Source organism: Streptomyces sp. NPDC048192 (genome assembly GCF_043202415.1).
Classification (GTDB): Bacteria; Actinomycetota; Actinomycetes; order Streptomycetales; family Streptomycetaceae; genus Streptomyces.
The window spans coordinates 1-56162 of the sequence record NZ_JBIDAL010000002.1 but is presented as its reverse complement, the minus strand read 5'-3'; the positions used below and the strand labels follow the sequence as shown (position 1 = coordinate 56162).

Sequence of the window (56162 nt, the reverse complement as noted above, 5' to 3'; positions counted from 1 at the left end):
GTCTGGTAGAGGCCGATCACGCCCTGGTCGGCCTCGCCGGTGCGCAGCGCGATGATGCTCGTGGTGTGGTCGTCGCTGATCGGGATCTTGCTGCACGGGAGGATCGGCACCCCGCGCCACGCCGGCACCTCGTGGCCGTCGACGCTCGCGGTGCCGGGCACCAGGCCGCGCCGGTTGCACTGCCGGAAGAACGCCGCGATCGCCTTGGGATGGGCGAGGAACACCTTGGTCTTGCGCCGCATGGACAGCAGCTCGTCCATGTCGTCCGGCGCCGGCGGTCCGGTGAAGGTGCTGATCCGCTGCCCGTAGTCGACGTTGTGCAGCAGCCCGAACTCGCGGTTGTTGACCAGCTCCCACTCCTGGCGCTCGCGGATCTCCTCGACCGTGAGCCTGAGCTGCTGCTGGGTCTGGTCCATCGGGTGGTTGTAGAGGTCGGCGACCCGGGTATGCACCCGCAGCACGGTCTGGGTCAGGGACAACTCGTATTCGCGAGGGGCGAGTTCGTAGTCGACGAACCCGCCCGGCAGGGTCGGCTCGCCGACGTGGCCGGCCTGCACCGGCACCTCCGCCTCGCCCTTGCGGTTCATCGGCCGCCGCTGCCGCTCGACATAGGCCTGCAGGTGCGCGGCGAGGGACGGCACCCGCTCGGTGAACTCCCGCACCACCGCCCAGGGCAGCGCGAGCACCACGCCGGCGGTCTCGGCCCGCACCGAGGCCAGCCACAGCGGATCGGAGTGGCCCACCGCCTCGTCGCCCATCTGGTCGCCGTCCGTGACGACCCCGATGATCTCCTCGTCGCCGTACTTGCCGGTGGTGTAGCGGGTGAACCGGCCGTGCACGACCAGGTAGGCCTCGGTGACCGGCTGGCCGGCCTCGAACAGCACCTGCCCGGCGCGCACCTCCCGCGGCTGGAAGCGGCCGGCGATCTCCCGCAGCACGTCCGTGTCGGGGTAGCCGCGCAGGACCGGCAGTTCGCAGAGCGTCTCCGGGACGACCCGGATGTCGTCGGCGCCGTTCTGCTCGAAGTGCACCCGGCCCCGCCCCGTGCGCAGCGTCAGACGGCGGTTGACCCGGTAGGCGCCGCCCTTGACGTCCACCCACGGCAGGGTCTTCAGCAGCCATCGCGAGGTGATGGCCTGCATCTGCGGTTCGGACTTGTGGGTCGTGGTGAGCTGGCGCGCCGCCCGAGTGCTCAGGCTGGTGAGCTGCCCGTCGGCCGCGGGCTCGGGAGCGGGCTCGTCGACGTCGGAACCGGCGGCGGTGTCCGGAGTGGTCACATTCCCTCCAGCGGAGCTGCGTGCGAACAGGGGTGGCAGGATCGAGGGGTGGTGATCCTGGTGGTCCTGCACCCGGGCCAAGCCAAACAGCTCTCGTGGGGCGCCCGATACAGCGCGAAGGGGGCGGATCATTCCGCTTGGGTGCGTAAACCCGTGAACCGGTGCATCAGCGGCGAACCGTGTGCCGCCGCGCCGGTGTACTGCGCCGCCCGCACGCGTTCCCGCGCGCCGGCGTGGTGCGCCCCGGGGGCTCAGGCCGGGTCGCCGACCAGGACGGCCGCTCCGTCGAACCGGCCGGCCTTGAGGTCGGCGAGCGCCTGCGGGGCCCGCGACAGCGGATAGGGGTGCGTGGTCGCGCGGACTCCGTGCCGGGCCGCGAGCGCCAGGAACTCCCTTGCGTCCGCCCGGGTGTTGGAGGTGACGCTGCGCAGCTCCTTCTCGTAGAACAGCTCGGTCTCGTAGTGCAGCGCGGGCACGTCGGTCAGGTGGATGCCGGCCAGGGCGAGCACCCCGCCCCGGTCCAGGGCGCGCAACGCCACCGGCACCAGGCCGCCGGCCGGGGCGAACAGGATCGCGCCGTCCAGCGGCTCCGGCGGCGGCTCGGCCAGGTCGTGCGCCGAGGCGGCGCCCAGCTCCAGGGCCAGCCGCCGGGCCGCAGCGCCCCGGGTGACCACATGCACCCGGGCGCCCTCGGCGAGCGCCACCTGCGCGCACAGATGGGCGCTGCCGCCGAAGCCGTACAGCCCGAGCCGGCCGCCCGGGGGCAGCGCCGTACGGCGCAGCGCCCGGTAGCCGATGATCCCCGCGCACAGCAGCGGCGCCGCCGCCACGTCGTCCAGGGCCTCGGGCAGACGGTGGGCGAAGGCGGCCGGCACGGTGGTGTACTGCGCGTACCCGCCGTCGGCGTCCCAGCCGGTGTACTCCGAGCGCGGACAGAGGTTCTCGGCGCCCCGCGCGCAGTACGCGCACACCCCGCAGGTGCGCCGCAGCCAGGCCACGCCCACCCGGTCGCCCGCCGTGAAGCCCCGCACCGCGGTCCCGGCGGCCACGACCTCGCCGACCGCCTCGTGGCCGGGCGTGACCCCGGCCCGGTGCACCGGCAGGTCGCCCTCGGCGACGTGCAGATCGGTCCGGCACACCCCGCAGGCCCGCACCCGCACCAGCAGCTCGTCCGCGCCGGGCGCCGGCACCGGCCGCTCCAGCAGCCGCAGGGGCCGCTCCTCGACCGGTCCCGGCTGCACCACCGACCACGCCCGCATGGCGTCCGTTTCCATCGCGTCGTCGCCTCCCCTCCCAGTGTCCGGCGGCTGCCCGGTTCGGCGCGCGGGCGGGCGGCGGGATGGCTAGCGTGAGCTTCGGGACGAAGGGCCTCGAAGGGCGGGGAACCATCCGTACGGGACACACACCAGGAGGGCCGCAGCATGGCCGTGCAACCCGAGGGAACGCCCTGTTGGGCCGATGCGATGTTCGGCGACGTCGAGGGAGCCAAGCGGTTCTACGGCGACGTCCTCGGCTGGACCTTCGGCGAGTCGTCGTCGGAGTACGGCCACTACACGCAGGCCTACGCGCAGGGCAAGGCGGTGGCCGCCGTCGTCCCGCCCATGCCCGGCCAGGAGGGCCAGTCGCAGTGGTGCCTGTACTTCGCCTCCCCGGACGCCGCGGCCACCGCGGAGAAGATCCGGGAGAACGGCGGCGAGGTGCTGATGGAGCCGATGCAGGTCGGGGACTTCGGCACGATGTGCCTGGCCCGTGAGCCCAGCGGGGCCGTCTTCGGCGTCTGGCAGGCGGGCGTCCACGAGGGCTTCGAGGCGACGGCGACCCCGGGCGCCTACTGCTGGGCGGAGGTCTTCACCCGCGAGCCCGAGAAGGCCGACGCCTTCTTCTCCGCCGTCTTCCCGTACCGCATGAAGGACATCGTGGACGACGCGGTGGACTTCCGGATGTTCGACATCGGCGAGGACACCGTGCTGGGCCGGATGCGGATGACCGACGACTTCCCGCCCGAGGTGCCCTCGTACATCAACGTCTACTTCACCGTCGACGACTGCGACGCGGCCGTGGCCCGTGCGACCAGGCTCGGCGGAGTCCTCCGCTTCGGGCCGATGAGCAGCCCCTTCGGCCGGTTCGCGGCGCTCAGCGACCCGCAGGGTGCGAACTTCTCCGTGATCGACATCACGACCACGGTGGGCGAGATGCCCAGGGTCGAGGAGGTCTGACCGGCAGGGGACGGCGCCCGCCGCGGCCGTGGCATGATCGGGCGTATGCGTGAACGTGTGGTGGCCGCGTGCGACGGGGCTTCGAAGGGAAACCCGGGACCGGCCGGATGGGCGTGGGTGGTCTCGGACGGCGACGAGCGGAGCCCCGCCCGCTGGGAGGCCGGTCCGCTCGGCCGGGCCACCAACAACGTCGCGGAGCTCACCGCGCTGGAGCGGCTGCTCACCGCGGTCGCGCCGGAGGTGCCGCTGGAGATCCGGATGGACTCCCAGTACGCGATGAAGGCCGTCACCGCCTGGCTGCCCGGCTGGAAGCGCAACGGCTGGAAGACGTCCGCCGGCAAGCCCGTCGCCAACCAGGACCTGGTCGTGCGCATCGACGCGCTCCTCGACGGCCGCGAGGTCGAGTTCCGCTACGTCCCGGCCCACCAGGCCGACGGCGACCCGCTCAACGACTTCGCCGACCGCGCCGCCAGCCAGGCCGCCTCCGTCCAGCAGGCGGCGGGCAGCGCGCTCGGCTCCCCCGAGCCGCCGCCCTCGCCCGGCACCCCGAAGGCGTCCGCCCCGCGCAGGAAGGCGCCCCGCCGTACCGGCGGCACGGCGTCCGCCCGCACCATCAAGGCGAAGTTCCCCGGCCGCTGCCTGTGCGGCCGCTCCTACGCGGCCGGCGAGTCCATCGCCAAGAACGCACAGGGCTGGGGCCACCCGGAGTGCCGTACCGCCGAGGCCTGATCCGCCGTCCTCAGGCGTCGAACGTGTAGAACGCGGTGTGGTCCAGCAGGTCCGCCGGGCGCACGTCGTTCCACGGCTTCATCGTCTCGCCGAGGTCGACGACGTCGGGCGTGCCGCCCGTGGGGGCGTACCCCGCGTCCGGATGCCGCCGCTGCCACTCGGCCCACAGCTTGTCGACGTAGGCGTGGTGGAGCCAGAACACCGGGTCGTTGGGGGAGACTCCGGTGGCCATCTGCCCGCCGACCCAGACGTGGACCCGGTTGTGCAGATTGACCCCGCGCCACCCCTCCAGGTGGTTGCGGAAGCCGTCCGAGGCGCTGTTGTACGGCGCCATGTCGTACGTCGGCATCGACAGCACCGACTCCACCTCGGCGCGTGTCGGCAGCTCCCGTACGGCCGTGCCCAGCGAGCGGCGCAGGAACGTACGGCCGTCGACGCGTATGGTCATCGGCCAGTTGCCGGCGGACCCGGCGAACGGGCCGTCCATCACCCTGCCGTCGCCGCTGCGCCCGGTGCCGCCGAGGAAGTCCGGCGCCCACAGCGCGGCCCGCACCGTGCGGTCGGCGCTCCAGTCCCAGTACGGCAGCGCGACCGAGGGGTCCACCGACTGCAGCGCCCGCTCGAAGTCCAGCAGGAACCTGCGGTGCCAGGGCAGGAAGGACGGCGAGCGGTGGCCGGTCCGCTCGCCGGTGTCGGTGTCCGACATGATGAAGGCGTTGTGGGTGCGGACGAAGTCGTCGTAGCGCCCGCTGTGCTTGAGTTCGAGGACGGCGGCGACGAAACGGCGCTTCTCGTCGGCGGTCAGGGCGGCCTGGTTCTTGCGTACGGTCATGGTGCGCGGTGCTCCGGAGTCCTTGCGGCGGCGGTCAGTTGGCGGGGAAGGGCAGCAGCGGGGCGCCCTGCAGCTCGTCCACGGCGGTCCGGGCGGCGGCGCGCGGGGTGGGCACCGGGGCGTAGTGGCTGACGACGCTGATCCAGGTGCCGTCGGCGTTGCGCATCACGTGCAGCCGGACGCCGTCGACCAACACCTCGTATCCGCCGCCGTGTTCGTGGTGGTGGTCGCCGCCGCTCGTCGGACGGCCCTGTATCCGGCGGCCCCGGTAGACCTCGTCGAAGGCTCGCGGCATCGGCACCGGGTGGTCGTGGCCGACGGCAGGCGCGGCGGCGGGGGCCGCGAAGACGGTGACGCCGGCCGTCGCGGCCAGGGCCGCCGTCGCGGTGAGCGCGCGGCGCCGGGTGATGTCGGGCATACGGGTCCTCCTGAAAGGCGTGTTCGGGGTGGTGACGACGCATGCCTACCGGGGCCTTCGGGGCGGGAGGAAATCACCCGGAGCCGGTGGACCGTGATCCGGACAAGTGGCCACATGTCGTACAGCGTTGAATCAAGATGATCTTGCCGTGGGGGAGGGCGGCCCGCCCCGGAACGGGGAATTCCTTGCCGGGTCCGACCCGATTCCGGTGATCCTTGCCGTGCGCCGTCCGTCCGAGTGGCCCGGCTCACCACACCAGACTGACGCGATCGCACGACCCGGCCGTCCTGATACCCTCCGGTGCCGTTCGATCACGTCCAGTGACTGTCAGGGGTGTGCGTGTGAAGGTCGTCTGCGTCGGGGGCGGGCCCGCGGGTCTGTACCTCGCCATCCTGCTCAAGCGGCAGAACCCCGCCCATGAGATCACCGTGCACGAGCGCGATCCCGAGGGCTCGACCTACGGCTGGGGCGTGACGTACTGGCGCTCCTTCCTCGACAAGCTCCAGGCGCACGACGCAGCCACCGCGCGGGCGATCGAGGACGCGTCCGTCACCTGGAGCGACGGCGTCGCCCACGTGGGCGGCCTGACGACCCGTCACCGCGGTGACGAGGGGTTCGGCATCGGCCGCCACCGGCTGCTCGAGCTGCTCGCCGACCGGGCCCGCCGGCTCGGCGTACGGCTGGAGTTCGACAGCGAGATCACCGAACCGCCGGCCGGCGCCGACCTCGTCGTCGCGGCGGACGGCGTGCGCAGCGCCCTGCGCACCCGGCACGCCGCGGCCTTCGGCACCCGGATCGTCCCCGGCCGCAACCCCTACGTCTGGCTCGGCACCACCAAGATCTTCGACGCCTTCACCTTCGCCTTCACCGAGACCGAGCACGGCTGGATCTGGATCTACGGCTACCGCTACAGCTGCGACCACAGCACCTGCGTCGTCGAGTGCTCACCGGAGACCTTCACCGGCCTCGGCCTGGACCGGGCGAGCCAGGCGGACGGTGTCGCCCTGCTGGAGAAGCTCTTCGCCGGCGTCCTCGACGGCCACCCGCTCATCGGCCGCCCCGGCGCCGGCTGGCAGACCTTCCGCACCCTCACCAACCGCACCTGGCACCACGGCAACCTGGTCCTGCTCGGCGACGCCGCCCACACCACCCACTACTCCGTCGGCGCGGGCACCACCCTGGCCCTGGAGGACGCCATGTGCCTCGCCCGCGCCCTGCACGAGCACACCGGCCTGCCCGAGGCCCTCGGCGCCTACGAGCGGCGGCGCCAGGCCGAACTGCTGTCCGTGCAGAGCGCGGCCCGTTACAGCGCCCAGTGGTACGAGAACCTGCCCCGCTACATCCACCTGCCCCCGCACCGCATGTTCGCGCTGCTCGGCCAGCGGCACTCGCCGCTGCTGCCGTACGTCCCGCCGCAGCTGTACTACGGCCTCGACAAGGCGACAGGCAGGCTTCAAGCGCTGCGCAGGCTCAAGCGCTGGCTCGGCCCCAGGGTGGCGAGCACCCTGCACGCCCGGTCGTCGGACCACCGCGGCTGACCGCCGGCCACCCACCGCACCGAGGAGAACCGCCCATGGCCGTGCCCGCCCCGTTCGACCAGACCTCGTCCGGATACAGCCTGCGACGCGCCTACTGGCTGGCCCGCGCGGCCGGCCTCGCCCATGAGGACCGCGCCACCGTCGAGGCCCAGGCCGCGCGGTGGGGCTTCGACCGGGTGCGCCACCACGAGAGCCGGTTCACCCCGCCCTTCCCGCTGGATGCCGTCCAGGCCTGCACCCTGGCGAGCGACCGGATGATCGTCACCGCCTTCCGCGGCACCGAGCCCGCCCGGATCAGGGACTGGCTCACCGACCCCGGCACCCCGCTCAAGCCCGGCCCCGGCGGCAACGGCTACGTCCACCAGGGCTTCGCCGAGGCCCTGGAGCCGCTCTACCCGGACGTCCAGCGGGCCCTCGGCGACCTGCGCACGCACGGCCAGGCCGTCTACCTCACCGGGCACGGCCTGGGCGGCGCCCTCGCGATGCTGGCCGGCGCCAGGATGTACCTGGAGGACCCGTACCTGGCCGCCGACGGCGTCTACACCTACGGCCAGCCGCGCACCTGCGACCGGCTGCTGGCCGAGGCGTTCCACCAGGGGTACGGCGGCCGGATGTACCGCTTCGTCAACAACGGCGACCTCGTCGCCCAGCTGCCGCCCGAGCCCGTCTTCACCCACGTCCGCGCGCTGCGCTACATCGACTCCGGCGGCAGGCTGCACGAGAGCATGCCGATGTTCTCGGCCCTCACCGACCGGGCCGGCGCACTGACCGCCGATGCCTTCGCACCCGAATCCGATGGCCTGCGCGACCATCTGATGCCCCATTACCTCGCGGCTCTGGAGGAGAACCTCGGCTGAGCGCTCCCGGCGGACGCCGGCGTGCCGGGTGAAAGCCGTCCTGGTGCACCACAGCACCCCGGTCGGCGGCGCCCCGGTCCCCACCCTGCACGGCTACCTGCTCGCGTTCGCCATGGCGGGCGCCGTCGCCCTCGCCGCCCGCGCCGCCGCCCTGTCCATTCCCGGCGACGGCCCCGCGGACGGCGTCCGGCGCCGCGGGAGCGCCACCCGGGGCACCCGCGACCAGGCGATGGAGGGAGCATGAGGGGGTGAGCACCCCACCCGCACCGGGCATGTCCGCGCGCCGCGACGCCGAGGCCACCAAGGAGGCCATCCTGAAAGCGGCCCGCCACCTGCTCGCCCGGCACGCGCACGGCGACATCACGCTGAAGGCGGTCGCCGAACGCGCCGGTGTCAGCCCGCCGCTGATCGTGAAGTACTTCGGCAACAAGGACGCCCTGTTCGCCCGCGTGATGTCCTTCGACACCGACGCCGACGCCCTGCTGGACGCGCCGCTCGCCGGCCTCGGCCGGCACATGGTCCGGCACGTCCTCACCGGCCGGCGCGAGCGCGGCGCCGACCCGCTGCTGCGCATCGCCTTCGCCCCGCAGCACGGCGACCACGGCGACGTCCTGCGCGCCGACTTCCGCGCCCAGGTGACCGAACGCCTCGCCGCCCGGCTCACCGGCTCCGGTGCCGGCCTGCGTGCCGAACTCGCCGTCGCCGCGCTAGTCGGGCTCGGCGTCATGTACGGCATCGCACGCGGCCCGGACCTGCGCGGGGCCGGCCCCGACACCCTCGCCGACCGCTACGGGCCGCTGGTCCAGGCGCAGTTGACGCCTGGAGCCTGAGCACGGGGGCCTCTCGCCCGGACGGGTGAACGGCATCCGGCCGCCGCCTTCGGAGCGGTCGGTTCCGCGCGGTCGGGTGGCGGATGACACACTGACGCCATGGACGAACGCGTAATCGGCAGGTCGGGGCAGTGGGCATCGGTGATCGGCCTCGGCACATGGCAGCTGGGCGCCGACTGGGGCGACGTGGACGCCAAGGAGGCGGAGGCCGTCCTGGAGGCGGCGGCCGAGTCGGGCGTCACCTTCTTCGACACGGCCGACGTCTACGGCGACGGCCGCAGCGAGGCGACCATCGCCACCTTCCTGCGCACCCGCCCCGACCTGCACGTGCTGGTGGCGACCAAGATGGGCCGCCGGGTCGAGCAGATCCCCGGGAACTACGTCCTGGACAACTTCCGCGCCTGGAACGACCGCTCGCGCCGCAACCTCGGCGTCGACCGGATCGACCTGGTCCAGCTGCACTGCCCGCCCACCCCCGTCTACTCCTCCGACGCGGTGTTCGACGCCCTGGACACCCTGGTCGAGGAGGAGCGCATCGCGGCGTACGGGGTGAGCGTGGAGACCTGCGCGGAGGCGCTGACCGCGATCGCCCGGCCGCACGTGGCGAGCGTGCAGATCATCCTCAACCCGTTCCGCATGAAGCCCCTGTACGAGGTGCTGCCCGCCGCCCGCGAGGCCGGCGTCGGCATCATCGCGCGCGTGCCGCTCGCCTCCGGGCTGCTGTCCGGCAAGTACACCAAGGACACTGTGTTCGCCGCCAACGACCACCGCACCTTCAACCGGCACGGCGAGGCCTTCGACCAGGGCGAGACCTTCTCCGGCGTCGACTACGAGACGGGCGTCGAGGCGGCCGCCGAGTTCGCCGCGCTCGCCCCCGAGGGCTACACCCCGGCCCAGCTGGCCCTGCGCTGGATCATCGAGCAGGACGGCGTGACCACGGTGATCCCCGGCGCCCGCAACCCGGAGCAGGCCCGCGCCAACGCGGCCGCCGCCAAGCTGCCGCCGCTGCCGCAGGAGACCTTCACCGCCATCCGGGAGCTGTACGAGCGCCGGATCAAGGATCAGGTCGAACACCGCTGGTAGTCACGGCGGCACCGATCGTTTGAAGGAACGTCCGTGCGGTTACCCGAGACCGCATGACGGAGGACGGACTGCGCAGAGGCCGGCACGAGACCGAGGAGGAGCGGGCCGACCGGATGTGGGGCGAACTCATCCAGGAGGTCCGCGTCGCCCAGACGGGCGTGCAGATCCTCTTCGGCTTCCTGCTGACCGTCGTCTTCTACCCGAAGTACACGACGCTCTCCCACACCAACCAGGTCATCTACATCGTGACCGTCATCCTGGGCGCCTGCACGACGGGCGCCCTCATCGGTCCCGTCTCCCTGCACCGCCTCGTCTCCGGCCGCATGGTCAAGCCGCAGGCGGTGCGGCTGGCGTCCCGGATGACCCTCGTCGGCCTGGTGCTGCTGTTCGGCACGATGACGTTCGCGCAGCTGCTGATCCTGCGGGTGGCCACGCGCAACCCGTATGTGCCGTGGCTGGTGACGGCCGTCGTCGCCTGGTACCTGGTGTGCTGGTTCGGCCTGCCGCTGTGGGCCCGCCACAGGTACGCGCCCTCCTCCGCGGACCAGGGTGAGAACCCGCCCGCCGACTCCGCCCGAAAGTCCCGCTGAGCGGCCGCTGTCCGAGCCTGCTTCCGGGCCGTCCGAGCCGTCCGGGCCGCTCAGCCCGCGGAGAGGATCTCGGTCAACAGCGCGTCCACCGCGACCCGTTCCCGGCCCGGCGGGACGACGCGGTGGGTCTCCCGCAGGAACGCGGCGACCGCGGGCGCCCAGGCGAACACCACCGCGTGGTGCCGCCCGCCGTCCGGCCGCACGTCCCCGAGGAACTCCATCCGCAGCTCCCGCAGCGCGCCCTTCACGACCGGTCGCAGGCGTACGTCCCCGACTCCGACGGACCGCTCCAGGCCGGCCCAGAGCATCTCCCGGTCCAGCCGCCAGCACGCCAGCACCCGGCCGTCGTGGCCGAAGGCGGCGGTGACGGCGAACGGGTCGTCGGCGTCGTAACTGAGATGCGCCAGCACCGGACACCGTCCGGTGCCTTCCGCGCGGAGCTGTACCACCAGCGTCTTGTGCACGAACGTGTTCACGGGCGGGCCTCCGGGCCTCGATCGGCTCAGGGCGTCCTAGTACCCCGTGGCGCCGGGGATGTTCATGCCCGTGGCCGATTTCCGGCGGACGGGATCAGCCGAACGCCTCCCGGAGCGCCGGCAGCAGGGTCTTCGCGGACCAGTCCAGGAACTCCGGCTGCGCGTCGCCGCCGATCTGCACCAGGGCCACCTCCCCGAACCCCGCCTCGGCGTACGGCCGTACGGCCTCGACGAAGGCGTCCGGGTCGTCGCCGCACGGGATCGACGCGGCGACGTCGTCCTCGTCCACGAACTGCGTCGCGGCCTCGAAGGCGTCGGGGTGCGGGAGTTCGGCGTTCACCTTCCAGCCGAGCCCGAACCAGCGGAACTGGGAGTGGGCCCGCTTGACCGCCGTGTCCCGGTCGGGGTCGTAGCACACCGGCAGCTGGCCGACCCGGGGCTTGCCGCTGCCGCCGTGCCGGTCGAACGCCTCCAGCAGCCCCTGCTTGGGCTCGGTGGCGATGACCAGGTCGGCGAGGTGCCCGGCGAGCTTGCAGGACTGCTCTCCGGAGACGGCGATCCCGATCGGCGGCGGCTGCTCCGGCAGGTCCCACAGCCGGGCCGACTCCACGTCGTAGTGCTGCCCGTGACGGGTGACGTGGCCGCCCTCGAACAGCGCGCGGATGATCTCCACGGCCTCCTCGAGCATCTCGTGGCGCACGTCGACCGGGGGCCAGCCGCCGCCCACCACATGCTCGTTCAGGTTCTCGCCGGCGCCGAGCCCGAGCCGGAACCTGCCCTCGGACAGCAGCTGCACGGTGGCCGCCTTCTGCGCCACGATCGCCGGGTGGTAGCGCAGGATCGGGCAGGTGACATAGGTCATCAGCGGAATCCGCGAGGTGGCCTGGGCGGCGGCGCCCAGCACGCTCCACGCGTAGGACGAGTGGCCCTGCGAGCGCAGCCACGGAAAGTAATGGTCGGAGATCACCGAGAAGTCGAACCCGGCCTCCTCGGCCCGGACCACATGGTCCACCAGCTCCCGGGGGCCTGCCTGCTCGGTCATCATCGTGTATCCGATTTGCACCATAGGGGGCGAGTCCCCGCGCCGGCGGTGCGAAAACGAGCCGCGGGCTCCGGTCAGTCCGCCGGCGCCCGGAACGTGCGCAGGAAGGTCGTCAGCGCCAGCCGGTTGGCCGGGTCGTCCCAGGCCGTGGCCGGCGTGGTGAAGCGCAGGGAGAAGCCGTCGCCGCCGGTGAGGAAGCCGCGGCCGAAGGTGTGCACCCGTGCCGCCCCGGAGCCCGCGAGCCACTCCAGGTCGGCGGCCGGGTGCCCCTGGTAGGTGAGGGCGCGCACACCGCCGACGCGGCCGTAGCCGGGGAGCCGCCGCAGCCCCGGTTCCACGTCGTCCCGCCAGATCGCCACCGGATCCGGGCCGACGTGCTCGCTGTGGGTGACGGCGAGGGTGGGGGAGGTGCCGTCGCGGCCGAAGACGACCCGGTAGGCGCCGGTGACACGGGTGGTGGTCAGCCGCTTCCAGGCGTCCGGCAGGGCCAGGGAGAAGCCCTCCGGGGCGGTGTAGCGGCGGTAGCCGGCGGGCAGCGCGGCCGGAGCGCTCGCCGTGGGGGACGGCGTGGCGGTGGCGGTGCCGGTCGGCGGGGCGGAGACGCCGGTGCGAGCCGGTGCCTGCGCGGCGCCGGGACCGGTGGGGCCGTGGGTGGCGGCCAGGACGGCGGCGGCGACGGTGAGCACGGCCAGCGCGGTGCCGACGGCCAGGGCCGTTCTGCCCCGCTGCCGCGCGGCGAGGCGCACTCCCGCGTACGCGGCGCGCAGCCGGGGCACGGGCGCCGGCTGCCGGTCGGCGTCGGCGTCCTCGTCCAGTACCCGGACGAGCGCCTCGCGGACCACCGGCCGGGTCAGCCGTTCCCGCGAGTTCTTCCGCAGCAGCCCCTGCACCGCCTGGGTGAGCGGCCCGGCGCGCAGGGGGGTGCGCAGCGGCAGCCGGTCCACCGCCTTCAGGGTGGCGTCGGGCCGGCCGCGGTCCCGGAACGGCGGCCGGCCCTCCACCATCGTGTACAGCAGCGCACCCAGCGCCCACAGGTCGGCGGCCGGCCCGATCCGCTCGTCACGGGCCTGCTCCGGCGAGGCGTACGACGGAGCCGTGAGCCGCGGCACCAGGGTCGCGCCGGCCAGCCCGAACCCGGCGACGACGACCGGGCCGCTGCCGCGGACGAAGACCTGGCCGGGGCTCAGCTCGCCGTGCGTGATGCCCTCCTCGTGCGCGGCGTGCAGCACGTCCAGCAGCTCCAGGCCGATCCGGGCCGCCCGCAGCGCGTTGAACGCGCCCTCGCGGTCCAGGAGTTCGCCGAGCGGTGTGCCGTCGATCCACTCGGTGACCGTCCACAGGACGCCCGCCTCCACCACGGCGTCGACGACCTGGGCGACCTGCCCCGGGCACAGCAGCCGCATCGTCTCGGAGGTCCGCACGACACGGGCCGTGACCCGGCGGGCGGAGTCGTCGCCTGCCGGCTCCGGCAGCGCGGTCTGCGCCACCAGGCGGGGCTGCTCGGCGGCCACGTCCTCGGCGTACCACCACAGGCGGTTCGTCTCGCGGGCGAGGACCTCCAGGAGCCGGTACCGCCCGGCGACCAGTTCGTGTGCGGAGACGTGCGACTTGGTCATGGTCATCCCTCGCTGAAACCCCTGTTTCGTGTCCTGACAGAGGTACGCGGCGCGTGCGGGGGTGCGTTCAAAGAATCCGTGACCCGGCGCGGTTCCTGCCTTTCATTCAATTCTTCGAAAGGGCTTGCGACTTTGCGTTGGCCGCACCCGGCGATGGTTCAACCTGCGGGTAACCGACGGTAAGCCGCCGGATGCGGCCCCGGTTCACAGCAGCCCGAACCGCTCCGCCCAGCCGGTCAGTTCGCGCGGTGTCGTGTTGCCGCCGCAGACCACGAGCCCGATCCGGGCGCCGTCGCCGACGCGCGCCGCGACCCGCCGGGCGGCCGGCAGCAGACAGCCCGCGGCAGGCTCGGCCCACACCTTGGCGTGCTCGGCGAGGTCCAGCGAGCCCTGCACCGCGTCCCGGTCCGGCACCACCAGCACCTCCTCGACCAGCGCGGACACATGGTCGTACGTCAGCTGGGACACGGAGGGCGCGCTGAGGGTGGTGACCAGGGACGACAGGGGCACCGGCACCGGTCCGCCCGCCTTCAGCGCGGCCGACATGGCCTCGGCGCCCTCGGTCTCCACACCCCACACGCGCACGCCGGGCCGCCGGGCGGCGAGGGCCGCGGCGATCCCGGCGATCAGCCCGCCGCCGCCGATGCTGACGAGGACGTCCGTCAGCTCCTCGCCCGCGTCCTCGGCCAGCTCCAGCCCGACCGTGCCCTGCCCGGCGATCACCAGCGGGTCGTCGAAGGGGTGGACCAGGGTCAGGCCCTCGTCCCGGAGCCGCGTCACCAGCTCGAAGGCGCTGTCCATGCCGTCGGTCAGCCGCACCTGCGCCCCCGCCCGCTCGGCGAGCGCGACGGACCGCTCGGGCGCGGTGCGGGGCATGACCACGGTCGCCTTCACATCGAGGGCCGCGGCCATCACCGCGAGGGCGATCCCGTGGTTGCCGCCGCTGACCGCGACCACGCCCGCCGCCCGCTCGGCCTCGCTCAGCGACAGCAGCTTCGCCGTCGCCCCGCGCGCCTTGAACGAGCCGGTGCGCTGGAGCAGTTCGAGCTTGGCGGTGACCGGGACGCCGAGCAGCGCGGTCAGGCCCGGACTCGGCACGGTCGGCGTCCGCACGACCTGTCCGGCGATCCGCTCCGCGGCGGCTTCGATCTCCTTGATGCCGATCAAGGTGTTCACCCTTCCGGCGCGGGGTGAGGGCCGCGCCGAAGGCACCCTGACCCGCGGGGAGCGCGATGGTCAACACGGTTTCGCCCGCCGCCTACAGCGCGCGGCCCACCAGGGAGTCCAGCAGCCGCAGCAGATCCCGTGCCGCTGCGGGGACCGCGGGTGCCCGGGTGAACAGCGCCCGGGCGGCGGCCGTGTGCGCACGGGCCTCGGCCAGCGCCGCCGTACGGCCGCCCGCCGCCTCGATCAGCGCGGCGGCCTCGTCCGCCCGGCCCGGCGCACCGAGCAGCCCGGGCAGCGCGCGGGCCGCCGGGGAGCCGAGCGCGGCCAGCACCGGATAGGTCTTCTTGCCCTCCCGCAGATCGCCGCCCACCGGCTTGCCGGTGACGTCCGGGTCGCCCCAGATCCCCAGCACGTCGTCGACCAGCTGGAAGGCGACACCGAGCCGCCGCCCGGCCTGGTCCAGCGCGCCGACCGCGGCCTCGTCCGCCCCGCCGAGCAGGGCGCCCAGCGCGACGGCGCAGCCCAGCAGGGCGCCGGTCTTGCCCTCCGCCATCGCCCGGTACTCCTCCGGCGTCACCCGCCCCGGGCCGGTGCACGGCCGGGCGGCGAACAGCAGGTCGTCGGCCTGCCCGCGCACCAGGTCGGCGAGGGCCGCCGACAGCAGCCGTACGGCGCCGGCGCCCCGCGGCGCCCGGGCCAGCGTCTGAACCGCCAGCGCGAACAGGGCGTCCCCGGCGAGCACCGCCGGGCCGGTGCCGTAGGCCTGCCACACGGCCGGGCGGCGGCGCCGGGTCGCGTCACCGTCCATGATGTCGTCGTGCAGCAGCGAGAAGGCGTGCACCAGTTCCACCGCGACCGCGGCCGGGACGCCGGTCCGCCCGTCGGCCCCCGCCGCCTCCGCGCCGAGCACGGCCAGCGCCTGCCGTACGCCCTTGCCGCCGGGCGCGGCGGCGGGCGCCCCGCCGACCTCGCACCAGCCGAAGGAGTACGCGGCCATCTCCGCCACCCACGGGTGCAGCCGGCCGACCGCCTCGCGCAGCGCCGGGTCCGTCCATCGGCGGCACCGGTCGAGGACGTCGGCGGCGGACGGCGGAGCCTGTACGGCGGTCACCGGGCCTCCTCCGTGCCGAGGCCGAACTCCTCCTGGGCCCGGGCCACCATCTCCCGGGCGTGCTTCAGTCCGCTGCGCTCCACCGTCCGCGCCAGATCGGCGAGTTCGGCCGCCGTCTCGGCGCGGTCCCGCCCGAGCCGCGCCAGCGACTTGGCCAGGCCCAGCCGGGCCAGCGCCTCGCCGCGCGGCTCGCTCATGGCGCGGAACTCCGTCAGCGCCAGCTCGTAGATCCCCCGCGCCTCGGTGTAACGCCCGGCCCGGTACAGGACGTTGCCGCGCATCTTGTGGTTGTAGGCGAGCGCGCTGGAGAGGTTCATCGCCCGGCAGTCGGCCTCCGCGCGGGACAGCAGCTCCAGCGCGCGCTCGGTGTCCTTGTCGCGCACCGAGAGGATGTCGGCGAGTCCGCGCAGCGCCCAGGCGAGCCCGCGCCGGTCCTCCGCCCGCTCGGCTATCTCCGCCGCCTCCTCGAACAGCGCGTACGCCCGGTCGTGGTCGCCGGTGTTGCGGTGCATCTGGGCGATGCCCTCCAGCGCCCACACCGTGTGCCGGGCCTCGCCGCGCCTGCGCGCCTCGGCCAGCAGCTGCTCGTGCAGCCGGCCGACCGCCGCGTAGTCGCCCTGGATCCGGCCGGTCTCCGCGAGACCGGCCAGCGAGTAGCCGCGGACCACGACGTCCCCGCCGCGTTCGCCGAGTTCGGCCGCGAGCCCCAGCAGCCGCCAGGCCAGCGGGAAGGCGCCGCGCTGCCGGGCCAGGGTGCCGCCGCTCCACAGGGCCCATGCCATCGCGGCGGTGTCGCCGGCCGCGCGGGCGGCGCGGTAACTCGCCTTCCACGCCCGGTCGGCGTCCCGTACGTGGCCGAGCCGCCGGTGCGCCTCGGCCACGGCGAGCCCGCAGCGGGCCGCCTCGGCGTGACGCCCGGACCCCTCGGCCTCGCGCAGTTTCTCGGTGCCCTCCGTCAGCACATCGACCAGCGAGGAGTTCACGGACAGGGTGGTCAGGGCGCCCTGATATTCGGGGGCGAAAGCCTTGCCGTACATGCGTGCCTTTCTATACGCGATGTGTATACATAGTGTGTATACATGGCGTGTATAGGTGGGTCGGAAGACGCCCCGGCCCGAGCGGACCGGGGCGTGTCGGTCTGTCGACGATCAAGACGCGGGTACGGCGGCGCGGGTTGCCCGGGCGGTGCGGATCACCGTGTGAAGGTTCAGTGCTGCTGTGCCTGCGCGGTCACCTCGCTGGGGCGCACCACGACGAAACCCTCGCCCTGGAGCATCAGTTGCACGGCTTCTCCGGAACCGCCGCGCAGCATCGAGCCGATGGACTGGGACCGGTGCAACGAGGTCTGCAGCTGCGCGGTCCAGCCGACCACCGCGTCGGTGTCGACGTACACCGGCGCCTGCGCCGAGACCGGGATGACCAGCGGGGTGCCGTCGCAGACCAGGCCGAGCCGGCCGTGCCCGCCGAACACGCTGTTGAACAGGCCGCCGCCGGCGATGCCCGAGCCCTTGACGGTCTTGATGTCGTACGACAGCGAGGCGTCGAAGCACAGCACGTGGCGGCCGTTGACCGTGAACCGGTCGCCGGGCTCCAGCTCGACGATGAAGCAGTTCTGCGCCTCGTGCGCGAACCAGGCCTCGCCCCGGCCGCGCACCGCCATGAGGGGCAGCCCCTCACCGGTGACCGCGCGTTTCAGTATGCCGCCGACGCCCTGCCCCTTGCGCTCGAAGGCGAGGCTGCCCCGGTAGGCGACCATCGCGCCCTGGCGGGCGTACATCTCGCCGTCCACCGCGTACTTGAGGCACTTGGCGTTCTCGACGGACATGCCCGGCTCCACGGCCGGCCGCACCACGTGCTCACGGGAAAAGAGATCACCCTTCATGCGGGCATGGTCTCCTCCCGCAGAGCATCGGCGCCAGGGCCCTCCGCCCGCGCGAAGGCGTGTGCGACGTCGGTCACATTCCGGCCGTGCAACCTGGGAGATGGCCTGAACGTCTGCACAGGCGACGCACAGTTGGTCAGTCGGCGATCACTCTGTGACACGCATTCGTAAAGGATTGCCATAGAAGGTCGCGAAATCGATCATTCCGCCTTTACGTGCACATGACTGATCCGTAAGGGTTACGCCCTGGGGCCCGACCAGCCCCCGTGGCGCGCAACCGCGCCATGCCTCAGGGCGGTTGGTGACCCCGGCCGCTGCAGACAAAGGAACCTTGATCCTTGCGTAGACCGCACATACGCAGCGTCGCCGTCGCCATCGCGGTGACGACCGCTGCCACGGGCCTGGCCGGTACGGCATTCGCGGGTCCCTCGACGGGGGTGCAGCGGTCCTCGGCGTCCGCCACCACGAACGCCACCGCGGTGGTGGAGGCGGCGCGCACCGCGGCCTTCGCCCACGCCTCGGCGACCGGCGTCTCCCAGGGCGACGCACTGCACGCCCAGGACGTCATGCTCGACCCCGAGGGCGCCCGGCACGTCCGCTTCGTCCGCACCCACGACGGCCTGCCCGTCATCGGCGGCGACCTCGTCGTCCACCTCGACCGCAAGCTGGCCTACACCGGCGTGACCCGCGCCGCCGATCACGCCGTGAAGCCGGCCACCACCAAGGCCGGACTGACCGCCGCCCAGGCCGCCGCGAAGGCCGCCCGGGCCGCCAAGGGCGTGGCGGGCGCCGCCCAACTCGTCGTCGACGCGCGCGACGGCTCCTCCGCCCTCTCCTACCAGGTGAGCGTGACCGACGGCCAGGGCGGCTCCCACACCGTCGTCGTCGACGCCGTCACCGGCAAGGTGCGCAGCAACACCCCCGACAGCGACGAGTTCCTGTCGCCGAAGCTGCTCAAGAGCCTGCGCGAGCACGGCGAGACCATCGACCCGGCCACCGGCACCGGCTCCGCCTCCCCCGAGGCAGGCCTGCTCGGCTCCGGCGTCTCCGGCGCGACGACGAGCTACCCGTCGGCCGCCAAGGGCACCGGCAAGACCCTCTTCGTGGGCTCCGTCGGCCTGACCACCACGCAGACCTCACGCGGCCACTACCAGCTGAAGGACCCGAGCCGGTACGGCACCGAGACGCGCGACGCCAAGGGCTCGTACACGGAGAAGTTCAGCGCCGGCACCAAGTTCACCGGCACCACCAACGTGTGGGGCAACGGCACGACCGGCAACCGGGCCAGCGCCGCGGCCGACGCCCAGTACGGCGTCACCAAGACCCTGGACTTCTACAAGAGCACCTTCGGCCGCAAGGGCATCGCCAACAACAGCAAGGCGGCCCAGGCGATGGTCCACTGGGGCAAGAAGGTCGCCAACGCCTTCTGGGACCCGACGTGCAACTGCATGCTGTACGGCGACGGCGACGGCGACATGTTCAAGAAGCCGCTCGTCGTCCTCGACGTCACCGGGCACGAGCTGACGCACGGCGTGGTGGACGCGACCGCCAAGCTGGAGCCGACCTACGTCGACTCCGACGGCAACCAGTACGGCGAGCCGGGCGCGCTGAACGAGTCGCTCGCCGACATCTTCGGCTCCAACGTCGAGTTCTACGCCAAGAACGCGAAGGACACCGGCGACTACCTGATCGGCGAGAAGCTGGGCCTGGCGCAGAAGTTCCTGCGCCGCCTCGACCACCCGTCGCTCGACAAGCTCGAGGGCACCATCGACTACTGGTCGCCGGACACCTACTACACCGAGGTGCACGCCGGTTCCGGTGTCTCCTCGCACGCCTACTACCTCCTCGCGGAGGGCAGCGGCAAGAAGACGATCAACGGCGTGAACTACAACTCGCCGACGTACAACCACTCCACGGTCAAGGGCATCGGCCGCACCAAGGCGACCGCCATCTTCTACCGCGCCCTGACCCGCTACATGGTCTCCACGACCGACTTCCACGACGCGCGGCTCGCGACGCTGAAGGCGGCCAAGGACCTGTACGGCGCGAACAGCACCGAGTACAAGACGGTGGACAAGGCGTGGGCCGCGGTCAACGTCACCGCCGCCAACACCCCGGCCGCCCGTCACTGACGCACGGCCGACGCACCACCGGATGCCCCGCCCCGCGCGGGGCATCCGCATGCCCGGGCCGCCGGAGGGCACCGGTACCGCGCGAACGGCCGTACCCGTGCGTCACCGGCTGGAGGAGTGGATGGCCCTGGACGACCCCCGCGCGAGCGCCCGCGCCGGACGGGACACCCGCCGAGGTGCGCGGCAGGCGCGTCGGCGCGACCATGATCTGCGTGGGATGGGCAGCCGTGTCCGCAAGGATCCGCAGACGGCCCGGCGGGTCCGGCACGCTCCTGGACGCCGCACCGTGACCGGCCGGCTCGCCCGCGGTTGCCGCCTCGCCGCCGCCCTGCTCACCGTCGCAGCCTGCCAGTCGGCGCCCGCCCGCGTGGGCGCCCTTCCCCCGCCCACCGAGCGGGCCTCCGGGGTCGTGACCTGGGCGGCGAGCGCCGACCGCCTGGGCGAGGGCACCGCCGGCCAGGACTACCGGCTGATCGTGCACACCAGCGTCGGCGGCGACGATCTGCGCGTCCGCCTGAGCAACGCCTTCGGCGACCGGCCGCTGACCGTGGACGACGTCCACGCCGGGCTGCGCGCCAAGGGCGCCGCCCTGCGGCCCGGCAGCAACCGGCGGCTGACCTTCGCCGGCGCCCGCACCGTCACCGTCCCCGCGGGCGGCACCGCCTGGAGCGACCCCGTGCCCGGCCGGGTGCCCGCCGGCACCGACCTCGCCGTCAGCCTGCACACCCCGGACGCGGCGGGACCGGCGACCGGCCACTGGCTCGCGATGCAGACGTCGTACACCGGCCGGGGCGACCACACCGCCGCGGACGGCGGCGCCCACTGGACGCGGACGACCGGCGCCTGGTGGTACCTCGACGCCGTGTCCGTACGGCCCTCGCGTCCGGGCACCGGGGCCGTGGCCGTGCTCGGCGACTCCCTCACCGACGGCTGGCACTCCACCCCGGACACCGACCGCCGCTGGCCCGACTACCTCGCCCGCCGCCTGCACCGGGCCCGCACGGCCGTCCAGGGCATCGCCGACGAGGGCATCGCGGGCAACCAGGTGCTCGCGGACGGCGCCGGGCAGAGCGCCCTGCACCGGCTGGACCGGGACGTGCTGTCCCTGCCCGGGGTGCGCACCGTGTTCCTCTTCGAGGGGGTGAACGACCTCAAGGCGCACACCGGCGTCCGCGCGCGGGACCTGATCGCCGGCTACCGGAAGATCGTCCAGCGGGTGCACGCGGCGGGCAAGTGCGTGGTCGCCGCCACCATCGGACCCTTCGAGGGCTGGCCAGAATGGGACCGGCGCACCGACGCCGTGCGCCGGCAGGTGAACCGGTTCGTCCGCGCCCGCGGGCAGTTCGACGCCGTCACCGACTTCGACCGCGTCCTGCGCCGCGCGCACGACCCCGCGCGGCTGCGGCCGGCCCTCGACGGCGGCGACCATCTGCACCCCGACGACCGCGGCATGCGTGCCCTGGCGGACGCGGTCCGCCCGAGCAGCCTCGACTGCGGCCGCTGATCAGCCCCGCAGCGTCTCCGCCCAGTCCGCCGGCACCCGCCCGGCGGGCCCCGGCACCGGCTGGTCCGCGGGATGGCTGACGGGCGGCGCGAGTTCGGGCCCCGCCGTGTACAGCTCGTCCGTCGCGTAGTTCCAGAACCACTCCTCGCCCGGCTCGAAACTCCGGATCACCGGATGCCCCGTGGCGTGGTAGTGGGCGGTCGCGTGCTTGGCGGGGGAGTCGTCGCAGCACCCGATGTGCCCGCACTGCGCGCACCGGCGCAGATGGAACCACCAGCCGCCCGCCGCCTCGCACTCCACACATCCCGGGCCGCTGGGCGGGACGCCCGGGTCGACTCCTTCGACGGTGCTCACGCGGTTTCCTCCACTTCCTCCGGCGCCTGAACGGTCAGCGGCAGCAGCACCTGGAAACGGGTGTCGCCGGGGACCGAGTCGACGCGCAGGCTGCCGTGGTGCTTGTTGACGACGATCCGCCAGGAGATGTCCAGCCCCAGCCCGGTGCCCTCGCCGACCGGTTTGGTGGTGAAGAACGGGTCGAAGATCCGGTCCTTGATCTCCGGCGGCACACCCGGGCCGGTGTCCCGGAACTCGACCAGCAGCCGCTCGTGGTCGAGCGCGGTCCGCACCGTCAACGTGCCCGAGCCGCCAGCGCTGTTGACGGCGGACACCGCGTTGTCGACCAGGTTGGTCCACACCTGGTTCAGCTCGGCCGGGTAGGCGGGCACCGGCGGGAGCGTGCGGTCGTACTCCTTGACGACCTTGATGCCGGCGCCGATCTTGCCGGACAGCATCAGCAGCGTGCTGTCGAGGAGTTCGTGGACGTCCACCACCCGGTAGGGCGCCCGGTCCAGCTGCGAGTACTGCTTGGCGGCGTCGACCAGGTGCGAGATCCGGGTGGTGGCGTCCTCGATCTCGTTCATCAGCAGCTCGGTCTCGATGGTGTAGTTGAGCCAGCCCACGGCTCCCGGCAGGATCTCCGGGTCCACGGCCGCCGCCACCTGCTCCAGCCAGTCGACGTCGAGCCCGGCCTGCACGAAGGCGGGCGCCAGCTGCCAGGCCTGGCCGATGCCGTGGTCCTCCAGCCAGTCGGTGAGCAGGTCCTCCCGGTCGGCGGCCTCCAGCGGAGTGAGCACCGGCGCCTTGGCGACCCGTTCCGCGGTGCGCTCCTGCATCTCGATCAGGCTCGCCAACGCGTCACGGGAGAAGGGCCCTTCGGAGATCACGGCGAGCTTGCGCCGCATCTTGGCGACCCGCTCGCGCAGCGTCGCGGTGGCCCGGACCGCTGCCGCCGCCGGGTTGTTCAGCTCATGCGTGAGCCCGGCCGACAGCGAGCCGAGCGCCAGCAGCCGCTCCCGCTGCCCGATCGCCGCCTGTGTGTTCTTGGAGCCGAAGAACAGGCCCTCCAGCAGGTGCGCGGCCATCGGGAACCACTCGGTCATGATGTCCGCGAAGATGTCCGCCGGCAGCACGAAGAACCGCGACGGCTCCGTGACCCGCATCGAGTTGTTGTAGACCTGCCGCACCCGGTCGCCGAGGTAGGCCTGCATCGCGCCCGCGTACACCCCGCGCTGCGAGGTGCGGGTGACCTCCACGTCGTCGCCGGCGACCCGGCGGGAGAGCACCACCGTGCCCTCGATCATCACGAAGAAGCAGGTCGCCGGGTCGCCCTCGGTGTAGACCGGGCCGGGCTCGAACAGCTCCACCCGCCCCTCGCTGCACAGCCGGCCCAGCTGCTCTGGGCTCAGCTTCTCGAAGAGGAACAGCGAGCTGATCTCCTTCGGACTGCACGGCATGATCCGCCCGCTCATGGCTGCTCCCCGTCGTTCACGACTGCTCCAGATACCGGTGGACGAGCATGACTGCCATCGCTCCCTCGCCGACGGCGGACGCCACGCGCTTGGCGGACTCGGCACGCGCGTCACCGGCCACGAACACGCCGGGGACGCTCGTCTCCAGGTGGTACGGCGGCCGGTCCAGCTCCCAGCCGGCCGGCGGCCGCCCCTCGGCGGTCAGATCGGGCCCGGCCAGGATGAACCCGCGCTCGTCGCGCAGCACCGCGTCGCCCAGCCAGTCCGTCAGCGGGGCGGCGCCGATGAACACGAACATCCACTGCGCGTCGACCCGTTCGGTCTGTCCGGTCACCGTGTCACGCAGCGTCAGCTGCTCCAGATGGTCCGAGCCGTGCGCCGCCTCCACGACGGTGTGCGGCCGCACCGAGATGTTCGGCGCCTCGTTGATCTGCTGGATCAGGTAGTGCGACATCGACGCCGACAGATCGGGCCCGCGCACCAGCAGCGTCACCGACTTCGCGCCCCGGGACAGGTACATCGCCGCCTGCCCCGCCGAGTTGGCGCCGCCGACGATGTAGATGTCCTGCCCCTGGCAGGCCGCGGCCTCGGTCAGCGCCGAGCCGTAGAACACCCCGCACCCGGTGAGGTCGGTGCAGCCCTGCGCCTCCAGCTGCCGGTACTGCACGCCGGTCGCCAGGATCACGCTGTGCGCCGCGATCGCCGTGCCGTCCGCGAAGCGCACGACCCGGGCGGCGCCGTTGGCCTCCAGCGCCGTCACCTCGCGGGCGGTGAGGATCTCCGCGCCGAACTTCGCGGCCTGCCGGCGCGCCCGGTCGGTGAGCTGGGCGCCGGAGACCCCGTCGGGGAAGCCCAGGTAGTTCTCGATCCGGGAGCTCTGCCCGGCCTGCCCGCCGGTGGCCGACCGCTCCACCAGCACGGTCCTGAGCCCCTCGGACGCCCCGTACACGGCGGCGCCGAGCCCGGCCGGGCCGCCGCCGATCACGATCAGGTCGTAGAAGTCGGCCGTCGGCGTCGTCGCCAGGCCCACCCGCGCCGCCAGCTCCGGCGCCTCCGGCTCGACGAGGACGCCGCCGTCCGGCGTGATCACCAGCGGCAGCCGCGCGTCGTCCGCTCCGGCGGCCGCCAGCAGCCGGCGGCCCTCGGGTTCCTCCACCGAGTACCAGCGGTAGGGCACCTGGTTGCGGGCCAGGAACTCGCGCACGTTCGAGGACCGGGCGGACCAGCGGTGCCCGACGACCTTGGTGCTGGGCACGGGCCGGTACGCGCTGCCGCGCCAGGCCTCGAGCAGGTCGTCCAGGACCGGGTAGAGCTTCTCCTCCGGCGGGTCCCAGGGCTTGAGCAGATAGTGGTCCAGGTCGACGACGTTGATCGCGTCGATCGCCGCGCTGGTGTCCGCGTACGCGGTGAGCAGCACCCGCCGCGCGCCCGGATAGACGTCCAGCGCCTGCTCCAGGAACTCGATGCCGTTCATCTGCGGCATCCGGTAGTCGGCCAGGATCACCGCCACCAGGTCGCCGCGCAGCTTCAGTTCGCGCAGCGCCTCCAGCGCGGACCGGCCGGACTCGGCGCGCACGATCCGGTACGACTCGCCGTAGCGCCGCCGCAGATCGCGGGCGACGGCGCGGGAGACCCCCGGGTCGTCGTCCACGGTCAGGATGACGGTCCGCGCTGTGTCGGCGGCCTGTGCCATACGTCTCCCACCCCGAGCTTCGCTGTCACGGAACCGGTGTCGTGGGGACCACCGCGCCGGTTCCCAGCCATCGTATGTTCGATCGCCCCGGTTCGCCCGGGGATATGGCCGGCGGTCCGGTCACCCCGGGCGGCGCGGGGATCAGCGGGCCCGTGCGCGCCGGTGCCCGATAGTGGGCACCAGGACCACGACGGGGACGACGACGAGGGGATCACGCATGACACGCCCGATCACGGCAGGAGTGGACGGCTCCGAGGAGAGCCTGGCCGCGCTGGACTGGGCCTGCCGGGAGGCCGTACGCCGCGGGTCGGCCCTGCGCGTGGTGCACGCCTGGCGGTACGCCGAGTCGCTCGCCACCGCCGACCGGGACACCCAGCACGGGTGGGTGTCGCAGGGCGTGGCCGACGCCGTGCGGGGCGTCTCCGAGCGGCATCCGGAGCTGCGGGTGGGCGTCGACGTCGTCGAGGGCGACCCCGTGGACGTGCTGTCCGGCGCCGGGACGGAGGCCGAGATGCTGGTGCTGGGCTCGCGGGGGCACGGGGCCGTCCTCGGGTTCCTGCTGGGCTCGGTCGGCCGGCAGGTGATCACCGAGGCGAGCAGGCCGGTGGTCCTGGTGCGCGCCGGGGACCGGCCCGCGGCGGAGGCCGCCGGGCGGGACGTCGTGGTCGGCCAGCACGGCGACCCCGAGGACAGCGCGGCCGCCCTGCGCTTCGCCTTCGAGACGGCGGCGGCCCGCGGCGCGGCCGTCCGGGCGGTGCGCGCGTGGACCCTGCCGCCGGTGTTCGCCTACAGCCCCGGCTCGCTCAAGCTCCTCGACGACGCGGGCGGCCTCGAACCCTACGAACGGCAGGCGCTCGCGGAGGCGCTGCGGCCCTGGCGGGAGCGGTTCCCCGGCGTGCCCGTCGCCGAGCAGGTCGAGATGGGCAGCGCCGGGCAGGTGCTGCTCGCGGCGGCCGAGCGGGCCCAGCTGGTGGTCGTGGGGCGCCGCGCGCACCGCGGTGCCGTGGGCGCGCGGATCGGGTCGGTCGCGCACGGGGTGCTGCACCACGCCGGGTGCCCGGTCGCCGTGGTCCCGCACGCGTGAGCTACTCGGCCTCGACCGGCTCCAGGCCGGTCCGCGCCGCGGGCAGCACCTTCTCGATGTAGTCCTTGACGGCTGTGCCGAGGCCTATGTCGTGCTGGGCGCGCTCGGACAGGTACCAGCGGTGCTCGAGGAGTTCGTGGTAGATCTCCGCCGGGTCCATCGAGCCGCGCAGCTCGGGCGGCACGGCCCGCACGGTGGGCCGGAACACGTCCCGCACCCAGCGGTGGGCCAGCACCTCGGGGCGGGCGGCGAGGGGGTCGCCCGGGGCGTAGTCCTCCTGGGTGGCCATCCAGCTCTCCAGGTCGTTCAGGAGCCGGCGCGCCTGGTTCTCCTCCGCGTCCAGGCCGGTCAGCCGCAGCAGCTGCCGCTGGTGGTGGCCGGCGTCGACGACCTTCGGCACGAAGGTGACGCTGTCGCCGTTGGAGGAGTGCTCGATCTGCATCTCGGCGACGTCGAAGCCGAGGTCGTTCAGGCGGCGGATACGGCGTTCGATGTAGTGGTACTTGCCCGCCGGGTACACCGAGGTGCGGGTCAGCTCCTGCCACAGGCCCTGGTACCGGGTGCAGATCTCATGCCCGAACTCCACCGGGTCGACGGAGGGGTGCAGCGCGCCGGAGGCCTCCAGGTCCAGCAGCTCGCCGCTGATGTTGACCCGGGCCAGATCGAGGTCGTACTCCCGCTGCCCGGGGCTCAGCCGGGGGTGCAGGTCGCCGGTCTCGGCGTCGACCAGGTAGGCGGCGTAGGCGCCCGCGTCCCGGCGGAACAGCGTGTTCGACAGGGAGCAGTCGCCCCAGGCGAACCCGGCCAGGTGCAGGCGCACCAGCAGCACCGCCAGGGCGTCCATCAGCCGGTGCATGGTCGCCGGGCGCATGGTCGTCTCGAACATCGAGCGGTACGGCATCGAGCCGCGCAGATGCCGGGTGACCAGCGCCGGCTCCAGTGGCCGGCCATCGCCGTCGGTGCGCCCGGTGACCACGGCGAGCGGGTCGACGGCGGGGATGCCGAGCCGGTCGAGGTCGCGCAGCAGCTCGTACTCGCGCAGCGCGGGGCGCTCGGCCAGCTCCTTGACGGCGATCACCTCGTCCCCGGCGTGCGCGTACCGCACGACGTGCCGGGAGATGCCCCTCGGGAGCGGCACGAGGTGTTCCTCGGGCCACTCCTCCAGGGGCACGTCCCAGGGGAGGGCGAGCAGCAGGGCGGGGTGCTCCGGGTTCGTGGCGCTGATGTGCAAGGCCATGGCACGAACCCTAAGGCCCCGCTCACCCGTTCTAGGAGGCCCGCTCCCGCGCCTGCTCGGCCGCCGCGCGCACCGGGCCCCGGTGCACCGGGCCGTGGCCGGGCAGCAGGGTGTCGCCGTCGAGCGCGCCGATGACCTCCAGCGAGGCCACGGCCCGGGCGCGCTCGTGGTGGAAGAAGCCGAGGAGCATCTGGGGGCCCTCGATCCGCGAGGTCGCGTGGCCGGTGGCCAGGGCGTCGCCGGAGATGACGATGCCCGCCTCGGGCAGGTGGTAGACGCAGTGGCCGTCGGTGTGGCCCGGGGTGTGCACGGGCACCGGGCGGCCGGGCAGGTCGAGCGGGCCCTCGGCCGGGAACGGCTCGGGCGCGGTGACGGGGTTGTGCCGGGTGCCGCCGACCTTGATGACGTGCCGCGCCCACGGCACGACACCGGGCCGCCAGGCGTTGCGCACCACGTCCCCGATGGTGGCCTGCTGCAGGAAGTCCCGTCGTGCGTGCGGCACTTCGGCCGGGTGCAGATAGACGGGGGTGCCGTGGGCGGCGCGCAGGTACTCGGCCGAGCCCAGATGGTCGTTGTGCGCGTGGGTGATCAGCACGGCGGCCACCGCCTCCGGTGAACTGCCCACCTCGGCCAGGGAGTCCAGGAGTCCCTGGCGGTCTCCCGGATAGCCGGTGTCCACCAGCGTGACGGCGTCGCCGTCCTTCAGGATCACCCAGTTGACGTGGTTGCCGTGCACCAGATAGGTGCCGTCGGCGACCTGGTGTACCTCTGCCCGCATGATCTCCCCGAGCCCTGTGCGGCCGATCGTCGGGGGACAGCCAACCAGATGCGCCGTCGCCCCGCACCACCGGCTGGTGTCACCGCACGCCCTGCGGCCGGAACTGGATGCTGATGCGCGGCCCCGCGGCCCGGGCGGTCTTCGGCACGCAGTGCTCCCAGGTCCGCTGGCAGGAGCCGCCCATCACGATCAGGTCGCCGTGCCCGAGGGGGCGGCGCACCGTCGCACCGCCTCCGCCGGCCGGGCGCAGCAGCAGGTCGCGGGGCTCGCCGACCGAGAGGATCGCGACCATGGTGTCCTCGCGGGCGCCCCGGCCGATCCGGTCCCCGTGCCAGGCCACGCTGTCCCGGCCGTCGCGGTAGAAGCACAGCCCGGCCGTGGCGAACGGCTCGCCCAGCTCCTCGGCGTAGTGCCGGGACAACGCCTCGCGCGCCTCCTCGAGCACCGGATCGGGGAGCGGGTCGCCGGCGCCGTAGAAGGCCAGCAGGCGCGGTACGGCGACCACGTTGTCGTACATCTTCCGGTGCTCGGCGCGCCAGGGCACCTCGGCCGCGAGCTTCTCGAACAGGGCGTCGGCGCCGCTCAGCCAGCCCGGCAGCACGTCGATCCAGGCGCCGGAGCCGAGTCCGGTCCGGCGCAGCCCGTCCAGCGGGCCGAGCCGCAGCTCGTCGGTCTGGTCGAACAGGGACCCCTGGAGGTGCGTGGCCATGTCCCCAGCGTACTCCCTAATCGAAAGTGTGTTCCCATGATCGTGCGGGTCTCGATCGTGCGGGGCTTTTGATGCACCGGTGTATCGGATACATTCGCGTATCCGACGGAGGGAGCCGTGATGGACGACGCCGCCCCACGGGTCACCCGGCGCCGGGTGCGGACGCGGGCACGGCTGCTGGACGCCGCGTTCCGGGTGTTCGCCGCCAAGGGCTTCGGCCGGGTCTCCATCGAGGAGGTCTGCGAGGCGGCCGGCTTCAGCCGGGGCGCCTTCTACTCCAACTTCGCCACGCTCGACGAGCTGTTCTTCGCGCTGTACCGGGAGCGCGCCGACCTCATCGCCGCCCAGGTGGCCGAGGCCCTCGCCCAGGAAGGACCCGGACTCGACGTGCCCGCCTCCGTGGACCGGGTCACCGAGGTGCTGCTCCTCGACGTGGACTGGCTGCTGGTCAAGACCGACTTCCTGGTGCACGCGGCCCGCGACCCCGAGGTCGCCCGGGCCCTCCTCGACCACCGCGCCCGGCTCCGGGAGGCCATCGCCGACCGGCTGTTCCGGGCCCGCGGCCGCACCGGCCTGCCCGCCGTGCTCGGGGACGCGGACGGCGCCGCGCACGCCGTGGTCGCCGCGTACGACGGCGTGACCGTCCAGCTGCTGCTGGACAAGGACGTCGAGGCCGCCCGGGTCTGGCTCAAACAGCTGCTCACCGCCCTCCTCACCGACGGCAGACGCACCCCCGGCGGCCCGCACCCCACCGCACGCCCCCACAGCACCCCGCATGAGGACCCTCAGGAAGGACACAGTCACGATGGACGCTGATGTCATCGTCGTCGGAGCGGGCCTCGCCGGCCTGGTCGCGGCACACGAGCTGACCAGCCGGGGCCGGCGGGTCGCGCTGGTCGACCAGGAGAACGCCGCCAACCTCGGCGGACAGGCCTTCTGGTCCTTCGGCGGGCTCTTCCTCGTCGGCTCCCCGGAGCAGCGCCGCCTCGGCATCAAGGACTCCTTCGACCTGGCCTGGAGCGACTGGCAGGGCAGCGCCCGTTTCGACCGGCTGGACGACGAGGACTCCTGGGCGGTGCGCTGGGCCCGCGCCTACGTCGAGTTCGCGGCCGGCGAGAAGCGGTCCTGGCTGCAGGGCCACGGCATCGAGCTGCTGCCCACCGTCGGCTGGGCCGAGCGCGGCGACCTCAGGGCGGACGGCCACGGCAACTCCGTGCCCCGCTTCCACATCGCGTGGGGCACCGGCACCGGCGTCGTCGAACCCTTCGTGAAGTACGCCCGCCAGGCCGCACGCGACGGGCTGCTCACCTTCCACCACCGCCACCGGGTCGACGAACTGGTCGTCGACGGCGGCACGGCACGCGGGGTGCGCGGCACCGTCCTCGCCGACGACCACGCGCCGCGCGGCGTCGCCTCCAACCGCGACCGCGTCGGCGACTTCGAACTGACCGCGCAGGCCGTCGTCGTCACCACCGGAGGCATCGGCGCCGACCACGACATCGTCCGCCGCTACTGGCCCGCCCGGCTCGGCACCCCGCCAGCCGAGATGGTCACCGGCGTCCCGGCCTACGTGGACGGACGGATGCTCGACATCAGCGCCGAGGCCGGCGTCCGGCTGGTCAACCGAGACCGCATGTGGCACTACACCGAGGGCCTGCACAACTGGGACCCCGTCTGGCCCGGCCACGGCATCCGCATCCTGCCCGGCCCGTCCTCCATCTGGCTCGACGCCCTCGGCCGCCGGCTGCCCGACCCCTGTCTGCCGGGCTACGACACCCTCAGCACCCTCAAGTACCTGCGCACCACCGAGGACATCGCGGGCTACGACCACTCCTGGTTCATCCTCACCCGGAAGATCATCGAGAAGGAGTTCGCGCTCTCCGGCTCCGAGCAGAACCCCGACATCACCGCCAAGGACCGCAAGGCCGTACTGCGCGACCGGCTGCTCGGCAGCGGCGCGCCCGCACCGGTGCAGGCCTTCGTCGACAAGGGCGCGGACTTCGTCACCGCGCGCAGCCTGGAGCAGCTCGTCGGCAAGATGAACGCGCTGACCGGAAAACCCCTGCTGGACCCGGCCGAGGTGCGCCGCCAGATCGAGGCCCGCGACCGGCAGCTGGCCAACCCGTACAGCAAGGACTCCCAGATCCAGGGCATCCGCAACGCCCGCCGCTACATAGGGGACCGGCTCGGCCGGGTCGCCACGCCGCACCGCATCCTCGACCCCGCCGCGGGCCCGCTCATCGGCGTCAAGCTGCACATCCTCACCCGCAAGACCCTCGGCGGCATCCAGACCGACCTCGACTCCCGCGCCCTGGCCGCCGACGGCACACCGATCGAGGGGCTGTACGCGGCCGGCGAGGTGGCCGGCTTCGGCGGCGGCGGTGTGCACGGCTACAACGCGCTGGAGGGCACCTTCCTCGGCGGCTGCCTGTTCTCCGGGCGCGCCGCGGGCCGGCACGCGGCCGCGCACACGGGCTGAGACCTCGCGCCCCGGGCCGGCGGCGAGACTTGACCGGAATGAGGGGGAGTCCGGCACACCGGCGCGCCTAGTCTGTCGGCCAGCCGGCCACCCGCCACCCCCTCCCGAGGAGCGCCCGTGACGCCACGCCCCGGACAGCCCGCCCGCCGCCGCACCGGTGTCCTGCGCCGCGAGGCGGTCCTCGCCGCCGTCCCGGTCGCCGTGGCGGCACTGCTCGGCGCCGCAGCGCCCGCGGCGCCGGGCACGGCCGGCGCGCCCGGCGCGGGCGATCCCTACTTCCCGCTCAGCGGCAACGGCGGCTACCACGTCCGGCACTACGACATGACGCTCCGCTACGACACCACCTCCCGGCGCCTCGACGGCACCGCCGTGCTCGCCGCCCGCGCCGGCCAGAACCTCAGCCGCTTCGACCTCGACCTGACCGGCCTGAAGGTCACCCGCGTCACCGTCGACGGCGCCCCCGCGGCCTTCCGCCGCACCGGCCAGGAACTCGTCGTCACCCCGCGCCACACCCTGCGCACCGGCCGGGACTTCCGCGTCGCCGTCGCCTACCACGGCACCCCGAAACCGGTCACCGACCCCGACGGCAGCGCCGACGGCTGGATCCCCACCGACGACGGCGCCTTCGTCGCAGGCGAGCCGCAGGGCGCCATGACCTGGTTCCCGGCCAACGCACACCCCAAGGACAAGTCGTCGTACGACATCACGATCACCGTCCCCCAGGGGCGCACGGCCGTGTCCAACGGCGTCCTGCTCGGGCAGCGCACCGCGCACGGCCGTACCACCTTCCGCTGGCGCGAGACCCAGCCGATGGCCGCCTACCTGGCCACCGCCACCGTCGGAACGTTCAAGACCGAGCAGTACACCACCCGCGACGGCATCCGCGTCTACAACGCCGTCGACCCCCGCGAGGCGAGCGCGGCGGTACCGGTGCTGAAGCAGCTGCCGTCCGTCCTCGCCTGGGAGAGCACGCTGTTCGGGCCGTACCCGTTCCGCTCGGCCGGATCGGTCGTCGACCACGCGAACGTCGGCTACGCCCTGGAGACCCAGACCCGGCCGCTGTACGACTCCGCGCCCGACCTCGGCACCCTCGTCCACGAGAGCGCCCACCAGTGGTTCGGCGACTCCGTCTCCCTGACGGCCTGGAAGGACATCTGGCTCAACGAGGGCTTCGCCACCTACGCCGAGTGGCTCTACACCGAGCAGCACGGCGGCGACAGCGCTCAGAAGACCTTCGACGCGCTCTACGCCCGCCCGGCGAGCGACCACCTGTGGGCCTTCCCGCCCGGCGACCCGGGCAGCGGCGCGCACATCTTCGACACGCCCGTCTACGCCCGCGGCGCCATGGCCCTGCACGAGCTGCGCCGCGCCGTCGGCGACCGGGACTTCTTCCGGATCCTGCGCGCCTGGGCGGCCGGCCACCGCTACGGCCACGGCACGACGGTCCAGTTCCAGCGGCTCGCCGAGAAGGTCTCGGGCAAGCGGCTGGACGGGCTGTTCCACACCTGGCTGTTCACGAAGGGCAAGCCGAACCGCGCCTGAATCCTGACCGGTTCCACACAAGCGTCGGCCAGGGTCGGCACCATGATCCGCCGCCCAGCCGCCGTCGCCCCCCGGGGCATACGCCCGCCGGCTCGCCCGCCGGGCGCTCCGGGCGCCTAGGATCCGAACTCGTGTGCGCACATGTGCTGGTCGCCGAGGACGACGAGAAGCAGGCCGAACTGATCCGCCGCTCCCTGCTGGCCGAGGGACACACCGCCACGGTGGTGCACGACGGCGCCGCCGCCCTGGACGCCGCCCGCGCACTCAGGCCCGACCTCGTCGTCCTGGACCTGATGCTGCCGGTCGTCGACGGCTTCGAGGTGTGCCGGGCGCTGCGCGGCGGAGCGGACCCGGAGATACCGGTCGTGATGCTCACCGCCCGCTCCGCCGAGGACGACGTGCTGCTCGGCCTCGGACTCGGCGCCGACGACTACATGACCAAGCCGTACAGCCCGCGCGAGCTGATGGCCCGCATCCGCACGGTGCTCCGGCGCAGCGGGCGCGGCACGGGCGGCCGGGACGAGGACCCCGCCGTGCGGGCCGCCGGGATCAGCGTCGACCCCGTACGGCACGAGGTGCGCTGCGACGGGGTTCCCGTGGACTGCACGCCGGCCGAGTTCCAGATCCTGCTGGCCATGGCGGCGGAGCCGGAACGGGTCTTCACCCGCCGGCAGTTGCTGCAGTGCACCCGCGGCTTCGACCGGGCCTCCACCGAGCGGGCCGTCGACGTGCACATCATGAACCTGCGCCGCAAGATCGAGACCGACCCGCGGCGCCCGGTCCGGCTGCTGACGGTCTTCGGCGTCGGCTACAAGCTGAGCGGCCCCCGCCCGTGAGACGCCCGGGGCGCACGGACGCCCGCCCGGACCGCCGGGCCGGCTCCGTCAAGCGGCGGATCCCGGTGCGCAAGAGACTCCTGGTGCGGCTGCTCTCCGTCTCCGCGCTGATCGCCGTCTGCTCGGTGGCCGCCACCGCCTGGCTCGCGGTGACCACCACCACCAGCGCCCTGAAGGAGGAGCAGGGCCAGGACCTCGCCGCCGACAACAGCATCCTGGCCCGGCTCAGCGGGTACGCGGCCACCCACTCCGACTGGACGGACGTCCGCGCCACCGTCCGCCGGCTGGCCGCCGAGACCGGCCGCCGCATCGCCCTCACCACCACCGACCGCACCCTCGTCGCCGACTCCGCGCCCCGCGGCACCCCGCTGCCGCCCCGGCCCGCCGCCACGGTCGACCCGCTGCGCACCGACACCTACAGCGAGACGGGCGCCCAGCTCAGCGGCATCGACCCCCGTGCGGTCGGCCCCTACCGGCTCCCGGCGAAGGAACGCGCAGGACTGGACGCGCTGGCCGCCCGGCGCAAGCGGTGCTACGCGCGGTACGGCCTGCGGGCCACGGTCGTCCACACGGCAGCCGGACGGCCCGTGGTCACGCCCGCGGACGGCGCCGACCCCGCCGCGTACGGCGCGGCGGTGTGCGAGGACGGCCGGCTGGAGACGCCCACCCCGACGGAACGCGGGGCCCTCACCGACCTCACCGGCCTCGCCCGGCCGTGCCTCGGCCAGGTGGGCATCGATCTGCGCGGGCCGCTGCCGCTCATCCCCGACCCGAGCGGCAAGGACCCCTTCGGCGCCGGCCTTCTCGTCGCGAAGTTCACCAGAGCGGGCGACGAGACGACCGCGCACGCCGTCCGGCAGTGCCTCCTGACCGCCCGCCGCACGCAGCTGGAGCCCTATGTCGCCCCGGTCGCCGACCTGTTCCTCGGCATCGGCGACCGGAACACCTCCCGCTTCGACATGTCCCCGGCCAACAAGGCCAAGGTGATCGGCGCGGCCGGCCTGGTCCTCGCCGTCACCGTCGCCGTGACCGCGCTCGTCGCCACCCGCCTGGTCCGGCCGCTGCGCGCGCTGACCGAGGCCGCCGGGGCGCCGCCCGACCTGCACGTGCGGGTCCCGGTGACCACCCGGGACGAGACCGGCATCCTCGCCGAGGCCTTCAACGACCTGACCGAGCGGCGCGCCCGCCTGGAGGCCCAGCGCAAGGCGATGGTCAGCGACATCGCGCACGAGCTGCGCAGCCCGCTCACCAACATCCGCGGCTGGCTGGAGGTCGTGCGCGACGGCGTCGTCGAGCCCGACCCGGCCCTGCTGGAGTCGCTGCACGAGGAGGCGCTCGTCCTGCAGCGGATCATCGACGACCTCCAGGACCTCGCCGCCGCCGACGCCGGCACCCTGCGGCTGCACCCGGAGCCCCTCAGGGCCGCCGACCTGCTGGACCAGGTCGCCGCCGCCCACCGGATCGCCGCCGGTGCCGCCGGGGTCGCGCTGCGCACCGAGGCCGACGCCGGCGCCTGGCTGGACGCCGACCCGGTACGGATGCGGCAGGCGCTCGGCAACCTGGTCTCCAACGCCCTGCGGCACACCCCGGCCGACGGGACGGTCTCGCTCGCCGCCCGCCGGGAGGGCGCCGACGTGGTCCTCACCGTGACCGACACCGGCACGGGCATCGCGCCCGAGGACCTGCCGCACGTCTTCGACCGGTTCTGGCGCGCCGAGAAGTCCCGCAGCCGGCGCACCGGCGGCAGCGGCCTGGGCCTGCCCATCGTGCGCCACCTGGTCGCCGCCCACGGCGGCACGGCCGAGGCCGCAGGCGAGCCCGGCGGCGGCGCGGTCTTCACCCTGCGGCTGCCCGCGGCCGGCCCGCCGGCCGAGGACGCCTGACCGCCTCAGATTCCCCGCAGGCACCGGGGGTACTCCGGTCGCGCGGCGCAGTCGAGGGAGGTCAGGTCATGAGCGCAGCGGAGAACATGCCGGTCGTGTCCACGCTCGCCGAGGTGGCCCGCCTGCTGGACGGCCCCCAGGGCCTGTACGTGCGCTGGTCCAAGGGGCCCGGCACCGACCTCGCCGACGTCTCCAGCACCGACGACCTCACCGGCGCACCCATGTCCGGGCTGTCCGCCAATCCGCTCGACGTGGAGGAGTGGTGGGCCGACCGGTCGGTGGAGCTGTGGGTGGCCCGGCGGCTGTACGACTACGCGCACCTCCCGCACGAGAAGGGCCCCGGCGTACGGCCGTGGGTCCTGCGGGGCCGGGAGACGGGCCGGGGCCCCGACAACGAGCCGCTGGTCACGGACGTCGAGCCGCTGTGCTGGATCGCGGACGAGGCGATCACCGAGGCCGAGACCGAGGTCACCCGCCAGGAACGCCCCTGGGGCACCCTGCGCCGCAGCGGCCGCTGAGCCGCGAGGTCACCGGCCGCCGACGGGGGTCCGGAGCGGTGCGCGGGGACGCCGGAAGCGGCTCGCCGGGGTGTGGCCGGGGCCGGGCAGCCGCGCCCTCTGGCCGGTCCGCGCAGGGCGTGGCCGGAGCGAGCGGCACTGCGACCGGGGGCCGTGACCGCGGCCGGACCCACCGCGCGCGCCGGGGGTGAACCACCCGCAGCCGGGCGGATGTTGAACAGGCCGGAGCGGCGGTGGCACGTCCTGGGGCGTCAGCCCGAGCGGGGGCGGGAGCGGGCGCGGGCCCGGCGGTGCAGGGCCCGGCGTTCCAGTTCGGTCGTTCCGCCCCAGATGCCGATGCTCTGGCCCGTCTCCAACGCCCAGTCCAGGCAGGGCTCGCGGACGGGGCACTGCGCGCAGACCGCCTTCGCCTGCTGGGTCTGCACCTGCGCCGGCCCGGTGGTGCCGACGGGGAAGAACAGGTCGGGGTCCTCGCGACGGCACGCGGCATGGTCGCGCCAGTTCTCCATGGAAGTCTCCTGGATCGGATGGATGTCGTCCGTGCCTGTCGTATGCACTGCGGATTCGGGTGACCGGTCGGGGCGGCGTGAAACAGCCGCGCCCCAGGGGGAATCGCGAGACGACCGCGATCCGGCCACGGGTACGCGCACGGCCCGGGCCGAGCGTGCGCGCTCAACAGGCCGGGGAACGGGGCGAACAGCCACGGGGCCGGGACCCGCCCCTGCCCGACCGGGCGCCGGCGGCGCGGAGTTGCGGGCGAGAACCGGCAGGGGCCGCCGTCCGCCGCGCCACCGCCCGACCACCGTACTCCGCGCGGCGCATCCTGAGGTGCGAAACGGGTGAAACGCACCGTGTGGGTCAGCGGCGCAGCGCCGAGGTCGCCGTCGCCGTCACCGCCTCGGCCAGCGCGGCCAGCGCGGGGGAGTCCAGCCGCCACTGCTGCCCGTACAGCGTGGCGTCCATCCACTCCCGGGCGAGCAGCACCAGCCGGCCCCCGGCCAGCAGCGGTTCCGCCTGGACCTCCGGCACCATGCCCCAGCCGAGCCCGGCGGCGACGGCGTCCAGGAACCCCTCAGAGGTGGGCACGAGATGCCGGAGCGCGCCGGCGGCGCCGCGGCCGAGCCGGCGCACGAAGGCGTCCTGGAAGTCGTCCTTGCGGTCGAAGACGACGACGGGCGCCTCGGGCAGGGCGTCGGGCAGGGACCGGCCGTCCAGGTGGGCCGCGGTGAACTCCGGTGCGGCGACGGGGAGATACCGCATCCTGCCGAGCGGCCGGACCGTGCAGCCCGGCACCGGCTCGGCCGCCGTGGTCACCGCCGCCATCACCAGGCCCTCGCGCAGCAGGGCCGCCGTGTGGTCCTCGTCCTCCCGGTGCAGCTCGAAGCAGAGGCCCGGCGCGCGGGTCAGCGCCGGCAGGAACCAGGTCGCCAGCGAGTCGGCGTTCACCGCCACCGACACCCGCGTCGGCTCCCCGGCGCCGCTCAGCCCCAGTTCGCCCCAGGCGTCCCGCTCCAGCCGCGCGAGCTGCCGGGCGTACCGGACCAGCACCGCGCCCGAGTCCGTGGGCCGCACCGGTTTGGTGCGCTGCAGCAGCACCCGGCCGGTGCGCTGTTCGAGCGCCTTGACCCGCTGGCTGACCGCCGACGGCGTCACGTGCAGGGCGGCGGCCGCGGCGTCGAAGGTGCCTTCGTCCACCACGGCGAGCAGCGTCCGGATCTGGTCCAGCGGCAGGTCGGGCATCATAATGGCTAAGGATACTTAAGAATCTTTAGCTGTACTTGGGTGCCTGCCCTCCTTAGCGTCGAGCGCATGAACCACGCCCTGACCGCCGCTGCCGCCGGATTCGGCACCGGCCTGTCGCTCATCGTCGCCATCGGCGCCCAGAACGCCTTCGTCCTGCGGCAAGGGGTGCGCCGGGACGCGGTACTCGCGGTGGTGGGCATCTGCGCCCTGTCCGACGCGGTGCTGATCGCCCTCGGCGTCGGGGGAGTGGGGGCGGTCGTGGTGGCGTGGCCGGGCGCGGTCCGGGCGGTCGGGATCGTCGGCGGGCTCTTCCTGCTCTGCTACGGCGTCCTGGCCGCCCGCCGGGTGCTCAGGCCGGCCGCGGCGGGCCTGACCACCGAGGGTGAGGCCGCGGGCTCCCGGCGCCGCGCGGTGCTCACCTGTCTGGCGATGACCTGGCTGAACCCGCACGTCTACCTGGACACCGTCTTCCTGCTCGGCTCGCTCGCCGCCGACCGGGGCGCCCTGCGCTGGACCTTCGGGCTCGGTGCCGCGCTCGCCAGCCTGTGCTGGTTCGCCGCGCTCGGCTTCGGCGCCCGGCTGCTCGGCCGCTTCCTGGCCCGGCCGGCGGCCTGGCGGGTGCTGGACGGCCTGGTCGCCGTCACCATGCTGGCGCTGGGGGCCACGCTCATGGCCGGATCCTGAGTCCACGGAGTTCGGCGTGCACAGGGGTTGCTGAGATAGTCAGGCTCTCGAAGCGAAAAGATGTAGCCGACAACCTCTACGCGCAACAGGACACCCGTGGACACGAGCGAGAGCAGCACCACCGAACGCGACACCGCGCCGGACCCGGCGGCCCCGCCCCGGCGCGGCTGGCGCCGCTGGGCGATGGACACCCGTCCGTTGCGCATCCCCGCCTACCGGCGCCTGTGGACCTCGACGATCGTCACCGCCGTCGGCAGCCAGCTCACCGCCGTGGCCGTGCCCAAGCAGATCTACGACGTCACGCACTCCTCGGCCTGGGTCGGCTACGCGAGCCTGGCCGGGCTCGTGCCCATGGTGGCGTTCGCGCTGTGGGGCGGGGCGGTCGCCGACACCGTGGACCGCCGCAAGCTGCTGCTGGTCACCAACTGCGGGATCGCGGTGACGTCGCTGCTGTTCTGGGCGCAGGCGGTCACCGGGCTCGACTCGGTCGCCGTACTGATGGTGCTGCTCGCGCTGCAGCAGGCGTTCTTCGGGCTCAACGCGCCCGCCCGCAACGCCTCCATCGCCCGGCTGGTCCCGGCCGGGCAGCTGCCCGCCGCCAACGCGCTCGGCTCCACGGTGATGCAGACCGGCCTGGTCGCGGGCCCGCTGCTGGCCGGTGTGCTGATCCCGGTCATCGGACTGCCCGAGCTGTACCTCATCGACGCCGTGGCGCTGTGCGTGACCGTGTGGGCGGTCTTCCGGCTGCCCGCGCTGCCGCCGCTCGGCGAGGCCGCCCGCCGGGCCGGGGTGCGCGAGATCGCCGCGGGCTTCCGGTACATATCCCGGCACAAGGTGCTGCTGCTGTCGTTCCTCGCCGACATCGTCGCCATGGTGTTCGGCATGCCGCGCGCCCTCTTCCCGCAGCTCGCGGCCCAGACGTACCACTCCTGGGGCGAGGGGCTGGCGCTCGGCGTGCTGTTCGCCGGGATCCCGGTCGGCGCGGTGCTCGGCGGCCTGTTCTCCGGGGTGTTCTCGCGGGCCCGCAGGCACGGCTGGATGGTCATCGGGGCGGTCGTCGGCTGGGGCGTGGCCATCGCCGGGTTCGGGCTGAGCGGCAACCTCTGGGCGGCCCTCGCCTTCCTCGCCGCGGCCGGCGTCGCCGACATGGTCTCGATGGTGTTCCGGGGCGCGATCCTGCTGTCGGCGGCCACCGACGAGATGCGCGGCCGGATGCAGGGCGTCTTCACCGTGGTCGTCGCGGGCGGCCCGCGCCTGGCCGACGTGCTGCACGGCACGGCCGGCTCGGCCTTCGGCCCGCGCGCCGCGGTGGCGGGCGGCGGCGCGCTGGTCGTCGTGGTGATGCTGGTGCTGGCGGCCGCCGTACCGGCGCTGCGCCAGTACCGGATCTGACCTACAGCGGACCCGTGCGGCGCTGGATGGCGTACTGGTCCATCAGCTTGCCCCGGGTGGTCTCCAGGCGGTGGGCGAGGATCTCGGCCACCGTGCGCACCAGCGACAGTCCGAGCAGGGGGTCCTCCACGCACACGGCGAGCACGGAGGGCCCGTCGAACTCGTAGGCGCGTACGTCGGTGAAGGCCACCGCGCCGAAGTCCCACTGGTACGGCGGGAACAGCCAGGACCAGCCGAGCAGGTCGCCGGCGCCGAGCGAGGCCACCGTCACCCGCCGCCGGGCGGTGACCTGGGTGTCGAGATGGACCGCGCCCGAGCGGATCACCCAGAACCGGTCGGCGGTGCCGCCCGCCTCGAAGATGCGGGTGTCCTCCGGGAACGCGACCTCCTTGGCCAGTTCCATCAGGCGCTCGCGCTGCGCCTGGGGCAGGGCGGTGAGCAGTTTGATCGCTTTGGTCATGGCGCGGGACTCCTCGCCGGCGGCGGTTGGGGTGCTTCCCCTAAGCCCATTTCAGCCGCTGCCGCCCCACCGGGCACCTCGAACGGCCCGGCGTCTCCCGGCGCGCCCTGGGCCGGGCGCCGGTTGCGGGCAGCAAAAAGCCCTGGCTGGACGGGGGAAACCAGCCAGGGCCGTATACGGTGGCGCGCGGGGAGGGAGGAAGGACGGTTCCGGTCACCTCCGGCACCACGTATGTATGAACGATAAACCATCCGGTGGTCTTTCTACCAATCGGTAGCGGGTCACGTGACCTGTTTCACGCCTCCGGCAGCGGGTGGCTGCCGGCCCGGGCAGGTGATCTCCGTCAGCACCCGCCCCACCGCCTCGAACGCCCACGCCCGGACCGCCGCCTCCCGCGCTGCGTCCGGGTCCGTCGCCGTCAGGCTCTGCGCGCGCTCCCGCCAGGCCTTCTCCTCGCCGGCCGCGTGGTCCCGGCCCCGCTGGATGCGCCGCAACAACTCGTCCGCGTCCACGACATCGGTCATACCGGTCTCATACCCGGCGGATCCGCGGTGATGACACCGCCACGGCATGTGTTTGAGGGCGCCGACAGGGGTCAGCCGAAAAAGGAGGAATGGTAACAGTCCCGGCACCGCCCAGGGAGGTAGGGATGCGCTCCACCCACCGCACCAGCGCCCCCGCGACACGGCCGGAACCGTGCCGTCGGCTGCCGTCCCGGCCGGCCGACGCCCGCAGAACCGTGGAGTGCGTGGTGGCCGAACGGTGCCGGGCGCGTGCCATCCCCTGCGACGCCGAGGCCATGGAGGACGCCCTGCTGGTCACCTCCGAGCTCACCACCAACGCGATTCTGCACGGCGGCGGAATCACCGGTTTCGACGTCGACGTCGACTCCGGCGGTGTACGCGTCTCGGTGAGCGACGGCAGCGACGAGATGCCGATGGCCGCCCCGCCCGCCGACGGCCCGGGCCGGCCCGGCGGCCGCGGCTGGCCCATCGTGTGCCGGCTGGCCCGGGACGTCCGGGTGGCCCAGCTGCCCTGCGGGGGCAAGCGGATCACGGCCGTCGTGCCGCTGCACTGAAACAGCGGCACCGAACCAGCGGCACGGACACGGCTGCACGGACACGGCTGCACGGAAACCGCTGACGGGAACCGCCGCACCGGAACCACGCGGAAGTTCCGCGCAGCGGTGTTTGCTCCGCGAGGCGGGGGGCAGGCGGAATCTCGTGCTTCGGACCGGAGGCGCGCACCCGGCGGGACTCGTATGACCGCCCGGGCCGCCTCCCGGCGGCCCGGGCGACGATCCCGCGGCGAACCTGACACCACCGTTCGGGCCACGCTCCGGAACCTCACTTCCGGTTGCGGTGTGCCCTGAAACCACGTTCAGGAGCGATTCCGCATGCTGACCGACATGTCGACAAGCCGTCCCGGCACGCCCCCCACGGACTCCACCACCACGTCCACACGGCGGCCCCACGACGACGCCCCTGACACCGCAGCCCTGTTTGCCCGGCTCGCGGAACTGGACGACGGCCCCGAACGGGACGCCGTACGCGACGAACTCGTCGAAGCCTGGCTGCCCATGGCCCACCGGATCGCCTCCCGCTTCCGCGACCGGGGCGAGTCCGTCGAGGACCTGCGCCAGGTGGCCGCGCTCGGGCTGGTCAAGGCCGTCGACCGCTTCGACCCGTCCCGCGGCGCCTTCGAGAGCTACGCCGTTCCCACCATCACCGGCGAGGTCAAGCGGCACTTCCGCGACCGGATGTGGGCCCTCAGGGTGCCGCGCCGGGTGCAGGAGCTGCGCAACCGGGTGCGGGTGGCCCGCCGCGAACTCACCCAGAACCCCGGCAGCCCCGAACCCACCGTCGCCGCCATCGCCGAGCACACGGGCCTGAGCGAGGAGGAGGTCGCCGCGGGCCTGGAGGCGCTGGAGAGCTTCAGCACCCTGTCCCTGGACGCCGAACTGTCCGCCGGTGACGACGGCTACAGCCTCGCCGACACCCTCGGCGACACGGACGCCTCGTACGACGTGGTGGTCGACCGCGAAGCCGCCAAGGAGGGACTGCGCCGGCTCCCCGAGCGCGAGCGGGCCATCCTCTACATGCGGTTCTTCGAGGACATGACGCAGAGCCGCATCGCCGACCGGCTCGGCATCTCCCAGATGCACGTCTCCCGGCTGATCAGCCGCAGCTGCGCCCGGGTGCGCGACGAGGTCATGGGCCGGCACGCGGGCGGCAGCGGGCCGGCCTGAACGCCCGCCCGCCCGGCCGTCACCGCATCGGCCGGCCCGGCGCGGTCGCCAGGCCCAGCGGCCGGGCCAGGCCCACGACCGCCTCGTCCAGCCGCTGCAGATGGCGCAGCACCCGGTCGGTCACCCGGCCGTAGCGCGGGGTGCGCAGGGTTCCCGGCTCCAGCATCGACGCGATGCTGGAGCCGGACTCGATCCGCGCCCCGGCGCGCGGGTCGGCGACCTGCGCGGCGATCGCCTCGATGTTGCGCACGATCCGCGCGCACGCCCCGCGAAGCCGGGGATCCGCCGCTATCGACGGATGCGTCGGCAGCAGCTCGGCGGTGGCCGCGAGCGAGCGCCCGTGGTACGCGCAGGTCTCCAGCAGCGCCACCACGTACCGGGCGGTGTCCCGGCGGGCGCGCAGCGGTGTGATCGGATGGGTCAGCGGCTGGGTGGCCGCGCGCAGATCGGCCAGCGCCTGGTCCAGATCGCGCGCCTGCTCCACCAGATCGGCGCTCGCCCCGCCGCTCAACTGGTCCACGGCGGACCGGGTGACACCCGCGAGCCGCTCCAGGACCGTGACGAGCAGTTCGTTGGTACGGCGGTCCGTGCGGACCGGCAGCACCACCGCCGCCGCGATCACCCCGCACGCCGCGCCGAGCGCCGTCTCCTCCACCCGCAGCACCAGCACCGCCATGCTGTAGGTGTTCAGCAGGGTGTAGAGCAGCCCCAGCATCGCGGTGACGAAGAACGACATCAGCGTGTACGACAGCGGCGCCGTGTAGAACATCGCGAAGATGAACACCAGCACCAGCGCGAACGCCGTCCACGTGTGGTGTCCGACCACACCGGCGAGCCCGATGCCCGCCACCACCCCGAGCACCGTGCCCAGCAGCCGCCGGTAGCCCTTGACCAGGATCTCACCGGTCGAGGCGGTGTTGAGGAACACGATCCAGCAGGTCAGCACCGCCCAGTACCAGCGCTGACTGGACAGCAGCTCGCCGCCCACGATGGCCAGCGCGGAGCCGACGGCCACCTGGACCGCGGCCCGGGTGGTGGGCCGCTCGAGACCGGCCGGCCCCGGCTCCTGCGCCTCGGCCTCCTCACCCGCCTCGATCGCGGCGTCCTCCGCCTCCAGTTCCTCGCGCGAGCGGGTGGTCTCCGGCGTGTCGTCGGACTCGTCCTGCGGGCCCTCCAGCGCCGTCCGCAGCCCCAGCGCGGCCCGTGCGGCCTCACCCAGCCCGCGGAAGACGTCCTGCACGGCCGGCGAGGCCTTCGGCAGGTTGTCCTCCTCGCGGTAGCCGAGCAGCCGGTTGCGCACATGGGCGAGCGCGGTGCCGCGGGCCTCGCCGACCGGCCGCAGCATCAGCAGCCGCAGCGCCTGCAGATCCCGGCGCAGCGCCTGTGACGCCTCGTCCCGCACCGGCAGCTCACCGCCCGACGGCAGCGGGGCGCCCGGCAGATGCAGGGTCAGGGTGTCGGTCCGCTCGGCACTGCGCGCCGTGAGCAGCAGCAGGCCGAGCCGCTCCGAGGCGATCTCGGCGTCCGCGATCCGCCGTTGCAGCAGCCGGGCCGCCGCCGCGTCCGAGGTGCCGTCCTCCAGCCGCCCCTGGATCATCAGAGCCGTCTCGTGCAGCCGCGCGGTGGCGGTGCGCAGGTCGTCCAGGACCTTGTCGACATCGTCGGGACCGGCGTCCAGCAACTCGGCCTGGACGGCGATCAGCTGGGCGAGCCGGGCCCGGAAGGCGCGCCGCAGCCGGTCCAGGGTGCCCGCCGGGGTCTGCGGCAGCAGCACGAAACGCGCGGCGGCGCTGCACCCGAACGCCACGCAGATGACGCCGTACAGCGCGGGCAGCGCCGACGCGGTCGCGTGCACGAACAGCGACAGGAAGTAGACCTGAAAGCCGATCAGGCCGAGCGCCGTGCCGCGGTCGCCGAACCGGCGGCCGTAGACCGCGCAGAAGATCAGGACGACGAAGAACAGGTCGCCGGCGACGACCCGTTGGTTCAGCAGCGCGCCCAGCGACACCGACGCCAGCGCCACCGGCAGGCCGAGCGCGAGGGTCACCGCCTGCCGGGGGCGCTGCTTCTCGCGGATGGCGAAGGTCGCCACCATCGCCGCCATGGCGCCGGCGACCAGATGGGGCACCGGCACCCGCAGGACGGCCAGGACGGCGAGGGTGAGCGCGATCGCGGTGACCGTGCGCGCCCCCGCCGCCAGCCTGAGCAGCCCGGGATCGGACGCCGCGAGCCGGTCCCACATCCGTACCCGCCCAGGTCGCCCCGCTGTGCTCACTCCGCCGCGCTCTCTCCCGTACCGGAAATCGATCTCCGGTCCAGCATCGCACGCCGGTCCGGGTTACCTGCTCCCTGTGCCCGGGCGGCGGCACGTCACGGGCTGTCCAGGGCCTTGCCCTCGGCCTGGGCCCGCACCTGCTCGGGCGTCAGGTACGCGTCGGTGAACTCGAAGTCCTTCAGCCGGGCCGGCTTGCGGGCCTGGAAACCGGTGCGGACGAAATCGTCGCCGGCCACCGCGTTCAGCATCCAGTTGGTCATCACCCGGGCCTTGGCGACGTTCGTGCGCAGCGCCGACCAGTGGTAGCCGCGGGCCACCGCCTGGGCCGGCACCCCGCGCAGCTCGACGCCGAGCGGCTTGGACACCGCGTCCTTGCCGCCGAGGTCGACCACGAGCCCCAGGTCGCGGTGCACGTACGGCTGCATCGGCTGCCCCCGCAGTGTCGCGATGACGTTGTCGGCGACCCGCTTGCCCTGGCGCATGGCATGCTGCGCGGTGGGCGGGCAGACCGCGCCGTCGCCCTTGGCCAGATCCGGTACGGCGGCCGAGTCGCCGAGCGAGAACACCCCGTCGTAGCCCGGCAGGCACATCTCGGGCGTGACCGCCAGCCGGCCGCGCACCGTCTCCGCGCCGAGCGTGGCCATCAGCGGGCTCGCCACCACGCCTGCCGTCCAGATCAGCGTGTGCGTGGGCACCACCCGGCCGTCGGTGAAGGTGACCTCCTCCGCGCCGGCCTTCTCGATCGACACCCCGAGCGACACCTCGATGCCGCGCCGCCCCAGGATCTCCTGTGCGCTGCGGCCGAGCTTCTCGCCCAGCTCCGGCATCAGCTTGGGCGCGATGTCGATCAGATGCCACCGGATCAGGCCGGGGTCCAGACGCGGGTAGCGCTGGACGGCGGCGTGCGTGAGCCGTTGCAGACAGGCGGCGGTCTCGGTGCCGGCGTATCCGCCGCCGACCACCACGAACTGCAGCCGCGCGGCCCGCTCGGCGGGGTCGTCGCTGGCGTCGGCGAGGTCGAGCTGCGTGATGACGTGGTCGCGGATGTAGGCGGCCTCGGCGAGGGTCTTCATGCCGAAGGCGTGCTCGGTCAGCCCGGGGATGTCGAAGGTCCGGGTCACGCTGCCGGGCGCCAGCACGATGTAGTCGTAGCGCTCGTTGACGATCTTGTCGGTGATGGTGCGGACGACGCACACCTTCGCCTTCAGGTCCACGCCGATCGCCCCGCCGGGGATGATCCGGGTGCGGTACTTCTTGCTGCGGCGCAGGCTCAGCGCGATCGACTGCGGCGTGAGGACGCCGGAGGCGACCTGGGGCAGCAGCGGCAGGTACAGCTGATAGGAGTTCGGCGTCACCAGGGTGACGTCGGCCTCGGCGGGAGAGAGCTTCCGCTCCAGGCGGCGGACGCACTCGACTCCGGCGAAGCCTGCGCCAACCACCAGGATCCTGGGTCGTGTCACGGTGTTCATCCCTTTCTGCGGCTCCAGGCGGTCCGACTCGACGCCGTTCGCTTGCCCTGGATCGGTGCACACCACCCTCGATCCCACCGCGCCCCGGGCGGTCCCGCCAGCCGGGTACGGCAGGCAGACGAACGCTGGACACCAACCTGCCCCGACACGGGCCAAGTAACCGGCCCGCGCCCGCTCACACGTCGTAGGCGGGCGGTCACCAGGGCAGGAACACGTGGATGTCCTTGCCCTCGTCGTCCACGACGACGCTGACCTGCGTGCACAGCGTGTGCACCAGATGCCAGCCGATGCCGCCGCCGCCCGTGCGGGGGTGGAAGGGCCGCGGCTCCGGCTTGGTCGTGCTGCTGTCGCGCATCGTCACGTGCACCCCGTCGAAGGTGCGGCGCATCCGCAGCCCGAACGGCCCGGGCGCGTACTGGATCACGTTCGCCGCCAGCTCGGTCACCACCAGCAGTATGTCGTCCCAGTACTCGGGCGCCGCGGGCGGCGCCTGCGCGGCGAGCGCGCAGAGGAACTCCTCCGCGGCGAGCCGGGCCTCCGTGACATTGCGCAGCTCTCCGTCGAAGGAGAAGGTGCGCTCGTACCAGTCCTCCGAAGGCGGTGTGTCGTCCCCGCGCGGCTCCGTCGCCATCTCGCAATCCCCGGTCCGGGCGGGCGGGCCTCGGCCAGACCCCTGCAGCCCCGGACGGTCGTAGGTGCTGATCTCATTCTGCGGCAGCGGGTTCCCCCGGCTGGGGGAGCCTACCCGTCCGCATCCGTCCCTTCTCACGGCGCCTCCCCCGCCTGTGAGGGGTCAGCGGAAAACGTCGTCCGGTTCGTCCCAGTCCGCCGGTTCCTGCGGGACCCGCGCCCTGCGGGACCGCGTCTCGTACATCGCGTCGATCTCCGCGGCGTAGTGCCGCACGATCGCCTCCCGGCGCAGCTTCATCGACGGGGTGAGCAGTCCGTTGTCCGCGGCGAACGGCTCCTGGAGCACCCGGTAGACCCTGATCGACTCCGCCCGGGACACGGCGCTGTTGGCCGACGCGACGGCCCGCGCGATCTCCTCCCGCAGCGCGTTCTCCTCGCGGCTCTCCCGGCCCGGACTGTCCCCCTGCAAGGCCAGTGCGGTGCGCCAGTGCGCGAGGAAGTCCGGGTCCAGGGTGATCAGGGCGCCGACGCACGGCCGGTCGTCGCCGATCACCACCGCCTGGTGGACCAGCGGATGCATCCGCAGCCGCTGCTCCAGCGGGCCCGGGGCGACGCTCTTGCCGCCGCTGGTGACGATAATGTCCTTCTTGCGCCCGGTGATCGTCAGATAGCCCTCGGAGTCCAGCCGCCCGATGTCCCCGGTGGCCAGCCAGCCGCCGCGCAGCGCGGCCCGCGTCGCCTGCTCGTCGCCGACATAGCCCTGGAACACCGACGGACCGCGCACCAGGATCTCCCCGTCGTCGGCCACCAGGACCTCCGTGCCCGGCAGCGGCCGGCCCACCGTCCCGGACTTCTCCCGGCCGAGAGGCTGCATGGTGATCCCGCCGGACGCCTCGGTCAGGCCGTACCCGTCGTGGACGAACACGCCGATGCCCTCGTAGAACAGCGTCAGCTCGCGGCTGAGCGAGGAACCGCCCGAGGTGCCGCGCACCACCCGCCCGCCGAGCGCCGCGCGCAGCCTGCGGTACACCGTCCGCTCGAACAGGGCGTGCTGCACCCTGAGGTCGAATCCGGGGCCCGGCCCGGTGCCCAGCCGGCGGCGCTCCTCGGCCGCCGCGAAGTCCCGGGCGGTCTGCGCGGCCCGCTCGAACAGGGCGCCCCGGCCCGTCTGCTGGGCGGTCTGCAGGAACTTCTTGTACAGCCTCTCGAAGACCGACGGCACTCCGTACAGGTACGTCGGCCGGAACGTGGCCAGCGCCGACGCCAGCGACTGCTCGGTCAGCTCCGGCTCGTGTGCCATCAGCACGCCGCCGCGCACACACGTCAGCATGATCATGAGGCCGTACACATGGGAGAACGGCAGGAACGCCAGGACCGACGGCTGCTCGCCCGGCGGGGCCGCGGTGTGCAGCCAGCCGGCCAGCAGCGTGTCGCAGGGATAGGCGAGGTTGCGGTGGCTGAGCGCGCAGCCCTGGGCGCGGCCGGAGGTGCCGGAGGTGTAGACGACCGCCGCCGTGGCGTCCGGCAGCACGATCCGGCGCAGCGACTCCACGGTCGTGTACGGCACGACCGCGCCCTGCTCGACGAGGTCGGGCAGGGCGCCCGCGTCCAGCTGCCAGACGTGGCGCAGCCGCGGCAGCCCCGCGCACACCGTGCCCACCGTCATCACGCCCTGCTCGTCCTCCACGACCACGGCCACGCAGCCGGCGTCCCGCAGGATCCACTCGACCTGGTCGCGCGAGGACATCGGATGGATCGGCACGATCTCCGCGCCCACCGCCCACAGCGCGTGGGCGAGCACGGTCCACTCGTACCGGGTGCGGGACATCAGGGCCACCCGGTGGCCGGGGGATATCCCGGCGGCGATCAGCCCCTTGGCCAGATCGACCACCTCGTCCCGCAGCTCGACGGCCGTCACCTCCTGCCACGTGGTGGCGGCGGAGTCCAGCCGGTACGCGAGCACCGGCAGGGCGGGACGCAGGTCCGCGGTGTCGAAGACGCTGTCGGCGAGGCCGCCGGTGAGCGGCGGGGCAGCGGCGGGAGCGAGGGCGACGTCGGGCATGCGCTGCTCCTGGGTGTACGGAGGGTCACACCGCCGATCGGCTCTGTGTCGGCGGTGCTCGAATCTAGCCCAGGAGAGCGTGTTCGGTGCCGGGAACGGGCAAGTCGTGATCGGCTGATGATCTGGGCGTGTCCTGGGGACTCGGCAGACATGAGTCATGTGAACCCCGATCCGGAGCCCGAGCGCAGCACCGGTCTGGAGCCGGGCGGTTCGGTACCGCCCGGCGAGACCCCGCCCGCCGAGAGCAGCATGCCCGAGGCCGGGCCCCGGGAGACGCACAATCCGCCGCGTGGCTGGGCCAAGGCCCCGCTGACGCTCATCCTGCTCGTCGTCGTCCTCATCGCCGCAGGCTTCCTGGCGTACGCCCTGGCGCTGATCCTCTGACCGACAGGGCTCAGCCCTGGGTGTGCCGCACGCACTCGGTGACGACGTCCCGCAGGCTGCCCGTCCGATCCAGCAGCCTGCGCTGCTCGCGTGCGCCGTTGCCCCGGCGCAGCAGCTCGGCGATGCCCTGCTCGGCGCGGTCGGTGTCACCGGCGTCGGTGAGCGCGTCCGCCGTGTGCTCCAGCAGGGAGCGCAGCACGTGCGCGGCCGGGGCCGGCCGCATGGTCGCCGGGTCGAGCAGCTCCGTCTCCAAGCCGAACCGGGCGGCCTGCCAGTCCGCGAGCCGCAGCAGGCTCACGCTGTGCTCGCCGGCCGGGCGGCCCGCCCGCCAGTCCCGCGCCGCCGTCTCCACGAGCGCGCGGGCCAGCGTCGCGATCAGCGCCGCGGTCTCCGCGCTGAGGCACACGTCGGCCACCCGGAGCTCCACCGTCGGATAGCGGACGGCCAGCCGCGCGTCGAAGTAGACCATCCCCTCGTCCAGCAGGGTGCCGGTGGCCACCATCTCCGCCACCCGCCGGTGGTACCGCTCGGCCGACCCGAACGGCTCCGTCGGACCGGCCGACGGCCACCGGTTCCACACCCGGCTGCGATAGCTGGCGTAACTGGTGTCCTTGCCCTGCCAGAACGGCGAGTTCGCGCTGATCGCGCGCAGCACCGGCAGCCAGGGGCGGATCCGGTCGAGGACGGCGACGCCCTCCTCGTCCGACTCCACGCACACATGCACGTGGCAGCCGCACACCAGCTGCTCCCAGGTCGGTATCCCGTACCGGTCGGCCAGCCACTCATAGCGGTCGTTCACGCTCAAAGACGGGCTGACCGGCAGGGGAGAGGTGGCCAGGGCCACCACCGCGCAGCCGAGTTCCCCGGCGTGCCGCGCCGCCTCCTTGCGGCAGCGCACGATCTCCTCGGCCAGGGCCGCCATGTCCTCCTGGGGATGCGTGGCGAACTCCAGCATCTGCCGGAACAGCTCCTTCTCGAACACCTGCTGTCCCGGATCGTCATGGGCGACCCGGGCGAGGACGGCCGCCGCCAGCGCCTTCGGGTCACCGCTCTCCGGGTCGACCAGGAGGAGCTCCTCCTCCACTCCGACGGTCCGCACCTGGTGCCACCCTTCCGTGTCCATGCCATAAGGGGCAGTCGTGGGTCTTCACGACCCCGACTGCCCCTGGGCGGGCCGCCGACACCTGTGCCTCAGCGTTCCGCCCTCAGCCAGACGGTGGCGAGGGGCGGCAGCGTGAGCCGCAGGAACCCGTCCTCGGGCTTGAGCGGCCCGTCGTTTCCGACGCCGCTGCCGCCGTAGCGGACGGCGTCGGTGTTCAGCTCCTCCTGCCAGGCGGCGACCGAGTCCGGGACCCACAGCCGGTAGTCGTGCCGGACGACGGGGGAGAAGTTGGACACCGCGAGCAGCGGGGAGCCGTCGGCGGCGAAGCGCAGGAACGCGAAGACGTTGTCGTCCGCCGCGTCGCACAGCACCCACTGGAAGCCCGCCGGGTCGGTGTCCCGCTGCCACAGCGCCGGGGTCGCCCGGTACACGGTGTTCAGGTCCCGCACGAGATCACGCACGCCCCGGTGGTCGCCCGCCGAGTGGTAGTCGTCCGCGAGCAGCCACCATTCGGGGCCGTGCGCCTCGGACCACTCGGCCCCCTGGGCGAACTCCTGCCCCATGAACAGCAGCTGTTTGCCCGGGTGCGCCCACATGAAGCCGAGGTAGGCGCGGTGGTTGGCGCGCCGCTGCCACCAGTCGCCGGGCATCTTCGACACGAGGGCCTGCTTGCCGTGCACGACCTCGTCGTGGGAGATCGGCAGGACGTAGTTCTCGCTGTAGGCGTACACCATCGAGAAGGTCATCTCGTTGTGGTGGTACTTGCGGTGCACCGGCTCCTTCTGGATGTACTGCAGCGAGTCGTGCATCCAGCCCATGTTCCACTTCAGCCCGAAGCCGAGCCCGCCGCAGTCCGTCGGCCGGGTCACCCCGTCCCAGGCGGTGGACTCCTCGGCGATGGTCACCACCCCCGGGCAGCGCCGGTAGACGGTGGCGTTCATCTCCTTCAGGAAGGCGACCGCGGCCAGGTCCTCCCGCCCGCCGAACACGTTCGGCTCCCACTGGCCGGAGTCCCGCGAGTAGTCCAGGTAGAGCATCGAGGCGACGGCGTCCACCCGCAGCCCGTCGATGTGGAACTCCTGGCACCAGTACACGGCGTTGGCGACGAGGAAGTTGCGCACCTCGGTGCGGCCGTAGTCGAACTCGTACGTCCCCCAGTCCGGGTGCTCGGCGCGGGTCGCGTTCCCGGGTTCGTACAGCGGGTCCCCGTCGAACCGGGCCAGCGCCCAGTCGTCCTTGGGGAAGTGCGCCGGCACCCAGTCCATGATCACACCGATGCCGGCCCGGTGCAGCGAGTCCACCAGGTACCGGAAGTCGTCCGGGGAGCCGAGCCGGGGCGTCGGCGCGTAGTAGGAGGTGACCTGATAACCCCAGGACCCGCTGAACGGATGCCCGGCGACCGGCATCAGCTCCACATGCGTGAAGCCCATCTCCTTGACGTACGCGGGCAGTTCCTCGGCCAGCTGACGATAGGTCAGACCCGGCTTCCAGGAAGGCAGATGGACCTCGTACACCGAGAACGGCGCCTCGTGCACCGGTGTGTCGCCCCGGTGTGCCATCCACTCCGCGTCGCCCCACGCGTAGTGCGAGGCCGTGACCACCGAGGCCGTGTCCGGCGGCACCTCCGTGGCCCGGGCCATCGGGTCCGCCTTGAGGAACCGGTGGCCGTAGCGCGAGGTGATCTCGAACTTGTACCGGGCGCCCTCCCCGATCCCCGGCAGGAACAGCTCCCACACACCGGACGCGCCCAGCGACCGCATCGGGTACTGCGTGCCGTCCCAGTACGTGAAGTCACCGGCCACCCGCACCCCCTGGGCGTTTGGCGCCCACACGGTGAAGCGGGTGCCCGCCACGCCCTGGTGCGTCATCGGCTCGGCGCCGAGCGCCTGCCACAGCTGCTCGTGCCGGCCCTCCCGGACCAGGTGCAGGTCCAGCTCGCCGAGGGCGGGCAGGAAGCGATAGGGGTCGTGCGCCTCCAGCTCGGCGTCGTCGTACGCGACCAGCAGCGTGTACGACGGGATCTCCGGGTACGGCAGCACGGCCGCGAACAGGCCGTCGCCCTCCGAGTGCAGGGCGCTGCGCTTGCCGTCGACGACGACGCTCACCGCGCGCGCGTTCGGCCGCAGCGCCCGGAACAGGGTGCCGCCCGGCACCGGGTGGGCGCCCAGCAGGGCGTGCGGATCGTGGTGGGCGCCGCCCAGCAGCCGGCCGCGGTCGGCCGGGTCGAGCGGTGCGGCCTGCACCGGCGCGGGGCCGGCGGTCTCGGGCAGTGCGGTGTCGCGCAGGGCCATGACCTCAGCCTCCCCACACGGCGAGCCGCTTGATCGCCGCCATCGGTACCGGCAGCCAGTCCGGCCGGTGTCTCGCCTCGTACAGCACCTCGTAGACCGCCCTGTCCGTCTCGTGCGCGCGCAGCAGCGCGTGCTTCTTGCGTGGATCCCAGCCGGCGCGGGCCGCGTAGCCCGCGCAGAACGCCTCCCGGCAGCGGCGCGCCCATTCGGGTCGCCAGGGGCGGCGCTGCCGGGCCGCGTAGTCGAAGGAGCGCAGCATCCCCGCCACGTCCCGCACCGGGGACTGCGGGGCACACCGCTCGGCGAGCGGCCGGGACGGCTCGCCCTCGAAGTCGATGACGAACCAGTCGCGCCCGGCCCGCAGCACCTGCCCGAGATGCAGGTCCCCGTGGATGCGCTGCGCGGGCGGCCCGGTGTCGCAGGTGGCGAGCGCCGCGAACGCGGCCCTGAGCCCCGGCACGAAGGGCAGCAGCCCCGGTACGGCGTGCGCGGCCGCGTCGAGCCGGGCGCACATCGCCTCGGCCGTACGCAGGTTCTCGCCCGGCCCGGCCGGACCGAACGCCTCGGCCAGCGCCAGATGCACCTCGGCCATCGCCCGGCCCAGCTCACGGGCCTCGGCGGTGAAGTCGTCGCCGGAGGCGAGGGCGCGCAGCGCCAGCGTCCAGCCGTCGGTGGCGTCCGGCAGGAACGGCTGCAGCACGCCCAGCGTGGCCGGCTGCGGCGCGGTCGTGCCGAACCAGGCCACCGGCGCGGGCACCCGGGTGCAGCCCTGCGCGGCCAGCGCGGCCGTCACCTCCAGGTCCGGGTTGACGCCCGGCTGGATCCGGCGGAACAGCTTCAGGATGTAGGCGTCGCCGTACACGATCGAGGAGTTGGACTGCTCGGCGTCCAGCAGGCGCGGCGGCAGCCCGCCGGGCACGTCGGCGGCCGGGTCCGCCTCGAACCGCAGCGGTCCGGCCGCGCCGGGCCGGCGCAGCCGCTCCAGCAGCAGATGCGCCGAGCGCGGATCGTGCAGCGCGTCGTACACGGCAAGCCCGGCGAGAGGACCCTGTCCGGCGCGCCCGATGTACGCCCGCTCCAGCCGGGGGGCGAGGTGCTCGCGCAGGCCCAGCAGCAGCTGGTAGCAGTCACCGGGCGGGGGAGTGCCGCCCGGCGTGGGCACGGGCGCGTGCGAGGCGTGCACCAGCAGATGCAGACATCCCGGGAACAGCTCGGTCACGGAGAGCACCGAAAGGTCGGTGACGGGCCGGTCCTTGCCCGCGAACCAGCGTTGCCTCGGCAGCCACTCGCGCAGCAGCCCGCTCAGAGAGGCGAAGGGCCCGTCGGGGCCCGCCACCGCTCTGGGGCGGACGGTGATGGTCTTCGGCATGGTGACGCGTCCTTTCCTCGGCGCCGGTCGTTCAGCGTCGGCGGCCGATGCGGGATGCGACTCGGGTGAGCCGGAACCAGTAGAAGCCGTGGCCCTGCAGGGTCAGCAGGTAGGGGAGTTCACCGATCGCGGGGAAGCGGACCCCGCCGATCAGCTCGACCGGGTGCCGCCCGTCATAGGCCCGCAGGTCGAGCTCGGTGGGCTGCGCGAACCGGGAGAAGTTGTGGACGCACAGCACCAGGTCGTCGCCGTACTCACGCAGGAAGGCCAGCACCGCCGGGTTGGACGACTGCAGTTCGGTGTAGGACCCCAGTCCGAAGGCGGGGTTCTGCTTGCGGATCTCGATCATGCGCCGGGTCCAGTGCAGCAGCGACGAGGGCGAGGACATCGACGCCTCGACGTTGGTGACCTGGTAGCCGTAGACCGGGTCCATGATCGTCGGCAGGTACAGCCGGCCCGGATCGGACGTGGAGAAGCCCGCGTTCCGGTCGGGGGTCCACTGCATCGGGGTGCGTACGGCGTCGCGGTCGCCGAGCCAGATGTTGTCGCCCATGCCGATCTCGTCGCCGTAGTACAGGATCGGCGAGCCGGGCAGGGACAGCAGCAGGGCGGTGAACAGCTCGATCTGGTTGCGGTCGTTGTCGAGCAGGGGCGCGAGGCGGCGGCGGATGCCGATGTTGGCGCGCATCCGCGGGTCTTTCGCGTACTCGGCCCACATGTAGTCGCGCTCTTCGTCGGTGACCATCTCCAGGGTCAGCTCGTCGTGGTTGCGCAGGAAGATGCCCCACTGGCAGCCGGAGGGGATGGCCGGCGTCTTGGCCAGGATCTCGGAGACGGGGTAGCGGGACTCGCGCCGAACGGCCATGAAGATGCGGGGCATGACCGGGAAGTGGAAGGCCATGTGGCACTCGTCGCCGCCGGAGGAGTAGTCCCCGAAGTAGTCGACGACGTCCTCCGGCCACTGGTTGGCCTCCGCCAGCAGCACCGTGTCCGGGTACATCGCGTCGATCTCACGGCGGACCCGCTTCAGGAAGGCGTGGGTGGCGGGCAGGTTCTCGCAGTTGGTGCCCTCCTCGGCGTAGAGGTAGGGGACCGCGTCGAGCCGGTAGCCGTCGATGCCGAGGTCCAGCCAGAACCTGAGGGCCGCAAGGATCTCCTCCTGCACGGCCGGGTTCTCGTAGTTCAGGTCCGGCTGGTGCGAGAAGAAGCGGTGGAAGTAGTACTGGCCGCGCACCGGGTCGAAGGTCCAGTTGGAGGCCTCGGTGTCGACGAAGATGATCCGGGCGTCCTCGTACTGCTTGTCGTCGTCGGCCCACATGTAGTAGTCCCCGTAGGGGCCGTCGGGGTTCTTGCGGGACTCCTGGAACCACGGGTGCTGGTCGCTGGTGTGGTTCATGACGAAGTCGATGATCACGCGCATGCCGCGCTGGTGGGCGGCGTCCACGAACTCCACGAAGTCGGCCAGGTCACCGAACTCGGGCAGCACCGCGGTGTAGTCGGAGACGTCGTAGCCGCCGTCCCTGAGCGGCGACTTGAAGAACGGCGGCAGCCACAGGCAGTCGACCCCGAGCCACTGCAGATAGTCCAGCTTGGCCGTCAGGCCCTTCAGGTCGCCGATGCCGTCGCCGTTGCTGTCCTGGAAGGAGCGGACCAGGACCTCGTAGAAGACGGCGCGCTTGAACCACTCCGGATCCCGGTCCTTCGCGGGCGTGTCCTCGAAGGTGTCGTGTACGGGTTCGTTGACGGTCATGAGGCTGCGGGCCCTCCGTTCTGGGGCGTCGGACGCCCGACGTGGAGCACGTGCGCCGGCGCGCTGCCCGGCGTCAGGCGCACGTAGTTGGTCCTGCCCCAGTGGTACGTCTCACCCGTCAGTTCGTCGTGCACCGACAGGGTGGCGTGCCAGTCCAGGCCGAGTTGCGGCATGTCCAACGAGACCGTGGCCTCCTGGGTGTGGTGCGGGTCGAGGTTCACGACCACGACGACCGTGTCCGTTCCCGCGCTCTTGCTGTAGGCGAGCACGGCATCGTTGTCGGTCTGGTGGAAGCGGAGATTCCGCAGGCGCTGTAGCGCGGGGTGCTGCCGTCGGATCGTGTTGAGCCGGGTGATGAGCGGTGCGATGGTGCGGCCCTCTCGCGCGGCTGCTTCCCAGTCTCGGGGCTTGAGCTGGTACTTCTCCGAGTCGAGGT

At 73.3% G+C, this 56162-nt stretch carries 51 protein-coding genes and 1 pseudogene (1 of these 52 running past the window's edge); 22 read left to right on the top strand and 30 right to left on the bottom strand.

Annotated features, from left to right (window positions below; all coding sequences use genetic code 11):
- Window positions 1-1277 carry the 5' portion of a family 2B encapsulin nanocompartment shell protein gene (locus ACGFZN_RS03070; RefSeq protein ID WP_393856722.1) on the bottom strand. Its footprint begins 166 nt before the window's first position, so the window shows 1277 of its 1443 coding nt (coding positions 1-1277); it begins with the start codon at window positions 1275-1277; the stop codon falls past the left edge of the window.
- 251 nt (window positions 1278-1528) lie between these two features.
- Window positions 1529-2536, bottom strand: coding sequence for a zinc-binding alcohol dehydrogenase family protein (locus ACGFZN_RS03065; protein ID WP_393857173.1), 1008 nt, complete (start codon window positions 2534-2536; stop codon window positions 1529-1531).
- Between the two features lie 162 nt (window positions 2537-2698).
- Here ACGFZN_RS03065 and ACGFZN_RS03060 point away from each other — a divergent pair, with 162 nt between their 5' ends.
- On the top strand, window positions 2699-3493 hold the full coding sequence (locus ACGFZN_RS03060; RefSeq protein ID WP_393856721.1) for a VOC family protein: 795 nt from the start codon (window positions 2699-2701) through the stop codon (window positions 3491-3493).
- Window positions 3494-3526: 33 nt separating this feature from the next.
- Window positions 3527-4222: a ribonuclease H gene (locus tag ACGFZN_RS03055; protein WP_393856720.1), complete on the top strand. Its 696-nt coding sequence runs from the start codon at window positions 3527-3529 to the stop codon at window positions 4220-4222.
- 10 nt (window positions 4223-4232) lie between these two features.
- Here the strand turns inward: ACGFZN_RS03055 and ACGFZN_RS03050 are convergent, their stop codons facing one another.
- Both ACGFZN_RS03050 and ACGFZN_RS03045 read right to left on the bottom strand, forming a co-directional pair.
- Window positions 4233-5054, bottom strand: a complete 822-nt coding sequence (locus ACGFZN_RS03050) for a tyrosinase family protein (RefSeq protein ID WP_393856719.1) — start codon at window positions 5052-5054, stop codon at window positions 4233-4235.
- A gap of 34 nt (window positions 5055-5088) precedes the next feature.
- Entirely contained in the window at window positions 5089-5472 is a 384-nt protein-coding gene (locus ACGFZN_RS03045) for a tyrosinase cofactor (RefSeq protein WP_393856718.1), read from the bottom strand.
- 335 nt (window positions 5473-5807) lie between these two features.
- Here ACGFZN_RS03045 and ACGFZN_RS03040 point away from each other — a divergent pair, with 335 nt between their 5' ends.
- The 6 genes and pseudogenes from ACGFZN_RS03040 to ACGFZN_RS03015 all read left to right on the top strand — a co-directional run bounded on the left by ACGFZN_RS03040 (window position 5808) and on the right by ACGFZN_RS03015 (window position 10370).
- A complete protein-coding gene (locus tag ACGFZN_RS03040) occupies window positions 5808-7010 on the top strand; it encodes an FAD-dependent monooxygenase (RefSeq protein ID WP_393856717.1) in 1203 nt (400 codons plus the stop codon).
- A gap of 35 nt (window positions 7011-7045) precedes the next feature.
- Window positions 7046-7867, top strand: a complete 822-nt coding sequence (locus ACGFZN_RS03035; protein WP_393856716.1) for a lipase family protein — start codon at window positions 7046-7048, stop codon at window positions 7865-7867.
- A gap of 28 nt (window positions 7868-7895) precedes the next feature.
- Window positions 7896-8111: pseudogene (locus ACGFZN_RS03030) on the top strand (MFS transporter); the annotation flags it as partial.
- A 28-nt stretch (window positions 8112-8139) separates the two neighbouring features.
- Window positions 8140-8697 (top strand): TetR family transcriptional regulator, encoded by a 558-nt coding sequence (locus ACGFZN_RS03025; RefSeq protein WP_393857172.1) that lies wholly within the window; start codon window positions 8140-8142, stop codon window positions 8695-8697.
- Between the two features lie 99 nt (window positions 8698-8796).
- Window positions 8797-9780 carry an aldo/keto reductase gene (locus ACGFZN_RS03020; protein ID WP_393856715.1) on the top strand — a complete coding sequence of 328 codons (984 nt, stop codon included), beginning with the start codon at window positions 8797-8799 and terminating at the stop codon, window positions 9778-9780.
- A gap of 53 nt (window positions 9781-9833) precedes the next feature.
- Window positions 9834-10370, top strand: coding sequence for a DUF6328 family protein (locus ACGFZN_RS03015; protein WP_393856714.1), 537 nt, complete (start codon window positions 9834-9836; stop codon window positions 10368-10370).
- A 50-nt stretch (window positions 10371-10420) separates the two neighbouring features.
- Here ACGFZN_RS03015 and ACGFZN_RS03010 read toward each other — a convergent pair whose 3' ends face one another.
- The 7 genes from ACGFZN_RS03010 to ACGFZN_RS02980 all read right to left on the bottom strand — a co-directional run bounded on the left by ACGFZN_RS03010 (window position 10421) and on the right by ACGFZN_RS02980 (window position 17664).
- Window positions 10421-10846: an SsgA family sporulation/cell division regulator gene (locus ACGFZN_RS03010; protein WP_393856713.1), complete on the bottom strand. Its 426-nt coding sequence runs from the start codon at window positions 10844-10846 to the stop codon at window positions 10421-10423.
- A gap of 94 nt (window positions 10847-10940) precedes the next feature.
- A complete protein-coding gene (locus tag ACGFZN_RS03005) occupies window positions 10941-11912 on the bottom strand; it encodes an LLM class F420-dependent oxidoreductase (protein WP_393856712.1) in 972 nt (323 codons plus the stop codon).
- Window positions 11913-11962: 50 nt separating this feature from the next.
- Window positions 11963-13510 (bottom strand): serine/threonine protein kinase, encoded by a 1548-nt coding sequence (locus ACGFZN_RS03000; RefSeq protein ID WP_393856711.1) that lies wholly within the window; start codon window positions 13508-13510, stop codon window positions 11963-11965.
- Window positions 13511-13708: 198 nt separating this feature from the next.
- A complete protein-coding gene (locus tag ACGFZN_RS02995; protein ID WP_393856710.1) occupies window positions 13709-14671 on the bottom strand; it encodes a threonine/serine dehydratase in 963 nt (320 codons plus the stop codon).
- Between the two features lie 91 nt (window positions 14672-14762).
- Window positions 14763-15782, bottom strand: a complete 1020-nt coding sequence (locus tag ACGFZN_RS02990; RefSeq protein WP_393856709.1) for a polyprenyl synthetase family protein — start codon at window positions 15780-15782, stop codon at window positions 14763-14765.
- On the bottom strand, window positions 15779-16819 hold the full coding sequence (locus ACGFZN_RS02985) for a tetratricopeptide repeat protein (RefSeq protein ID WP_393856708.1): 1041 nt from the start codon (window positions 16817-16819) through the stop codon (window positions 15779-15781). Before ACGFZN_RS02985 ends, ACGFZN_RS02990 begins: the two co-directional genes overlap by 4 nt.
- 170 nt (window positions 16820-16989) lie before the next feature.
- Window positions 16990-17664 (bottom strand): AIM24 family protein, encoded by a 675-nt coding sequence (locus ACGFZN_RS02980; protein WP_393856707.1) that lies wholly within the window; start codon window positions 17662-17664, stop codon window positions 16990-16992.
- A gap of 338 nt (window positions 17665-18002) precedes the next feature.
- On the opposite strand from ACGFZN_RS02980, the gene ACGFZN_RS02975 reads away from it, so the two are divergent.
- Together ACGFZN_RS02975 and ACGFZN_RS02970 are read left to right on the top strand one after the other, a co-directional pair.
- On the top strand, window positions 18003-19796 hold the full coding sequence (locus ACGFZN_RS02975) for a M4 family metallopeptidase (protein ID WP_393856706.1): 1794 nt from the start codon (window positions 18003-18005) through the stop codon (window positions 19794-19796).
- Window positions 19797-20082: 286 nt separating this feature from the next.
- The gene (locus ACGFZN_RS02970; RefSeq protein ID WP_393857171.1) at window positions 20083-21300 is read left to right on the top strand and encodes an SGNH/GDSL hydrolase family protein; all 1218 of its coding nucleotides are present in this window, start codon (window positions 20083-20085) and stop codon (window positions 21298-21300) included.
- Here the strand turns inward: ACGFZN_RS02970 and ACGFZN_RS02965 are convergent, their stop codons facing one another.
- The 3 genes from ACGFZN_RS02965 to ACGFZN_RS02955 are packed head-to-tail and all read right to left on the bottom strand — an operon-like array spanning window position 21301 to window position 24801.
- The gene (locus tag ACGFZN_RS02965; protein WP_393856705.1) at window positions 21301-21654 is read right to left on the bottom strand and encodes a UBP-type zinc finger domain-containing protein; all 354 of its coding nucleotides are present in this window, start codon (window positions 21652-21654) and stop codon (window positions 21301-21303) included. It lies immediately after the preceding gene.
- Entirely contained in the window at window positions 21651-23108 is a 1458-nt protein-coding gene (locus tag ACGFZN_RS02960) for an ATP-binding protein (protein WP_393856704.1), read from the bottom strand. The genes ACGFZN_RS02965 and ACGFZN_RS02960 overlap by 4 nt, the downstream gene beginning before the upstream one ends.
- Before the next feature lie 16 nt (window positions 23109-23124).
- Complete coding sequence (locus ACGFZN_RS02955) at window positions 23125-24801, bottom strand: FAD-dependent oxidoreductase (protein WP_393856703.1); 1677 nt, start codon at window positions 24799-24801, stop codon at window positions 23125-23127.
- Between the two features lie 217 nt (window positions 24802-25018).
- Between ACGFZN_RS02955 and ACGFZN_RS02950 the strand changes: the two genes are divergently transcribed.
- Complete coding sequence (locus ACGFZN_RS02950) at window positions 25019-25885, top strand: universal stress protein (RefSeq protein ID WP_393856702.1); 867 nt, start codon at window positions 25019-25021, stop codon at window positions 25883-25885.
- Between the two features lies 1 nt (window position 25886).
- On the opposite strand, the gene ACGFZN_RS02945 is transcribed toward ACGFZN_RS02950, so the two are convergent.
- The 3 genes from ACGFZN_RS02945 to ACGFZN_RS02935 all read right to left on the bottom strand — a co-directional run bounded on the left by ACGFZN_RS02945 (window position 25887) and on the right by ACGFZN_RS02935 (window position 28609).
- The gene (locus tag ACGFZN_RS02945; RefSeq protein WP_393856701.1) at window positions 25887-27122 is read right to left on the bottom strand and encodes a DUF4032 domain-containing protein; all 1236 of its coding nucleotides are present in this window, start codon (window positions 27120-27122) and stop codon (window positions 25887-25889) included.
- Between the two features lie 31 nt (window positions 27123-27153).
- Entirely contained in the window at window positions 27154-27900 is a 747-nt protein-coding gene (locus ACGFZN_RS02940) for an MBL fold metallo-hydrolase (protein ID WP_393856700.1), read from the bottom strand.
- A gap of 79 nt (window positions 27901-27979) precedes the next feature.
- Window positions 27980-28609 (bottom strand): alpha-ketoglutarate-dependent dioxygenase AlkB, encoded by a 630-nt coding sequence (locus ACGFZN_RS02935; protein WP_393856699.1) that lies wholly within the window; start codon window positions 28607-28609, stop codon window positions 27980-27982.
- Between the two features lie 120 nt (window positions 28610-28729).
- Here ACGFZN_RS02935 and ACGFZN_RS02930 point away from each other — a divergent pair, with 120 nt between their 5' ends.
- The 6 genes from ACGFZN_RS02930 (at window position 28730) to ACGFZN_RS02905 (ending at window position 35867) form a co-directional block, all read left to right on the top strand.
- On the top strand, window positions 28730-29425 hold the full coding sequence (locus tag ACGFZN_RS02930) for a TetR/AcrR family transcriptional regulator (RefSeq protein WP_393856698.1): 696 nt from the start codon (window positions 28730-28732) through the stop codon (window positions 29423-29425).
- Window positions 29415-31088, top strand: coding sequence for an FAD-binding dehydrogenase (locus ACGFZN_RS02925; protein ID WP_393856697.1), 1674 nt, complete (start codon window positions 29415-29417; stop codon window positions 31086-31088). Before ACGFZN_RS02930 ends, ACGFZN_RS02925 begins: the two co-directional genes overlap by 11 nt.
- A 117-nt stretch (window positions 31089-31205) precedes the next feature.
- Window positions 31206-32630 carry a M1 family metallopeptidase gene (locus ACGFZN_RS02920; RefSeq protein ID WP_393856696.1) on the top strand — a complete coding sequence of 475 codons (1425 nt, stop codon included), beginning with the start codon at window positions 31206-31208 and terminating at the stop codon, window positions 32628-32630.
- A gap of 131 nt (window positions 32631-32761) precedes the next feature.
- A complete protein-coding gene (locus tag ACGFZN_RS02915) occupies window positions 32762-33466 on the top strand; it encodes a response regulator transcription factor (protein WP_393856695.1) in 705 nt (234 codons plus the stop codon).
- A gap of 59 nt (window positions 33467-33525) precedes the next feature.
- Complete coding sequence (locus ACGFZN_RS02910; protein WP_393857170.1) at window positions 33526-35349, top strand: ATP-binding protein; 1824 nt, start codon at window positions 33526-33528, stop codon at window positions 35347-35349.
- Between the two features lie 68 nt (window positions 35350-35417).
- Window positions 35418-35867 (top strand): DUF6098 family protein, encoded by a 450-nt coding sequence (locus tag ACGFZN_RS02905; protein ID WP_393856694.1) that lies wholly within the window; start codon window positions 35418-35420, stop codon window positions 35865-35867.
- 251 nt (window positions 35868-36118) lie between these two features.
- Here ACGFZN_RS02905 and ACGFZN_RS02900 read toward each other — a convergent pair whose 3' ends face one another.
- Window positions 36119-36376: a WhiB family transcriptional regulator gene (locus ACGFZN_RS02900; RefSeq protein WP_393856693.1), complete on the bottom strand. Its 258-nt coding sequence runs from the start codon at window positions 36374-36376 to the stop codon at window positions 36119-36121.
- A 349-nt stretch (window positions 36377-36725) separates the two neighbouring features.
- The gene (locus tag ACGFZN_RS02895; protein ID WP_393856692.1) at window positions 36726-37610 is read right to left on the bottom strand and encodes a LysR family transcriptional regulator ArgP; all 885 of its coding nucleotides are present in this window, start codon (window positions 37608-37610) and stop codon (window positions 36726-36728) included.
- 66 nt (window positions 37611-37676) lie between these two features.
- Here ACGFZN_RS02895 and ACGFZN_RS02890 point away from each other — a divergent pair, with 66 nt between their 5' ends.
- Both ACGFZN_RS02890 and ACGFZN_RS02885 read left to right on the top strand, forming a co-directional pair.
- Window positions 37677-38294 (top strand): LysE/ArgO family amino acid transporter, encoded by a 618-nt coding sequence (locus ACGFZN_RS02890; RefSeq protein WP_393856691.1) that lies wholly within the window; start codon window positions 37677-37679, stop codon window positions 38292-38294.
- Between the two features lie 96 nt (window positions 38295-38390).
- Window positions 38391-39686, top strand: a complete 1296-nt coding sequence (locus ACGFZN_RS02885) for an MFS transporter (protein WP_393856690.1) — start codon at window positions 38391-38393, stop codon at window positions 39684-39686.
- Between the two features lies 1 nt (window position 39687).
- Here ACGFZN_RS02885 and ACGFZN_RS02880 read toward each other — a convergent pair whose 3' ends face one another.
- Both ACGFZN_RS02880 and ACGFZN_RS02875 read right to left on the bottom strand, forming a co-directional pair.
- Window positions 39688-40146: a cyclic nucleotide-binding domain-containing protein gene (locus ACGFZN_RS02880; protein WP_393856689.1), complete on the bottom strand. Its 459-nt coding sequence runs from the start codon at window positions 40144-40146 to the stop codon at window positions 39688-39690.
- A 281-nt stretch (window positions 40147-40427) separates the two neighbouring features.
- A complete protein-coding gene (locus ACGFZN_RS02875) occupies window positions 40428-40670 on the bottom strand; it encodes a hypothetical protein (RefSeq protein WP_393856688.1) in 243 nt (80 codons plus the stop codon).
- A 125-nt stretch (window positions 40671-40795) separates the two neighbouring features.
- Between ACGFZN_RS02875 and ACGFZN_RS02870 the strand changes: the two genes are divergently transcribed.
- Window positions 40796-41224 carry an ATP-binding protein gene (locus ACGFZN_RS02870; protein WP_393856687.1) on the top strand — a complete coding sequence of 143 codons (429 nt, stop codon included), beginning with the start codon at window positions 40796-40798 and terminating at the stop codon, window positions 41222-41224.
- A 318-nt stretch (window positions 41225-41542) separates the two neighbouring features.
- Complete coding sequence (locus ACGFZN_RS02865) at window positions 41543-42394, top strand: RNA polymerase sigma factor SigF (protein ID WP_393856686.1); 852 nt, start codon at window positions 41543-41545, stop codon at window positions 42392-42394.
- 19 nt (window positions 42395-42413) lie between these two features.
- Here ACGFZN_RS02865 and ACGFZN_RS02860 read toward each other — a convergent pair whose 3' ends face one another.
- The 4 genes from ACGFZN_RS02860 to ACGFZN_RS02845 form a co-directional block, all read right to left on the bottom strand.
- Window positions 42414-44636: an FUSC family protein gene (locus ACGFZN_RS02860; RefSeq protein WP_393856685.1), complete on the bottom strand. Its 2223-nt coding sequence runs from the start codon at window positions 44634-44636 to the stop codon at window positions 42414-42416.
- 128 nt (window positions 44637-44764) lie between these two features.
- On the bottom strand, window positions 44765-46138 hold the full coding sequence (locus ACGFZN_RS02855; protein WP_393856684.1) for an NAD(P)/FAD-dependent oxidoreductase: 1374 nt from the start codon (window positions 46136-46138) through the stop codon (window positions 44765-44767).
- Between the two features lie 196 nt (window positions 46139-46334).
- Window positions 46335-46769, bottom strand: coding sequence for an ATP-binding protein (locus tag ACGFZN_RS02850; RefSeq protein WP_393856683.1), 435 nt, complete (start codon window positions 46767-46769; stop codon window positions 46335-46337).
- A gap of 162 nt (window positions 46770-46931) precedes the next feature.
- Entirely contained in the window at window positions 46932-48830 is a 1899-nt protein-coding gene (locus ACGFZN_RS02845) for an AMP-dependent synthetase/ligase (RefSeq protein ID WP_393856682.1), read from the bottom strand.
- A 150-nt stretch (window positions 48831-48980) separates the two neighbouring features.
- On the opposite strand from ACGFZN_RS02845, the gene ACGFZN_RS02840 reads away from it, so the two are divergent.
- On the top strand, window positions 48981-49214 hold the full coding sequence (locus tag ACGFZN_RS02840; RefSeq protein WP_330341781.1) for a DUF6480 family protein: 234 nt from the start codon (window positions 48981-48983) through the stop codon (window positions 49212-49214).
- A 10-nt stretch (window positions 49215-49224) separates the two neighbouring features.
- Here ACGFZN_RS02840 and ACGFZN_RS02835 read toward each other — a convergent pair whose 3' ends face one another.
- From ACGFZN_RS02835 to ACGFZN_RS02815, 5 genes are all read right to left on the bottom strand, one after another.
- Complete coding sequence (locus ACGFZN_RS02835) at window positions 49225-50313, bottom strand: glutamate--cysteine ligase (protein WP_393857169.1); 1089 nt, start codon at window positions 50311-50313, stop codon at window positions 49225-49227.
- Window positions 50314-50405: 92 nt separating this feature from the next.
- On the bottom strand, window positions 50406-52607 hold the full coding sequence (gene glgB / locus ACGFZN_RS02830) for a 1,4-alpha-glucan branching enzyme (RefSeq protein ID WP_393856681.1): 2202 nt from the start codon (window positions 52605-52607) through the stop codon (window positions 50406-50408).
- Window positions 52608-52611: 4 nt separating this feature from the next.
- Entirely contained in the window at window positions 52612-53976 is a 1365-nt protein-coding gene (locus ACGFZN_RS02825) for a maltokinase (protein WP_393856680.1), read from the bottom strand.
- 31 nt (window positions 53977-54007) lie between these two features.
- Entirely contained in the window at window positions 54008-55726 is a 1719-nt protein-coding gene (gene treS / locus ACGFZN_RS02820; RefSeq protein WP_393856679.1) for a maltose alpha-D-glucosyltransferase, read from the bottom strand.
- Window positions 55723-56162 (bottom strand): DUF3459 domain-containing protein (locus ACGFZN_RS02815; protein ID WP_393856678.1); only part of this gene is annotated, 440 nt, incomplete at its 5' end. The genes treS and ACGFZN_RS02815, both read right to left, overlap by 4 nt.

What these genes read in the sequence shown, in the direction of transcription:
- ACGFZN_RS02925 (WP_393856697.1), top strand. Translation starts at nt 29,415, where the DNA reads ATGGACGCTGATGTCATCGTCGTCGGAGCGGGCCTCGCCGGCCTGGTC.
- ACGFZN_RS02950 (WP_393856702.1), top strand. Translation starts at nt 25,019, where the DNA reads ATGACACGCCCGATCACGGCAGGAGTGGACGGCTCCGAGGAGAGCCTG.
- ACGFZN_RS02855 (WP_393856684.1), bottom strand. Translation starts at nt 46,138, where the DNA reads ATGAACACCGTGACACGACCCAGGATCCTGGTGGTTGGCGCAGGCTTC.
- ACGFZN_RS03065 (WP_393857173.1), bottom strand. Translation starts at nt 2,536, where the DNA reads ATGCGGGCGTGGTCGGTGGTGCAGCCGGGACCGGTCGAGGAGCGGCCC.
- ACGFZN_RS02880 (WP_393856689.1), bottom strand. Translation starts at nt 40,146, where the DNA reads ATGACCAAAGCGATCAAACTGCTCACCGCCCTGCCCCAGGCGCAGCGC.
- ACGFZN_RS03045 (WP_393856718.1), bottom strand. Translation starts at nt 5,472, where the DNA reads ATGCCCGACATCACCCGGCGCCGCGCGCTCACCGCGACGGCGGCCCTG.
- ACGFZN_RS03005 (WP_393856712.1), bottom strand. Translation starts at nt 11,912, where the DNA reads ATGGTGCAAATCGGATACACGATGATGACCGAGCAGGCAGGCCCCCGG.
- ACGFZN_RS02980 (WP_393856707.1), bottom strand. Translation starts at nt 17,664, where the DNA reads ATGAAGGGTGATCTCTTTTCCCGTGAGCACGTGGTGCGGCCGGCCGTG.
- treS (WP_393856679.1), bottom strand. Translation starts at nt 55,726, where the DNA reads ATGACCGTCAACGAACCCGTACACGACACCTTCGAGGACACGCCCGCG.
- ACGFZN_RS03020 (WP_393856715.1), top strand. Translation starts at nt 8,797, where the DNA reads ATGGACGAACGCGTAATCGGCAGGTCGGGGCAGTGGGCATCGGTGATC.
- ACGFZN_RS03050 (WP_393856719.1), bottom strand. Translation starts at nt 5,054, where the DNA reads ATGACCGTACGCAAGAACCAGGCCGCCCTGACCGCCGACGAGAAGCGC.
- glgB (WP_393856681.1), bottom strand. Translation starts at nt 52,607, where the DNA reads ATGGCCCTGCGCGACACCGCACTGCCCGAGACCGCCGGCCCCGCGCCG.
- ACGFZN_RS03025 (WP_393857172.1), top strand. Translation starts at nt 8,140, where the DNA reads ATGTCCGCGCGCCGCGACGCCGAGGCCACCAAGGAGGCCATCCTGAAA.
- ACGFZN_RS02930 (WP_393856698.1), top strand. Translation starts at nt 28,730, where the DNA reads ATGGACGACGCCGCCCCACGGGTCACCCGGCGCCGGGTGCGGACGCGG.
- ACGFZN_RS02840 (WP_330341781.1), top strand. Translation starts at nt 48,981, where the DNA reads ATGAGTCATGTGAACCCCGATCCGGAGCCCGAGCGCAGCACCGGTCTG.
- ACGFZN_RS02860 (WP_393856685.1), bottom strand. Translation starts at nt 44,636, where the DNA reads ATGTGGGACCGGCTCGCGGCGTCCGATCCCGGGCTGCTCAGGCTGGCG.
- ACGFZN_RS03000 (WP_393856711.1), bottom strand. Translation starts at nt 13,510, where the DNA reads ATGACCATGACCAAGTCGCACGTCTCCGCACACGAACTGGTCGCCGGG.
- ACGFZN_RS03015 (WP_393856714.1), top strand. Translation starts at nt 9,834, where the DNA reads ATGACGGAGGACGGACTGCGCAGAGGCCGGCACGAGACCGAGGAGGAG.
- ACGFZN_RS02850 (WP_393856683.1), bottom strand. Translation starts at nt 46,769, where the DNA reads ATGGCGACGGAGCCGCGCGGGGACGACACACCGCCTTCGGAGGACTGG.
- ACGFZN_RS02895 (WP_393856692.1), bottom strand. Translation starts at nt 37,610, where the DNA reads ATGATGCCCGACCTGCCGCTGGACCAGATCCGGACGCTGCTCGCCGTG.
- ACGFZN_RS02955 (WP_393856703.1), bottom strand. Translation starts at nt 24,801, where the DNA reads ATGGCACAGGCCGCCGACACAGCGCGGACCGTCATCCTGACCGTGGAC.
- ACGFZN_RS03060 (WP_393856721.1), top strand. Translation starts at nt 2,699, where the DNA reads ATGGCCGTGCAACCCGAGGGAACGCCCTGTTGGGCCGATGCGATGTTC.
- ACGFZN_RS02875 (WP_393856688.1), bottom strand. Translation starts at nt 40,670, where the DNA reads ATGACCGATGTCGTGGACGCGGACGAGTTGTTGCGGCGCATCCAGCGG.
- ACGFZN_RS02865 (WP_393856686.1), top strand. Translation starts at nt 41,543, where the DNA reads ATGCTGACCGACATGTCGACAAGCCGTCCCGGCACGCCCCCCACGGAC.
- ACGFZN_RS02935 (WP_393856699.1), bottom strand. Translation starts at nt 28,609, where the DNA reads ATGGCCACGCACCTCCAGGGGTCCCTGTTCGACCAGACCGACGAGCTG.
- ACGFZN_RS03055 (WP_393856720.1), top strand. Translation starts at nt 3,527, where the DNA reads ATGATCGGGCGTATGCGTGAACGTGTGGTGGCCGCGTGCGACGGGGCT.
- ACGFZN_RS02900 (WP_393856693.1), bottom strand. Translation starts at nt 36,376, where the DNA reads ATGGAGAACTGGCGCGACCATGCCGCGTGCCGTCGCGAGGACCCCGAC.
- ACGFZN_RS02825 (WP_393856680.1), bottom strand. Translation starts at nt 53,976, where the DNA reads ATGCCGAAGACCATCACCGTCCGCCCCAGAGCGGTGGCGGGCCCCGAC.
- ACGFZN_RS02985 (WP_393856708.1), bottom strand. Translation starts at nt 16,819, where the DNA reads ATGTACGGCAAGGCTTTCGCCCCCGAATATCAGGGCGCCCTGACCACC.
- ACGFZN_RS02945 (WP_393856701.1), bottom strand. Translation starts at nt 27,122, where the DNA reads ATGGCCTTGCACATCAGCGCCACGAACCCGGAGCACCCCGCCCTGCTG.
- ACGFZN_RS02870 (WP_393856687.1), top strand. Translation starts at nt 40,796, where the DNA reads ATGCGCTCCACCCACCGCACCAGCGCCCCCGCGACACGGCCGGAACCG.
- ACGFZN_RS02940 (WP_393856700.1), bottom strand. Translation starts at nt 27,900, where the DNA reads ATGCGGGCAGAGGTACACCAGGTCGCCGACGGCACCTATCTGGTGCAC.
- ACGFZN_RS02890 (WP_393856691.1), top strand. Translation starts at nt 37,677, where the DNA reads ATGAACCACGCCCTGACCGCCGCTGCCGCCGGATTCGGCACCGGCCTG.
- ACGFZN_RS03035 (WP_393856716.1), top strand. Translation starts at nt 7,046, where the DNA reads ATGGCCGTGCCCGCCCCGTTCGACCAGACCTCGTCCGGATACAGCCTG.
- ACGFZN_RS02960 (WP_393856704.1), bottom strand. Translation starts at nt 23,108, where the DNA reads ATGAGCGGGCGGATCATGCCGTGCAGTCCGAAGGAGATCAGCTCGCTG.
- ACGFZN_RS02905 (WP_393856694.1), top strand. Translation starts at nt 35,418, where the DNA reads ATGAGCGCAGCGGAGAACATGCCGGTCGTGTCCACGCTCGCCGAGGTG.
- ACGFZN_RS02845 (WP_393856682.1), bottom strand. Translation starts at nt 48,830, where the DNA reads ATGCCCGACGTCGCCCTCGCTCCCGCCGCTGCCCCGCCGCTCACCGGC.